The 55538-nt window shown below is 61.4% G+C and carries 57 protein-coding genes and 10 pseudogenes (2 of these 67 running past the window's edge); 30 read left to right on the top strand and 37 right to left on the bottom strand.

Annotated features, from left to right (window positions below; all coding sequences use genetic code 11):
• The 7 genes and pseudogenes from tnpC to V4R08_RS17885 form a co-directional block, all read right to left on the bottom strand.
• Positions 1–878 (bottom strand): annotated as a pseudogene (gene tnpC, locus V4R08_RS18320) (IS66 family transposase); its annotated part reaches 601 nt to the left of the window's first position; the annotation flags it as partial.
• A 68-nt stretch (positions 879–946) separates the two neighbouring features.
• Positions 947–1291, bottom strand: a complete 345-nt coding sequence (gene tnpB, locus V4R08_RS17910) for an IS66 family insertion sequence element accessory protein TnpB (protein ID WP_335580688.1) — start codon at positions 1289–1291, stop codon at positions 947–949.
• Entirely contained in the window at positions 1288–1614 is a 327-nt protein-coding gene (locus V4R08_RS17905; protein ID WP_335580687.1) for a transposase, read from the bottom strand. The genes tnpB and V4R08_RS17905 overlap by 4 nt, the downstream gene beginning before the upstream one ends.
• Positions 1615–2505: 891 nt before the next feature.
• Positions 2506–2856, bottom strand: a complete 351-nt coding sequence (locus tag V4R08_RS17900) for a PRC-barrel domain-containing protein (protein ID WP_335580727.1) — start codon at positions 2854–2856, stop codon at positions 2506–2508.
• 565 nt (positions 2857–3421) lie between these two features.
• Positions 3422–3604, bottom strand: coding sequence for a hypothetical protein (locus tag V4R08_RS17895; protein ID WP_335580730.1), 183 nt, complete (start codon positions 3602–3604; stop codon positions 3422–3424).
• Between the two features lie 60 nt (positions 3605–3664).
• Positions 3665–3997: a DUF3775 domain-containing protein gene (locus V4R08_RS17890; protein WP_442935712.1), complete on the bottom strand. Its 333-nt coding sequence runs from the start codon at positions 3995–3997 to the stop codon at positions 3665–3667.
• Between the two features lie 535 nt (positions 3998–4532).
• Positions 4533–4952, bottom strand: coding sequence for a hyaluronate lyase N-terminal domain-containing protein (locus V4R08_RS17885; RefSeq protein ID WP_335580686.1), 420 nt, complete (start codon positions 4950–4952; stop codon positions 4533–4535).
• Positions 4953–5247: 295 nt separating this feature from the next.
• On the opposite strand from V4R08_RS17885, the gene V4R08_RS17880 reads away from it, so the two are divergent.
• The 3 genes from V4R08_RS17880 to V4R08_RS17870 all read left to right on the top strand — a co-directional run bounded on the left by V4R08_RS17880 (position 5248) and on the right by V4R08_RS17870 (position 6607).
• A complete protein-coding gene (locus tag V4R08_RS17880; protein ID WP_335580685.1) occupies positions 5248–5424 on the top strand; it encodes a hypothetical protein in 177 nt (58 codons plus the stop codon).
• A gap of 161 nt (positions 5425–5585) precedes the next feature.
• On the top strand, positions 5586–5744 hold the full coding sequence (locus V4R08_RS17875; RefSeq protein WP_335580684.1) for a hypothetical protein: 159 nt from the start codon (positions 5586–5588) through the stop codon (positions 5742–5744).
• A gap of 626 nt (positions 5745–6370) precedes the next feature.
• Positions 6371–6607, top strand: coding sequence for a hypothetical protein (locus V4R08_RS17870; RefSeq protein WP_335580683.1), 237 nt, complete (start codon positions 6371–6373; stop codon positions 6605–6607).
• 52 nt (positions 6608–6659) lie between these two features.
• On the opposite strand, the pseudogene V4R08_RS17865 reads toward V4R08_RS17870, so the two are convergent.
• The 3 genes and pseudogenes from V4R08_RS17865 to V4R08_RS17855 all read right to left on the bottom strand — a co-directional run.
• Positions 6660–6832: pseudogene (locus tag V4R08_RS17865) on the bottom strand (transposase); the annotation flags it as partial.
• Positions 6833–7163: 331 nt separating this feature from the next.
• Positions 7164–7814, bottom strand: coding sequence for a hypothetical protein (locus V4R08_RS17860; RefSeq protein WP_335580682.1), 651 nt, complete (start codon positions 7812–7814; stop codon positions 7164–7166).
• 245 nt (positions 7815–8059) lie between these two features.
• Positions 8060–8224 (bottom strand): annotated as a pseudogene (locus V4R08_RS17855) (ATP-binding protein); the annotation flags it as partial.
• 28 nt (positions 8225–8252) lie between these two features.
• Here V4R08_RS17855 and V4R08_RS17850 point away from each other — a divergent pair.
• Complete coding sequence (locus V4R08_RS17850; RefSeq protein WP_335580681.1) at positions 8253–8726, top strand: DUF5372 family protein; 474 nt, start codon at positions 8253–8255, stop codon at positions 8724–8726.
• Positions 8727–8800: 74 nt separating this feature from the next.
• Positions 8801–8989, top strand: a pseudogene (locus V4R08_RS17845) (hypothetical protein); the annotation flags it as partial.
• 459 nt (positions 8990–9448) lie between these two features.
• Here V4R08_RS17845 and V4R08_RS17840 read toward each other — a convergent pair.
• The 6 genes and pseudogenes from V4R08_RS17840 to V4R08_RS17815 form a co-directional block, all read right to left on the bottom strand.
• Positions 9449–10732, bottom strand: a complete 1284-nt coding sequence (locus V4R08_RS17840) for a cation:proton antiporter (RefSeq protein WP_442935711.1) — start codon at positions 10730–10732, stop codon at positions 9449–9451.
• Positions 10729–10956: a hypothetical protein gene (locus V4R08_RS17835; RefSeq protein WP_335580680.1), complete on the bottom strand. Its 228-nt coding sequence runs from the start codon at positions 10954–10956 to the stop codon at positions 10729–10731. Before V4R08_RS17835 ends, V4R08_RS17840 begins: the two co-directional genes overlap by 4 nt.
• 815 nt (positions 10957–11771) lie before the next feature.
• Entirely contained in the window at positions 11772–12335 is a 564-nt protein-coding gene (locus tag V4R08_RS17830) for a hypothetical protein (protein ID WP_335580679.1), read from the bottom strand.
• A 608-nt stretch (positions 12336–12943) separates the two neighbouring features.
• Positions 12944–13969: an IS110 family RNA-guided transposase gene (locus V4R08_RS17825; protein WP_335577975.1), complete on the bottom strand. Its 1026-nt coding sequence runs from the start codon at positions 13967–13969 to the stop codon at positions 12944–12946.
• Between the two features lie 75 nt (positions 13970–14044).
• Entirely contained in the window at positions 14045–14911 is an 867-nt protein-coding gene (gene istB, locus V4R08_RS17820) for an IS21-like element helper ATPase IstB (RefSeq protein WP_335580678.1), read from the bottom strand.
• Positions 14911–15246: pseudogene (locus V4R08_RS17815) on the bottom strand (IS21 family transposase); the annotation flags it as partial. The pseudogene V4R08_RS17815 and the gene istB (V4R08_RS17820), both read right to left, overlap by 1 nt.
• Positions 15247–15407: 161 nt before the next feature.
• Between V4R08_RS17815 and istA (V4R08_RS17810) the strand changes: the two are divergent.
• Both istA (V4R08_RS17810) and istB (V4R08_RS17805) read left to right on the top strand, forming a co-directional pair.
• Positions 15408–16946: an IS21 family transposase gene (gene istA, locus V4R08_RS17810; protein ID WP_335578153.1), complete on the top strand. Its 1539-nt coding sequence runs from the start codon at positions 15408–15410 to the stop codon at positions 16944–16946.
• Between the two features lie 15 nt (positions 16947–16961).
• The gene (gene istB, locus V4R08_RS17805; protein ID WP_335578154.1) at positions 16962–17723 is read left to right on the top strand and encodes an IS21-like element helper ATPase IstB; all 762 of its coding nucleotides are present in this window, start codon (positions 16962–16964) and stop codon (positions 17721–17723) included.
• Between the two features lie 104 nt (positions 17724–17827).
• Here the strand turns inward: istB (V4R08_RS17805) and istA (V4R08_RS17800) are convergent.
• Positions 17828–19027, bottom strand: a pseudogene (gene istA, locus V4R08_RS17800) (IS21 family transposase); the annotation flags it as partial.
• A gap of 425 nt (positions 19028–19452) precedes the next feature.
• Between istA (V4R08_RS17800) and V4R08_RS18315 the strand changes: the two are divergent.
• The gene (locus V4R08_RS18315; protein ID WP_442935716.1) at positions 19453–19728 is read left to right on the top strand and encodes a zincin-like metallopeptidase domain-containing protein; all 276 of its coding nucleotides are present in this window, start codon (positions 19453–19455) and stop codon (positions 19726–19728) included.
• A gap of 327 nt (positions 19729–20055) precedes the next feature.
• On the opposite strand, the gene istB (V4R08_RS17795) is transcribed toward V4R08_RS18315, so the two are convergent.
• The 3 genes from istB (V4R08_RS17795) to V4R08_RS17785 all read right to left on the bottom strand — a co-directional run bounded on the left by istB (V4R08_RS17795) (position 20056) and on the right by V4R08_RS17785 (position 23198).
• Entirely contained in the window at positions 20056–20817 is a 762-nt protein-coding gene (istB, locus tag V4R08_RS17795) for an IS21-like element helper ATPase IstB (protein ID WP_335578154.1), read from the bottom strand.
• 15 nt (positions 20818–20832) lie between these two features.
• The gene (gene istA, locus V4R08_RS17790; RefSeq protein WP_335578153.1) at positions 20833–22371 is read right to left on the bottom strand and encodes an IS21 family transposase; all 1539 of its coding nucleotides are present in this window, start codon (positions 22369–22371) and stop codon (positions 20833–20835) included.
• Positions 22372–22478: 107 nt separating this feature from the next.
• Entirely contained in the window at positions 22479–23198 is a 720-nt protein-coding gene (locus V4R08_RS17785) for a class I SAM-dependent methyltransferase (protein ID WP_335580677.1), read from the bottom strand.
• 146 nt (positions 23199–23344) lie between these two features.
• Here V4R08_RS17785 and V4R08_RS17780 point away from each other — a divergent pair.
• The 8 genes and pseudogenes from V4R08_RS17780 to mug form a co-directional block, all read left to right on the top strand.
• A pseudogene (locus V4R08_RS17780) lies at positions 23345–24313 on the top strand (tyrosine-type recombinase/integrase); the annotation flags it as partial.
• A 64-nt stretch (positions 24314–24377) separates the two neighbouring features.
• Entirely contained in the window at positions 24378–24557 is a 180-nt protein-coding gene (locus tag V4R08_RS17775; RefSeq protein ID WP_335580676.1) for a tyrosine-type recombinase/integrase, read from the top strand.
• Entirely contained in the window at positions 24554–25498 is a 945-nt protein-coding gene (locus V4R08_RS17770) for a tyrosine-type recombinase/integrase (protein WP_335580675.1), read from the top strand. The genes V4R08_RS17775 and V4R08_RS17770 overlap by 4 nt, the downstream gene beginning before the upstream one ends.
• Positions 25495–26487 carry a tyrosine-type recombinase/integrase gene (locus tag V4R08_RS17765; RefSeq protein ID WP_335580674.1) on the top strand — a complete coding sequence of 331 codons (993 nt, stop codon included), beginning with the start codon at positions 25495–25497 and terminating at the stop codon, positions 26485–26487. The genes V4R08_RS17770 and V4R08_RS17765 overlap by 4 nt, the downstream gene beginning before the upstream one ends.
• Before the next feature lie 257 nt (positions 26488–26744).
• Positions 26745–26930, top strand: a complete 186-nt coding sequence (locus tag V4R08_RS17760; protein ID WP_049769479.1) for a hypothetical protein — start codon at positions 26745–26747, stop codon at positions 26928–26930.
• Between the two features lie 408 nt (positions 26931–27338).
• Positions 27339–27578, top strand: coding sequence for a glutathione binding-like protein (locus V4R08_RS17755; RefSeq protein ID WP_335580673.1), 240 nt, complete (start codon positions 27339–27341; stop codon positions 27576–27578).
• A gap of 66 nt (positions 27579–27644) precedes the next feature.
• Positions 27645–28232: a peroxiredoxin-like family protein gene (locus V4R08_RS17750; protein WP_335580672.1), complete on the top strand. Its 588-nt coding sequence runs from the start codon at positions 27645–27647 to the stop codon at positions 28230–28232.
• A gap of 99 nt (positions 28233–28331) precedes the next feature.
• On the top strand, positions 28332–29240 hold the full coding sequence (gene mug, locus V4R08_RS17745) for a G/U mismatch-specific DNA glycosylase (RefSeq protein ID WP_335580671.1): 909 nt from the start codon (positions 28332–28334) through the stop codon (positions 29238–29240).
• 125 nt (positions 29241–29365) lie between these two features.
• On the opposite strand, the gene V4R08_RS18310 is transcribed toward mug, so the two are convergent.
• The 5 genes and pseudogenes from V4R08_RS18310 to V4R08_RS18305 all read right to left on the bottom strand — a co-directional run.
• Positions 29366–29506 carry a hypothetical protein gene (locus V4R08_RS18310; RefSeq protein WP_442935710.1) on the bottom strand — a complete coding sequence of 47 codons (141 nt, stop codon included), beginning with the start codon at positions 29504–29506 and terminating at the stop codon, positions 29366–29368.
• The gene (locus V4R08_RS17740) at positions 29503–29811 is read right to left on the bottom strand and encodes a TspO/MBR family protein (RefSeq protein WP_442935709.1); all 309 of its coding nucleotides are present in this window, start codon (positions 29809–29811) and stop codon (positions 29503–29505) included. Before V4R08_RS17740 ends, V4R08_RS18310 begins: the two co-directional genes overlap by 4 nt.
• Positions 29808–31097, bottom strand: a complete 1290-nt coding sequence (locus V4R08_RS17735) for a DUF2254 domain-containing protein (RefSeq protein WP_335580670.1) — start codon at positions 31095–31097, stop codon at positions 29808–29810. Before V4R08_RS17735 ends, V4R08_RS17740 begins: the two co-directional genes overlap by 4 nt.
• Before the next feature lie 467 nt (positions 31098–31564).
• A pseudogene (locus V4R08_RS17730) lies at positions 31565–31878 on the bottom strand (N-6 DNA methylase); the annotation flags it as partial.
• Positions 31859–32041, bottom strand: a pseudogene (locus V4R08_RS18305) (hypothetical protein); the annotation flags it as partial. The pseudogenes V4R08_RS18305 and V4R08_RS17730, both read right to left, overlap by 20 nt.
• 242 nt (positions 32042–32283) lie before the next feature.
• Between V4R08_RS18305 and V4R08_RS17725 the strand changes: the two are divergent.
• Both V4R08_RS17725 and V4R08_RS17720 read left to right on the top strand, forming a co-directional pair.
• Entirely contained in the window at positions 32284–32880 is a 597-nt protein-coding gene (locus V4R08_RS17725; RefSeq protein ID WP_335580669.1) for a sigma-70 family RNA polymerase sigma factor, read from the top strand.
• Positions 32877–33530 (top strand): annotated as a pseudogene (locus tag V4R08_RS17720) (NrsF family protein). Before V4R08_RS17725 ends, V4R08_RS17720 begins: the two are co-directional and overlap by 4 nt.
• 22 nt (positions 33531–33552) lie before the next feature.
• On the opposite strand, the gene V4R08_RS17715 reads toward V4R08_RS17720, so the two are convergent.
• Positions 33553–35868, bottom strand: coding sequence for a relaxase/mobilization nuclease domain-containing protein (locus V4R08_RS17715; protein ID WP_335580668.1), 2316 nt, complete (start codon positions 35866–35868; stop codon positions 33553–33555).
• Entirely contained in the window at positions 35865–36293 is a 429-nt protein-coding gene (locus tag V4R08_RS17710) for a hypothetical protein (RefSeq protein WP_335580667.1), read from the bottom strand. Before V4R08_RS17710 ends, V4R08_RS17715 begins: the two co-directional genes overlap by 4 nt.
• 600 nt (positions 36294–36893) lie before the next feature.
• On the opposite strand from V4R08_RS17710, the gene V4R08_RS17705 reads away from it, so the two are divergent.
• The 3 genes from V4R08_RS17705 (at position 36894) to V4R08_RS17695 (ending at position 39134) form a co-directional block, all read left to right on the top strand.
• Positions 36894–37595: a ParA family protein gene (locus tag V4R08_RS17705; RefSeq protein WP_335580666.1), complete on the top strand. Its 702-nt coding sequence runs from the start codon at positions 36894–36896 to the stop codon at positions 37593–37595.
• The gene (locus tag V4R08_RS17700; protein ID WP_335580665.1) at positions 37592–38005 is read left to right on the top strand and encodes a hypothetical protein; all 414 of its coding nucleotides are present in this window, start codon (positions 37592–37594) and stop codon (positions 38003–38005) included. The genes V4R08_RS17705 and V4R08_RS17700 overlap by 4 nt, the downstream gene beginning before the upstream one ends.
• 757 nt (positions 38006–38762) lie before the next feature.
• Positions 38763–39134 carry an XRE family transcriptional regulator gene (locus tag V4R08_RS17695; protein ID WP_335580664.1) on the top strand — a complete coding sequence of 124 codons (372 nt, stop codon included), beginning with the start codon at positions 38763–38765 and terminating at the stop codon, positions 39132–39134.
• A gap of 80 nt (positions 39135–39214) precedes the next feature.
• Here V4R08_RS17695 and V4R08_RS17690 read toward each other — a convergent pair whose 3' ends face one another.
• From V4R08_RS17690 to V4R08_RS17650, 9 genes are all read right to left on the bottom strand, one after another.
• Positions 39215–39547: a single-stranded DNA-binding protein gene (locus V4R08_RS17690; RefSeq protein ID WP_335580663.1), complete on the bottom strand. Its 333-nt coding sequence runs from the start codon at positions 39545–39547 to the stop codon at positions 39215–39217.
• Between the two features lie 622 nt (positions 39548–40169).
• On the bottom strand, positions 40170–41402 hold the full coding sequence (gene repC, locus V4R08_RS17685) for a plasmid replication protein RepC (protein ID WP_335580662.1): 1233 nt from the start codon (positions 41400–41402) through the stop codon (positions 40170–40172).
• 193 nt (positions 41403–41595) lie between these two features.
• Positions 41596–42579, bottom strand: a complete 984-nt coding sequence (repB, locus tag V4R08_RS17680; protein ID WP_335580661.1) for a plasmid partitioning protein RepB — start codon at positions 42577–42579, stop codon at positions 41596–41598.
• A complete protein-coding gene (gene repA / locus V4R08_RS17675) occupies positions 42576–43799 on the bottom strand; it encodes a plasmid partitioning protein RepA (protein ID WP_335580660.1) in 1224 nt (407 codons plus the stop codon). Before repA ends, repB begins: the two co-directional genes overlap by 4 nt.
• Positions 43800–44004: 205 nt before the next feature.
• Positions 44005–45180, bottom strand: coding sequence for a site-specific integrase (locus tag V4R08_RS17670; protein WP_335580659.1), 1176 nt, complete (start codon positions 45178–45180; stop codon positions 44005–44007).
• Entirely contained in the window at positions 45180–45548 is a 369-nt protein-coding gene (locus V4R08_RS17665) for a DUF5615 family PIN-like protein (protein ID WP_335580658.1), read from the bottom strand. Before V4R08_RS17665 ends, V4R08_RS17670 begins: the two co-directional genes overlap by 1 nt.
• Complete coding sequence (locus tag V4R08_RS17660; protein ID WP_141383087.1) at positions 45548–45781, bottom strand: DUF433 domain-containing protein; 234 nt, start codon at positions 45779–45781, stop codon at positions 45548–45550. The genes V4R08_RS17665 and V4R08_RS17660 overlap by 1 nt, the downstream gene beginning before the upstream one ends.
• Positions 45782–45856: 75 nt before the next feature.
• Positions 45857–46276 carry a type II toxin-antitoxin system VapC family toxin gene (locus V4R08_RS17655; RefSeq protein ID WP_335580657.1) on the bottom strand — a complete coding sequence of 140 codons (420 nt, stop codon included), beginning with the start codon at positions 46274–46276 and terminating at the stop codon, positions 45857–45859.
• Positions 46273–46551, bottom strand: coding sequence for a type II toxin-antitoxin system Phd/YefM family antitoxin (locus V4R08_RS17650; RefSeq protein WP_335580656.1), 279 nt, complete (start codon positions 46549–46551; stop codon positions 46273–46275). The genes V4R08_RS17655 and V4R08_RS17650 overlap by 4 nt, the downstream gene beginning before the upstream one ends.
• 88 nt (positions 46552–46639) lie before the next feature.
• Here V4R08_RS17650 and V4R08_RS17645 point away from each other — a divergent pair, with 88 nt between their 5' ends.
• The 4 genes from V4R08_RS17645 (at position 46640) to V4R08_RS17630 (ending at position 50029) form a co-directional block, all read left to right on the top strand.
• Positions 46640–46873 (top strand): hypothetical protein, encoded by a 234-nt coding sequence (locus V4R08_RS17645; RefSeq protein ID WP_335580655.1) that lies wholly within the window; start codon positions 46640–46642, stop codon positions 46871–46873.
• A gap of 220 nt (positions 46874–47093) precedes the next feature.
• Positions 47094–48293, top strand: coding sequence for an RHE_PE00001 family protein (locus V4R08_RS17640; protein ID WP_335580654.1), 1200 nt, complete (start codon positions 47094–47096; stop codon positions 48291–48293).
• Between the two features lie 315 nt (positions 48294–48608).
• Complete coding sequence (locus V4R08_RS17635) at positions 48609–49370, top strand: hypothetical protein (RefSeq protein ID WP_335580653.1); 762 nt, start codon at positions 48609–48611, stop codon at positions 49368–49370.
• A 2-nt stretch (positions 49371–49372) separates the two neighbouring features.
• Positions 49373–50029 (top strand): hypothetical protein, encoded by a 657-nt coding sequence (locus tag V4R08_RS17630; RefSeq protein ID WP_335580652.1) that lies wholly within the window; start codon positions 49373–49375, stop codon positions 50027–50029.
• A gap of 181 nt (positions 50030–50210) precedes the next feature.
• On the opposite strand, the gene V4R08_RS18345 is transcribed toward V4R08_RS17630, so the two are convergent.
• Complete coding sequence (locus V4R08_RS18345) at positions 50211–50747, bottom strand: hypothetical protein (protein WP_335580729.1); 537 nt, start codon at positions 50745–50747, stop codon at positions 50211–50213.
• Here V4R08_RS18345 and V4R08_RS17620 point away from each other — a divergent pair.
• From V4R08_RS17620 to V4R08_RS17595, 5 genes are all read left to right on the top strand, one after another.
• Entirely contained in the window at positions 50673–53453 is a 2781-nt protein-coding gene (locus V4R08_RS17620; protein WP_335580724.1) for an ATP-dependent helicase, read from the top strand. The genes V4R08_RS18345 and V4R08_RS17620 overlap by 75 nt on opposite strands.
• 110 nt (positions 53454–53563) lie before the next feature.
• Positions 53564–54067, top strand: a complete 504-nt coding sequence (locus V4R08_RS17615) for a hypothetical protein (protein ID WP_335580651.1) — start codon at positions 53564–53566, stop codon at positions 54065–54067.
• Positions 54064–54552 (top strand): DUF7665 family protein, encoded by a 489-nt coding sequence (locus tag V4R08_RS17610; protein WP_335580650.1) that lies wholly within the window; start codon positions 54064–54066, stop codon positions 54550–54552. Before V4R08_RS17615 ends, V4R08_RS17610 begins: the two co-directional genes overlap by 4 nt.
• Positions 54500–55021, top strand: coding sequence for a hypothetical protein (locus tag V4R08_RS17605; RefSeq protein WP_335580649.1), 522 nt, complete (start codon positions 54500–54502; stop codon positions 55019–55021). Before V4R08_RS17610 ends, V4R08_RS17605 begins: the two co-directional genes overlap by 53 nt.
• A gap of 8 nt (positions 55022–55029) precedes the next feature.
• A protein-coding gene (locus V4R08_RS17595) for a BilD N-terminal domain-containing protein (protein ID WP_498038910.1) crosses the window boundary here: on the top strand, positions 55030–55538 show its beginning. Its footprint extends 877 nt past the window's final position; 509 of the gene's 1386 nt are visible here — the first part of the coding sequence; the start codon lies at positions 55030–55032; the stop codon falls past the right edge of the window.

Raw genomic sequence — 55538 nt, 5'->3', positions numbered from 1 at the left:
AGCACGATCGGCGGACTTGGGCCGCTGTGGCCGCGATCGTCGGAGACGATCGCCCAGAAGTAGCCTTTCTTCGTCGCGCCGCGCCCCGGATCGAGCACCGGCGCCGTGGTCTCGTCCATGAACAGGCGATCCGCCACCGCCAGGCGGCGGCGCATGTGATCGCCGATGGGCTGGAGATGGAAACAGGCGCGGCCGGACCAGTTCCCCAGCGTCGCCCGATCGAGCCGGATCCCTTGTCGCTCGTAGATCCCGGCCTGCCGGTAAAACGGCGTATGATCGCCGAACTTGGAGACGATCACTTGCGCAATGGCCGCTTCGGTCGGCAGTCTGCCAGGCACGACATGCTCCGGCGCGGGCGCCTGAACGACCGCGCCGAGCAGCGGCGGCAAGCATATTTCGGACGACGCGTGACCGGCACGCGCCATTGCGCCAGGATCACGTCGAGCCGCTCGCTGACGTCCTCGCCGATCTTCGTCATCGCGCCGCAGCCGCAGGGACACAGCGTGCTCGCAGGCTCGATGATCCGCTCCACCCGCGGCAAATGCGCAGGCAGGCAGCCCCGATTGCGATGACGGGCTCGATCTGATGCGCCGCGCGATCGGCCCTGGATAATCGCCGCCGCTTTCTCCTGCGCCGCCCCCAGGACGCCTTGCGCAATCTCGACGTCTTCAAGCGACAAATGATATCGATCAGGCCGCAGCTTCTCGGACTTCGCGCCGAACTTCTCCCGGCGGAGTTCACCGAGGATGACTTCCAACCGACGCCGCGCTTCCTCCGATCGCCGCCAGCGCCGCCTGGTGCTCGCTCAACGTCGCCTGGGTTTGCGTCAGAAGCGCTTTCAAGCGTTCGTTTTCGTCGCGCAGCGTCGCGGTGCTCATGCGCTATTTCCAGCACATCGCCGCCGTTCTCGCCATGCGCAAAGAGCTTCCGAGTCACTCTGCCGCAGCTATCCCGCGACCTGAGGACGGCGCGTCTCCTCAGGTCGGACCAACCTCCAATCGAGACCTTCAAACAATGCCGCGAACATCGCCGGCGATATCCGCATCACGCCATCCGCAATCTTGGGCCACACGAACTTGCAGCCCTCGAGACGCTTATGCACCAACACCAGGCCCGTTCGATCCCAGACCAGAATCTTGATCCGATCCGCTCGTTTCGACCGAAACACAAAGGCCGCGCCGCAGAACGGGTCGAGACCAAGCATCTCCTGCACCTTCGCAGCAAGCCCACAGCGGAAGTCGACAGGCCGCGTCGCGACGTAAATCTTCAGTTCGCCACCGGGGGCGATCATCGTGACGCTCGAACCGCGCGGATCACCTGAGACAGCTGCTTCCCGTCGATCGCCGCGTCCGTCCGCACGACGATGTCACCGATCGCAATCTCAAGCTTGACCGCCGGAACGTGACGCTCGTCTAACGGCTCTTCCACAACCAGCGGTGCGAAGCTCGTCGTCGGCGATTCGCACGACGGCAATGCGCCTCTCTGTCGAAAGCGTCGTCGCCAGTCGTAAATCTGCCAGCGCGTCGCACCATGCTTGCGCGCCACCTCCGATATCTGAGCGCCAGGCAATAAACTCTCGGCAACGATCCGAGCCCGCTCAGCTTCCGAACGCATGCGCCGACCCGTCGGTCCCTCAAGCACTTCAAGCCGGCTGACTGCTCCAATCGGCGAGCCGCCCAAATGGACGTCCTTTTTGCCGTCCAAGGCGCTTCCGGCTCAGAACATTGTCGCCGGTAAAGAGCTTCACATCGTCCAACAACTCAGAAAACGGCGGCTCTTTTCTTGCCGTGCCGAAGCCACCAGGTCAGCGCCCGCTTGATGGCGTACAGCGGGCGGTGTTTGAGGCCGTCACGCCAGCTGTTGATTTTTAGCCGCTTGTCCCTCTTGTCCTTATCGCAAATCAAATCCGGGTATATTGATGATGCGGTCCGCGCAGAATGGGACGACAGAGAACGCGTCCGGCTGTCTAAGCGGCGCGTGACATCGGCGCGTGTTTATTCAACGACAAATAAAGGCGCGTGCGGTTGTACAACACGACGACAGAACGCCTAGAGACCAAGGGCCGCGAGCTTCTTTGTCTGTGCATATCCAGGCGCCGGACATCTGGTCCCTATTCATAAGATGATCGAGAAGACTGGCGGAGAGGTTTGCCGCTGCAGCTGCGCTGGTGCGAGATCGAATCGATGGTTAGAGATTCCTGCGAGGATGTTCGATCTAGTGGCCAGCGCAACCTGGCGAGATGATGCTGCTCCCCGTGTTGATGTTGCTGCGCTCCGCGTCTTGCCGACGTTGCTGCAGGACGTGGCGCTCGTTTCGGGCGCAGGCTGGGACATGCCCTCGTACTCCTGCGGTCCTGCGGGGTAAAAGGGAGCTGGAGAACAGGACCGTGCAAAGCCACGGGACGAGCGCGGCTCGTCAGAACTAGACTCGGCGCCGCAGTCTAGTTCCTTTTCGCTGTTCATAGAATTGCGCGGCCGAGTCAATAGCCGCGCATCGGTTTTGGGCTTACAAGCCGTAGTAATCGTCGACCGCTCGAGTCCGTGCTGGGTCTGACCAGTTCCAGCTCGTATCGGTCGCGTATTTGGGCGCACCCTTCAGCTGATCCACGCTCACGCCGGTCCGGTAGCCCCCGAGAGCGGTGTCGTATTTCAGGGAGTTCCATGGCAGCGGGTAATGGTCGTCACCAATGCCGAGAATTCCGCCGAAGCCCAGCACGGCGTAGGAAACTTGGCCGCTGGTCTTCTCAATCATGACGCGCGCGATGGTGCCGATCTTCTCTTCGTTCGCGCCGTAGACAGCCGTTCCTTCGACCTTATCGCTACCGATCAGACGGCCGGTGCTTCCTTCAATGGACATAGGGTTCTCCTTGGTTAGGACGGAAGAAAGCGAGAGGCGCGGCAAATGTTCCACGGCGCCGCGCGTTTCCGATTTCATGGCCCAATCCACTACGGCCTGGGTCGGTGGCCGAAAAGCTAGCGACATCAACAGCGCAGTCATCATGATCAATCCGGTCGCGATGGCAATGAGGAAGTAACAAGACATACTCGCCAACGCCGCAACAGCAAAGGCATTCGACACCAATCGCGAGCGTCAAAGGGCGGAGCGGCTGGCTCGTGAGACTGTCGGGCCACCTCCGCTGGCTGATCGGGACAGGAAGATTGATCGTGAAGGGCGGTGATGAATGGACACCCCGGAACCGTCTTACAAGACCGTGAGCAAACAAAACTAAATGCCATGCGAGCAATTCCATGCGCGCCCGCGCAGCGGATGCGGCCGCCCCCGCAGTGGAAAAGGTCAAGGAATTGGCAGGTGAGGCCGCCGCGCGCGTTCAATCGTTCGGCGAGGATGCGGTTGACGCGGCCTCCGTACGCAGACCGTCCATAAAACGAAGTCCGGCGATACACTTCAGCCCTTGCCGAAATCAAGGACCGCAAGGTCTATGCTGTATGTCCTGAATCAACTCCTTCGGCGCTTTCTTTTCGCGTTGTGGAGTCATTTTAGCCGGGCTTTCCTTTCCCGGCACACCGCGTGGCCCTAGTTGCTCGCGCTGCATATCCTCTTCTGAAAGCTCCGCCTCGCGGCCATTGATTGGTTTGTCTGGCATGGTGACCTCCTAAACGCCGCACACAGTGGCGGGCATTCTCTCGGCTCCTTTTGGTTTTTGTTAGAGCCGGCCGATTTCGAAGTCCTCGCAGGAATAGCCGAGCATCGAAAGTCCTTCCTCGAGAAAATCGCCGAGCTGCGGAACGCCGAGAAGATAGCTGGCGGTGCGCTCATTGTGCGCGCGGGCGGCCTCCTCGCGAACCATCGCCCAGTCGGCGGCGGAATAGTCATCGCGCCCCAGCCATGTCAGCGAGACGAGATCAATCTGCTCGTCCTCGGATAAGGCGTCGATAAGCCCGGTCAACTCTTCCACGACAGGGTCGTCTTCATGCTCTTCGAGAACGACGGCTTCCATATCATCGAACGGATTCGATCCCCGATTGGGCTCCGTCATTGCGTCTTTCGCGTCGAATTGCCTGGCCTTGATAATGATGAAACACACCTTCTCAGTTGAAATCGTCAGCGCCGACGACGACTCGCCGGATACCGACCTGGGCTGCGCTGCTGCGCTGCTTCTGCCGGCATGATCGGACCTCGTGAGTATCTTTCGTTAGAAAACTCCACCGCCGAGTTATTGGTTCCAGGCCTCCCCAGTCAGCTATGTAAAAATCCCGCTCGACTTGTTGTTCTCTTTTGTTCTAATGCGCCATGGCTTCAGATCGACCAGCATCGTGGCGCATGCCGACCGAGAAACAGATGGAGAAGATGGCGGCCGAGTCTGCCAAGCAACCCCCCTCGCCTGCGCCGCAGGATGACGGCTGATGGCAGTTCATCTTGAATGATCCTAGCGCTGCCGGCTCCCCTCGCCTGCCGGTCCACGGACGATGGCGTTGCACCTGGTGAAGCCGCAGAATGTCAAAGCGCATCAGCCGCCATCCGCCGAGCTGAAGCACTATCGCGTGTTGCTGGCAACGTCGGCGCCATCGCATTTAGTCGCACGGGTGACTGCCGCCGCCTGCGCCAAGTATGTTTATCCAAGCGCCGAGATATTCCTGCCCGAACACAATGCGGCCAAGCTCGCTATATCTGGCAACGCGCGGACTTGAGCCGTCCGGTGTTCCAGACAAATTCAAATCTGTCGGGGCCAAGTTTCTAACCGCAATGTCAGTTGCGGCAACATTCGATAAATTGTTGGTAGACAGCGCATCGCCGCCCGCGGCGCCTATCGCCGCAATCGCATCGTCCACATACGCTTCTGTCGCGCGCAGATGCCCGCCGACGGTCGTACCGTCATGCAGCACAAGCCGGTTGTTGGTCGTGTCCGGGGTGACTTCACCGGCCGCGCCGGTAAACGCGGCGACTTGATCTGCGGAGCCGCGCCGGAGTTTTAATTCAGCAGACGTTGGCATTATTCCGTGCTCCCAAGGTCAACTATCTCTCCGACTGGATCGGCTACCGATCCCAAGTCCTTGATGAATCCGTCTACAGAGGGCGCCCGCTTGGCAGCTTCTGACGTTTCAATTTCGTCTTCTGGTTTATCGTCATGCAAAACGGGTGTCATTTGTCGTTCAGTCATAGATCCTCCTGTTGAAATGAATTCATCACCGGCCGGTACATCCGCGGCACGGTGATGTTGAGTGGTACTGGTGGGTTGCGTGCGCAATGGCACATGCTAAAAGCTGATCGCAAACGATGGAGAGCGACGTGGCCAAGAAGACAACAAAACCCCGCCCATGGACTACAACCGACGTGCACAAGCTCAAGGGATTGGCCAAGAAGAAAGTTGGGGTAGAGAAAATCGCGCGCGCTCTTAAACGCACGGTGGCTGCTACTACTGTCAAAGCATCAGTGCTCGGAGTGTCGCTGGATACACGGGGTTAAAGCAGGTATCGACTGCGGTTGTTTTGTTGAGAGTCATCACCATCTAGGAGATGACTCCAACCAGGATCGCAATGAAAACTCTACATAAACCTGAACAATCCGAGGAACTTCAGCCTCGGAACCCTCAGCGTGCCGACATAATCCCAACCAGCGGATTCTCCATGGTTGTCGATGGAAAGCTGAAAATCAATTTCGATGATGATCAAACCGCCCGCTTAGCCGGTGCTGAACTCCTAGCAAAATTTCCGATGCTTCGCGTCGAAGTGTATGACGCGCAAACCGGGGTCCGCACCAAAGTCGATGCGGTGACCGTAAATTAGTCGAGCAAGTCGTCCGGCTCCTCTTCCGCTGCCCAGCTAACCTTTGATGCATCGGCCGGTGTCGCGCCCATGCTGCTTAAGCAAAGCCTTAAGTCTCAAGTGTACCGAGTTTGACGCCAGGGGCGCGCTGCTCTTCCTGCCAGTTAGCAAAACCGGTAAGAAAACCATTCTGCTATCGGCCAGCTACCGCCCTGCTGGAAGAATTGTCCCGCATCGGTGTCTACGTCATCACAGGTAAGTCCGCGGGCACAAAGGACGAGCGGCCACGCTCTGATTTGAACCGGCCTTGGCGCTTGGTCCACAAACGCGCCAAGATTTAAGACGTCCGCATTCATCATTTGCGACACTCTTTCGCGAGCGTCGGCATAGGCGCGGGCCTTGGCTTCCGATTATCGGCAATCTGCTGAGCCACTCTCAGTTCAGTACGACGCAGCGATACGTCCACGTCACGGTCGACCCAGATCAAGGCGTGGCCGATATGATCGCGAGTAAAATCGCAGACGCAATGAATAGTGGGAAGTAATAGCCACCTCATCTGAACAACCGTTCAGAATTCTCTGTAAAGGCCGCCGGAACATAAGCATCTAGCGCCGCGTTTGGCTTGGGTGACTCACAAGGAGACGATTATGAAAAAGCTTTTTTACGTACTCGCTGCTACCGCAGCGTTCGCGCTAGCTGTTCCAACATTAGCCAGCGCCGAAAAAATTGTAATCAAGCGTCACGATCACGACGGGTGGCATCACCGCCATCATGACCACAGCTGGCACCGTCACGAAGGATGGCGTCACCACGAAGGTCGCCATCATCACCACGATGGTGGTGGAAAAACAGTGATTATCAAACGCGACCACCACGACTATTGATTTTAATGGCTCCGTTTCGACGGGGCCCTTTTTCTGTTCGGCGAAGCTAGTGCCGGAAGTTCAAGATGGTCGTCTCATCGGGATAGTGTCGCGTCCGAGCTCCAGACCCGCAAACGTGCGCATCGAGCAAATGTCGTAAAGCGCTTCTTGCGCGCCGGGATCAGAGAGGTTGTACCACTGCTGCAAGCAATAAATCCGTAGCATCACCGCCAATGGAAATGGTTGGGTTTCAGAAAACTCCAAGTCGGAGCGGCGCCCCTCGCCACTGTTGCTGGTCGATTAGCAGAATGCATTTCTCGAATTCGCAGAACTACGCGCGAGGACACTTTTGCCTCATGCATCGTCGGCGTTCCAGCATCTGCGGTAGGGTAAAGGGCTCGCCCCCTGAGGAACCGCCTATCGGTTTTCTCGGCGCTGCTCTGCTGGCATCCACATAGCAACGGATCTCATTGGCTTGGCAAGCTAAACGCCGGCCACCGTCTAGACGTTCGTGGCTCCGAACCTCCGCCGCTCCGCGGTAGAACGGAATGATGAGCGGCCGAATAAGGACTCTCGATTATTTGACGTCGCCGATGATGGCAGCGACGCGCCGGGAGTGCTGGTCCACGATGACGAGTTCGTCGCCGGCAATAACATACTTATCTCCCGAAAATCCATTCAATGCTTTGGGCACTCCAGGCGGTAGATCCGCTAGCGGAGTCTGTTCTGCCACTGAAGCGCCTATCATCAACTCGAAGTTCGGGCGCGCGACCGTTGGCGGATGGCCAGAGGCAAAAATCGCGCGCAGCGTCGCACGTTGCGCGTCATCTATGTTGATCGGCTCAGAGGTTTTGATAGCGCTGGCGTGACCACCGGATGCATGTTCCTCAATTCCGGGATTTTGCTTCGCGGTCTCCCCGCCTGCAGGATTTTGTTTCGCCACTTCCCGGGCAACGGGATTTTGCTTCGCGGCTTCCCCGCCTCCGGGATTTTGCTTGGCGGCGATGCTCTGGCTCTGCGCCGGAACGGCATTGCCCACATTAGTTGCTGGGGTATGGACGTCTGAGCCGGTGGAAGGTGTTGCTAAAAGCTCTTTGCTGCGCTGGAACCAAGAAAAGGCGAACCAAGCACCAATCAGCAGTATGAGGGCCACAACGGCAGCGCGATTCAGGAGCTTGCGGGAGCCTTCTTCGCTGTGCGGGAAATCTATCATTACTGTGCCTTTCACGGATTCTGGGGGACCAATTCTGAACTGTCATATTCGTTCCCAGAGTGATCGCTCGTACCCTGGAGTGAAGACGACGCGAGCTCGTTCCCGCTGACCACCCGCCGCTGTCAACGGCGGAGCAAAACCGGGCCACTGGGGCGGAGTAAAAGCAGGCCAGTGGGGTTTCGGCGCAGGCCGTTCGCGAAGCGCGCTTTCAATGGCGCCGTAGCGAGCGAGCGGCCTTTTGGATTTGGCAGAATGAGGGGTCAGGCGGGGGTCTGGTTTTGCTCCGCCGCGACAGCCATGGCGGCTGACCGGCGACGACCGGTGGATTGCTTGAGCCGATAGCTGTCGCCGTTCATGCCCAGGATGTGGACGTGATGGGTCAGCCTGTCGAGCAGCGCGCCGGTGAGCCGCTCGGAACCGAATAACAGAGGCTGCGCCATTCTCGACGGAGTGGTGTCTGATTTAACGATCGTAAACCCGCGCCACGGCCTTGCGGGTCAGCGTCTCGAGCTCGTGACGCTGCGTTCGGCACGTGGTCCGGCCGTCGTCGTTGTTCGATTACCCGACGGGCGCCATCGTTCAATCCGGCATTCGGCGACCGATCTTGCGACCGCGCCATCGGAAGAAGAAGGCGCATCGAAGTCGTTGGCCTGTATCAGCGTCCGAACGCTGCTCACATTGATGCACCATTTGCACAGCACGTTGACCTCCCGTATCGAGGAGGTGATTCGCGATGAACATCCCATCGAATCCACACCGCGTAGCGTCTCGGACCCCCACCGAACTTCCAAAGCCGGGGATCACGACACTCCCGAGACTTTGGCTCGATCTGCCGGCGGAAACGTAGCAGCAGATCGCGTGGAGCTTCGTACTGCTTCTGAGGATGCGACCAACCCGCGCGCCGATAAAGGCGGATCGGCATGTTGAGAGCATCGAATAGCTCGGACGAACGCGTTACAGCCATCCGACTCGCGCGGAAGCGTATTCAACCCGCACACATCATCGCATGGTCTTGCTGGCGCAGGGCTCACCAGGCATTGAAAGAGACTGCGGTCTCGGCGCGCAAGGGTGGCAAGCGCATTTGGCGCGGAAAATGTCCATCTCATCCGAAGCTGCTGGCTGAGCTGATCCGCAAGCGAGCACCGGAAGCCAGGAGCGTCGTGTTCGAGACCGGCCCCCTGTCGATATGGTCCTGGGATCGGCGCGGTTACCTCTTCCTCCTTTGCCGCAGCGATCGAAGACCCGGCAAACTTTCGAATGTCGCGCTCGGTGGGCGCGTAGCTGGGCCTTATCGCTCTAGTCCTGCAGCCGCAACCAAGAAGGGCAGAGCGAGCAGGAAAGCAAAGGGACGATCAAGCGTCGCCAGCCAGCCGCGAACATGGGGTCTAGAGGCTTCGTGAAACAATCATGTGCCCTCAAGTCTTCATGAATGACGTCCGGACCGCTATGAAGATGCGCGTCAATGCTACTCTCCTGGCAGGCGGGAATATGTAGGGGTGTTCATGGCCTTCGCCCAGTTTGTCATCGCGTGTTCGGCGCGTACGCCCAAGGCGAGAGGCCGGGGTTCTGGTTCGTAATGCAATTGGCGATGGTGGTGGAGTTCATCACGGCGTATCATCCAAGTGGTCATTCAGGACGAAATGCGGGGCTTATTGTTTCGCTGCATCGATCCGCCGTGTTTTCCATTTGAGCACCCGCTCGACGGTGCCGCCTTGCGCGATGACCGCAAAAAGCACCACGAGGTATGTGGCCGCCAGCGCACTAGCGCGATAGGGGCCGACGGGCAGTCCGAGTGCGAGGGCTACCGATATCCCGCCCCGCAGACCACCCCAGACCAAGGTCGTCGGTGCCAGAGGTCCCAGCGTTACGAACGGTTTCAGAAGAGTAAGGGGTACTATGACTGATGCCCCGCGCGAGGCTAACGCAAGCGGCACCGCGACGATTGCCAGCCCGAGCATGCGCATATCGAATGAAATGGCCACGACCTCCAGCCCTATGAGCAGGAACAGCACCGAGTTGAGAATATCGTCGATCAGCGACCAAAACTTCAGCAAATAATCCTTGGTGGTGTCGCTCATGGCATGGGCCACACCATGATTGCCGATCAGCAATCCAGCCACCGCCATCGCAACCGGTCCGCTCACATGAAGCCATCGCGCCGCCGTGTAGCCTCCCATGACCACGGCAAGACTGATCATGATCTCGAGATTATAGTCGTCGATCGATTGCATGGCACGGAAAGCGATCCAGCCGATCGCCAAGCCTAACATAATGCCGCCGCCGGCCTCAATCAGGAACAGTTGCGCCGCGTTTAGGATTGACAGCGGCTCGTCACCAAGCGCTGCTGCCAGGATGATGGTGAAGACAACGACGCCGATGCCGTCGTTGAACAAGCTCTCTCCCGCCACGGTCGCTTGCAGTGTCGCTGGAATATCGGCGCGGCTGAGGACCCGCATGATCGCCACGGGATCCGTTGGACTAATCAGCGCCCCGAATACAAGACACCAGGCCAGGGGAAGCGGGGCTCCCAGCAGACCGGCCATAACATAGAACCCGCCGCCGACGAGCGCAGTCGATAACAGAACACCGAATGTGCTGAGAACGATGATCGGCCAGCGTCCGCGCCGCATCTCATTCCAGTCGACATGGAGCGCGCCGGCGAACAACAAGAACGACAACATGCCGTCCATCAAAGTTGCATGAAAATCGATGTCGGCAATGAATCGCGTAACGTCGCTTCCGACCTTGGTGGAGGGCAGAAGCCAGTCGAGCGCAACGACGATCAGAGATGCGGCGGCACCCATGATCGTCAGGCCGACGGATTGCGGCAGGTGAATGAAGCGATGGTTAGCGTAACCCAGGATGGCGGCCAAGACGATAAGAATCGCCGCCGCATCGAATGGCGTGATGACCAGCCCGTGCATCATCGTCATGTCGTTTCGTGCAGTGTCGGGACCGCATCGACGTCGGTGTCGATCCAGACGACAAACCAGAGGCCCAGCATTATAGCGATCATGGCGCCGTGCGACCCGTACAGCGCCTTGAGGAGGTGTTGATGAAGGTCCTCACTCCACGATATCCGCTTCACAGCAGAACGAACCACGCCATGGAGCCGAGCATCGACGTCGCCGAGCTCCAGACCCGCGAACGTGCGCATCGAGCAAATGTCGCAAAGGACTTCTTCCGCACCAGGATCAGAGAGTTGTACAACTGCTGCAAGCAATAAATCCGTAGCATCACAGCCAATCGAAATGGTCGCCGACCGCCACAGCTGTTCTTACCCAGATCAATTCCGAGTACGGCGATAGGCGTTTTGGTCATGGGCCTCTCCTCTGTTTCCAACGCAAGATTGCATCGATGGTGAGGGGCGGGCCATCCTATAAAATTTGAACGGGGATGGGGAGGACGAGGCATGAGGTATCCTGCATCTGAGAAAGCCGAGATCATCCAGATGGTCGAGCAGGCGAAAGCTCGGTCTTTCAGGGCCGCGAGTAGTCACCGCCAGCAGAAATTTCAGCCAAAGCGAGCGAGGCTTGCAATATATCCATCCTACAAGATGAGCTGGCAACGTAGACACAGGCGCGTGGAACTACGACGACGGCGGGGTATTGGTATTCTCATCAAGCATGAGGAAATAACGATGCCAGACACGAACCGCAATTCAAATTTGAACCATGATAACAACTCAAACCGCACTACGGGAATAGGTGCTGGGACGATTTGGGCGATTCTTGGGGCGCTGGTGATCGTCGGCGCTCTGTTCGTTTGGCCGACGTGGAGAGGTTTTACCGGCAATACGGCGAACAATAGCTCGTCCACGGTCGGTCAGACCAGCAATCGTCCCATTGCGCCGGCTGCGCCCATAGCCACGGGAAGGTCTCCGACGGTGCCTGCTACAACCCGATAACTCGCCTTCAGTTTTCGGAAAGAGGCCGCCTCGATCACATCGAGCAGCAGTGGCCCGAGTCTCGATCAACCGCCAGCGAGATGGGGTTGCGACAGGGACACCTTCGTGCGGCGGATCGCGTCGTGTGGCCCGCTCATCGCGGGATGATCTGCAACCCGAAACCGTTGGCTTTGTGGCAAGGTGGAATTCGGTGTTGGATTTGTGCAGACTGATCTTTGGAAATGGTGATCGACCTTCTGGGTGTCAAATCCAAGTGCGGCCCTTTTCGCGTCCGAAAATGGATCTGACTCATATGTGGACGTATATGGACCCCGTATATGGACCCCGCCCGATTGCAACAGGTTGGACGGATCAGGATCACAGGTCACAACTGCTTCTTCGCTTTTATCATTCGGCCACGCTTGGCGACTGAGACGAGTTTCCGCCTTGGACCCAGCGGTTGGCTTGGCGGAGCTCATCAAAGTGCCACTTAGGGTGCTGCCGGTCAGAACCACGGTCGCGCCCAGTACGAGCAAGGCCACCAAGGTGAGAATATCGGTATAGATCCCGCAGATCGCCAGGATGCCGAGGACGACTGCGGCGAGACCCGCGACGCACTGCACGCCCAGCAGAACCGGACGCCATTTCACCGGATAGGATCTCGCTTGCTGAGAGCATCTGTCCGGCGTCAAGCCGCAGGGAGGCCTGTGCGTTGAGAACGGTTCCCTTACCAACGAACGCTGCCAAAAAAGTCAGCAAGATGCGTATTGGCAAGAGGATACTCACCTGAGTTCAGCATCGAAGACCTCGGGTATTGAGATGACCGGGATTCGCAGGCGCCGGCGGACGACCTCGACAAAGTCGGGGTCGCGCTTGGCAGCCAAACCGCGATCATGTGGCCGGCTGAAGATGCGGGGCCTGGACACGGATTGCGCGTAGAAGCCCGATGCTGCACGCGCATTCCTAACGCCGCCGCGCACGGGGAACTCCGGCCAACATGAGAAGCGATGATTACCAGATTGTCAATCGGCCCTTTAATTGCCTTATGTTGTCAAGCCTCCTTGCGACGCCGGCACTGGGGTCATGGTCCTTTCCGAGGTCGCTAGGCGCCTCATGATGATGTCCGGGTCGGGTGCCTCAACGTGTTCAGCGGAGTGCAGACTAACCGCCACCAGCCGATTGACCGAGGTCACCACGACGACCGTCCCAGCGGGACATCGCCGACCCGGCGGACCGGGCCAGGAACTTGCAAAATACGTCAGGCCGGCTTCGCGCCCCAATCGAACGACGTGCCGTCGACCCAGATACAGTGGAGAACCACCGCGATCTTCCGGGCGATGGCGACCTTCGCCTTTTTCATTCCGATCCGTTTTGCAAGCTTCATTCCCCAGGCTTTGAGGGAGGACCATTTTTTGGTCCGATAAAGCAAAACGGTTGCTGCTTCGAACAGGTAAGTTCGGAGTAACCGGTCGCCCCATCGCGATATCTTGCCACTAGTGTCAATCTCACCAGATTGATTGCGCCGAGGTGTAAGGCCGAGATAGGCGCCGACCGAGGAAGCCGATCGGAAGCGGGACGGTTCATCGATAGTATGGCGGAATGTTAGGGCGGTCACCACGCCGACACCAGGCACCGTCATCAAGCGGCGCGTCGTCTCGTCCGACTTCGCCAAGCGGCGGACATCGTCGTCGAACTTGCTTTGCTGCTGACAGATATGCTCATGAATCGACAGGAGCGGCGCAATCACGCTGAGGAGGTGATGATCTTCACCCAATAGCTCGCTGACCTGATTGCGGAACTGTCGGCCGATGGCGCGGGGGAATAGCAACCCGCATTCCTTGATCAGACTGCGGACCTGGTTCTCGATATCCCGGCGCATGGACACGAGCCGGGCTCGCGCGACGAGTATCGAGCGGATCCTCTGGCTTTCCTCGCTTTTAACTTTGACTTCTCGATACCAACCGACCCGCACCAATTCAGCGAGACCTCGCGCATCGTTCTGATCGCTCTTGTTCATACGCACCGACAGGGCGGCGTGTGCATGCCGCGCATCAATGCAAACGACCGGAAGCTCGACCCTCCGAAGTTCGTGCCAAAGCCAGCTCGCCATCGCACCGGTCTCAAAGCCAATGCGCTCCGCCAGTGGCGCATGTTTACGAAGCAGCCTAGTCAGATCGCCGGGATCAGACTTGGCCTTTCCCTCGAAGATTAATTGCCCAGTCTCGCTGACCACGCATACTGCGGTTTCTCTCTGCGAGACGTCCAGCCCGACGTATTGCTTCATGACAGCTCCTCCGAATCATTTGATTGCGAGAGTTCAACGATAACGGAGCTTTTGTGCCGCGAGCGCCGACCGCAATTACGTCATCGTGTTCAAATTTGACCCCATATCGGCGTCCAATTTTGACCCCTTCGAGCGACGAGTCTTGACGGTAGCGTTCGCCTCGTCGGAGCTGGCCGGGGTTGCGGAGACGGGGCGAGCGCGGGTTGCGTGATCGTCGTCGCGGCTTTTGAAGCGCCAACTGTCGTTGCCGGTCTCGACGATGTCGCAATGGTGAGTCAGGCGGTCGAGCAGCGCGGTCGTCATCTTTGCATCGCCGAACACGCTGGGCCATTCGCCGAACGCAAGGTTGGTGGTTACGACGATCGACGTGCGCTCGTATAGCCGGCTGACGAGATGGAACAGCAACTGTCCGCCGGACTGAGCGAACGGCAGGTAGCCGAGTTCGTCGAGGACGATGAAGTCCATCCGGGTCAGATGTTCGGCGATCCGACCCTGTCGTCCGTTGCGGGTCTCGATCTCCAAACGGTTGACGAGGTCGACCACGTTGTAGAAGCGGCCGCGTGCGCCAGACCGGATGCAGCTTCGGGCGATTGCAATGGCCATATGTGTTTTGCCGGTGCCGGTACCGCCGACCAGGACGGCGTTACGTTGCTGGGCGATGAAGCCGCCGCCGGCGAGATCATTGACCAGGGTCTGGTTGATGGGGGTGCCGTCGAACTGGAAGTCCTCGAGATCCTTGGCAAGCGGCAGTTTGGCGATGGTGAGCTGGTACTTGATCGAGCGGGCCTGCTTCTCGTTGATCTCGGCGTTGAGCAGGTCGCCGACAATGCGCTGCGGTTCGTGCTGGCGCTTTACGGCAGTCGCCATGATCTCGTCGAAGGCCGCCTTCATGCCGTAGAGCTTGAGCTCACCCATGAGGTCGAACAGTTGAGTACGTTCCATCAGATGGTTCTCCTGAGGTTGTCGTAACGGGCACAGTCGGCGATCGGGGCATGGCGCAAAGTCAGCGCAGCCGGGGTGAGGATGTTGGCCGGCGGCGCAGGATCACGCTGGCGGGCCAGGATGTTGAGCACGACATCAGCGGAATGAACGCCGTTGGTGATCGCTTCGGCGCAGGCCGCTTCGACTGCCGGAAGGCCATCGGTCAGAACCGCATTGAGGATATCGACCATCTGCCGGTTGCCATCGTCGGCACCGGCGAGCTTGCGCCGTATACGTTCTATCGCAGCCGGAAGCACCCAGTCCTTGAAGGGAGCGCCATTGTGCGTGTTTCGCGGGATCGTGAGCACCGATTTCAGATGATCGTGAGCAGGGATTTCGCGGGATCGTGAGCAGCGATTTCAGGCGATCGTGAGCACCCCTTTCGCGGGTGCCTGACGCTTCGGCCGACAAACTCAACCGGGTTACGGGTTCCTCATTCAACCGATGAGGAAGCCCGATGCCTACCGAGAGATTGTCGATGCGCCGGATCAGAGAAGTTTTACGTTTGAGGCACCAAGGGTTGACCGAGCGGGTCATCGCGCGGACCTTGGGGGTGAGTAATGGCGTGGTCCATGGCTACGTGCGGCGAGCGCGCCTGGCGGGGCTCGCCTGGCCACTTCCGGAAGGAATGGACGACGATGGCTTGGAACTGTTGCTATTCCCGGCACCGGCGTCAGCGTCGCAAAGCGACCGGCGCCCGATACCGGACTGGGCTTTTGTCGAGAAGGAGCTTCGCCGCCGCAGCGTGACGCGCCTGCTGCTCTGGGAAGAGTATCGCGCCGCCAATCCGGACGGCTTTGGCTACACCTGGTTTTGCACGACCTTCGAGGCCTGGAAGAACCGCGTGCGCCCGTCGATGCGCCAGACCCACATCGGCGGGGAGAAGGTGTTCGTTGATTTTGCCGGCGACACCATCGACGTCGTCGATCCGATCACCGGCGAAGCGCACGCCATGAAGCTGTTCGTCGCGGCGATGGGAGCCTCGAACTACACCTACGCCGAGGCTTGCCCAAGCGAGAGCCTGTCCGACTGGATCGGCGTGCATACCAACCTGTTCAGGTATCTCGGCGGCGTGCCGAAGTTCGTGGTCTGCGATAATCTCAAGGCCGCCGTGACCAACCCCGATCGCTACGATCCCGGGATCAACCGAACCTATGCCGAGATGGCCGGTCATTACGGCACCGCGATCCTTGCGGCGAGGCCGAGACGACCGAAGGACAAGGCCAAGGTCGAGGTCGCCGTCCAGATCGCACAGCGCTGGATTTTGGCGCGCCTGCGCAATCAACGGTTCTTTTCCCTGGCAGAGCTGAATGCTGCGATTCGTACCCTGGTTGTCGAGCTCAACGCCCGGCAGATGCGCGGATTCGGCACCAGCCGTGCCGAACTGTTTGCCGAGGTCGACCGTCCCAAGCTGGGGGAGTTGCCGGAGCAGCCCTATGTCTTTGCGCGCTGGAAGCGTTGCCGCGTCGCCCCCGATTATCACGTCGAGGTCGATGGCCATTGGTATTCCACGCCGTATCGCCTGATCCGTGAACTCGTCGATGTTCGCATCACCGACAAGACGGTCGAGATCTTCCACAAGGGCCAGAGGATTGCCAGCCACCCGCGTGCGCCGAACCGGCGCGGCCACACCACAATTGCCGACCACATGCCGAGCGCGCATCGCCGCTACGGCAAGTGGACGCCGGGAGGGCTGATCGCCGCCGGCGAGAAGATCGGCCCATCGACCGCGGCGTTTTTCCAGGCCGTCATCGCGGCCCGGCCGCATCCAGAACAAGGCTTTCGCACCTGCCTCGGCATCCTGGCGCTGACCAGGAGCTACGACGATGCCCGCATCGACGCCGCCTGCCGGCGCGGCATCCTGATCAAGGCGCATTCCGTCGCCTCGATCCGTTCGATCCTCAAGAACGGACTGGATCGCGCATTCCTCGACGAGGCAACCGACGACCACCCCCTGCGCCACGGCAACATCCGCGGTCAGGACTATTTCCACTGAACCCTGGAGATCCCTATGCTGACACATCCTACCCACGAACGGCTGATCACGCTCGGCTTGACCGGCATGGCCAAGGCCATGGAGGAACAACGACGATCACCCGATCTCAACGCGCTGTCGTTCGAGGAGCGCGTCGGCTTGCTGGTTGATCGCGAGGCCGCAGAGCGCGACACCAAACGTCTCACCACCCGCCTCAAATTCGCAGCCCTTCGGCAAAACGCATGCGTGGAAGATATCGACCTGCGCACGCCGCGCGGCATCGATCGCGCTGTGTTCGCCAAATTGATCGCCGGCGATTGGATCGCCCGTCATCAGAACCTGCTGATCACCGGGGCAACCGGGCTCGGCAAAAGTTGGATTGCCTGTGCACTTGGCCACAAGGCCTGTCGCGACAATCGATCGGTCCAATACCATCGCGTGCCCCGCCTGTTCGAGGCGCTCGCGCTGGCCCGCGGCGACGGCCGCTATGGCCGCCTGCTCAAAACCATCAGCCGCGTGCAGCTGCTGGTACTCGACGATTGGGGCCTGTCGGTGCTCAACCCGTCAGAGCGACGCGACCTTCTCGAGATCCTCGATGATCGCCACGGTCGCGCCTCCACCGTCGTCACCAGCCAGGTCCCGGTCGATCAATGGCACGCCGTCATCGGCGACCCAACATTGGGCGACGCCATCCTGGACCGCCTCGTTCACAACGCCCACCGCCTCCAACTCAGCGGAGAAAGCATGCGAAAACAGAACGCGCGAAACAGAACGCTTGACGAAGCCGCGAACCCCTGAACCAATCACCAAGTCGGCCAAAGCGGCTGCTCATGATCGCCTGAAATGTCTGCTCACGATCAAATGAAACGAGCGCTCACCATCGAGTGAAATCGCCGCTCACGATCACCGAAATGCGCACCATTGCGCAAAGCACCGGGTTTGCGAACTAGCACCGGTACGTAATGCCAGGGATCGTAGGTGGTCTCGCCACGACCGAATGAGCGGGGATGCTCGGCAACGATGCGTCCGTCCTGGCGGATCACGATCCGGTCGGCATAGGCATGAACCTCGACAGGCCGTCCGACGGCGCTGGCTGCGACCGAGTATTTGTTGTTGTCGAAGCGCACCAGGCAGGTCTTTGAGACCGATGCCGGCACCGCGTGGAATCCGTCGAACCGGCCCGCATAGGGAACGAGCTTCGGCCGCTCGGCTTCGAACACCTCCCAGACCGTCTGTTCGGGCAGTTCTGGATGCCTGTGCGCCTTGGCGTAGGTGATGCACTTGTCCAGCAGCCAGGCGTTCAACTCGTTGAGATTCTTGAACCGCAGCCGGGGTGTGAAGAAGCGTTCCCGGACAAGCCCAACCTGGTTCTCGACTTGGCCCTTCTCCCAACCCGACGCTGGCGTACAGGCAACCGGATCGACGAGATAATGGCTGCACATCTGCAGGAAGCGGCGATTGTAGAAACGACCTTTACCGACGAAGATCGTCTCCACGGCCGTCTTCATGTTGTCGTAGATGCCGCGCACGCAGGTGCCTTTGAACAGAGCGAACGCCCGGTCGTGGGCATCGAACACCATCTCCTGCGTCTCGCGCGGATAGCACCGCACGAACAGCATCCGGCTGTGGCAGAGCCGGACATGGGCGGCCTTCACGATCACCGTCACGCCATTGAGCAGGACGACCTCGTGGCTCCAGTCAAACTGATAGGCTTCTCCCGGCGCAAAGCTCAGCGGGACATAAGCCGCAGCCGTCGATTGTCCGCGCTCCTTGCTCCATCGCCTGGCGTAACGTCGCACGGCGTCGTAACCGCCATCATAGCCGCGGCCGCGGAGATCCTCGAAGATCCGGATCAACGTCAGCTGTTCGCGAGCCGACTTGCCTGCGTTCCCTGACAACAATCCGTCGAGTTCTGCCGCCCACCGTCCCAGCTTCGGCCGCGGCTGGATGACACGCTCGTACTCGAACGAGGTCTCGCCTGACCTCAGCACCTTCCGGACCGTGTTCCGCGACACCTTCAGGTCACGGGCGATCTCCTTGATCGTCTTGCCCTTGATGAAGTGCTCGCGCCGTATCCGGGCAATTGTCTCCACGATCAGCATCCCCGACCACCTGCTTCATGACAAAGCAGGCAGCGCAACAGACCAACCTGTAGGGGGTCAATTTTGGACGCCGATCCCCCGGCTTAGGGGGTCAATATTGCAGGCCGAATGACACCCAGCAGAGCGATGAGTGCGTGCCGTTCTTACCGCAACTGCTCGGATAACGCTTCGCCGTTCAAAACCAGCGTCCGCGGCCATAGTAGCCGCCACCGCCAATGAGAAGCACGATTACAATGATGATGATGAGCGTTGTAGTGTCCATGTCGGGCCCCTAGTAAGGTTATATCCAGCAGGGAACCACCAACTGCCCGCTTAGTTCCAACATTTAAAGCTAACCAGCTTAATTCAATGAACTACGACCCCTCAAGAAAGCGCGGCAGCTGCTCGCTGAACCGCGGCGTTGAGATTCTGCCTCAGTCGACCCTATCCCCGCCGTCGATGCGTTCATCAAGGCGATCTGGGCCAACATCTTCATAGGAGGCAATCGCGCCTTCTACGATACGAGCTGCGACCGCATACATCTGCCCGACCCGTCGCAGTTCAGGACCGCGGAGTACTTTTATGCCACCAACCTCCATGAAAGCGTTCATTATGCCGTAAGATGGATTATGCCGCATGGCCAAGCTTTGCAGCGAGCAAACCGGTTCTGGGCCAAGCGGCAGTTCGGCATAATCAGAGCCATCAGGAAACCACGAAGTTAGGTGGTTAGCTGCCTGTCGGCTTCAAGGCTCAAGCGGACAGGAGCAGTCCTTGCTGCGATCGAATTACCCCTTTCGGGCGGTAGTGAAGCAGAGGGCAACTTCGTTCGGAACGTTGCCGTTCACGGCGTCCGCAGTGGCGCTGCGAATGTAGTCGGTCCTTATCGCCGCACGGATATCCGGTTTGGTTTCCTTGATACCGCGCCAAGCTGCGCATTTCGGTGATCGTGAGCGGCGATTTCACTCGATGGTGAGCGCTCGTTTCATTTGATCGTGAGCAGACATTTCAGGCGATCATGAGCAGCCGCTTTGGCCGACTTGGTGATTGGTTCAGGGGTTCGCGGCTTCGTCAAGCGTTCTGTTTCGCGCGTTCTGTTTTCGCATGCTTTCTCCGCTGAGTTGGAGGCGGTGGGCGTTGTGAACGAGGCGGTCCAGGATGGCGTCGCCCAATGTTGGGTCGCCGATGACGGCGTGCCATTGATCGACCGGGACCTGGCTGGTGACGACGGTGGAGGCGCGACCGTGGCGATCATCGAGGATCTCGAGAAGGTCGCGTCGCTCTGACGGGTTGAGCACCGACAGGCCCCAATCGTCGAGTACCAGCAGCTGCACGCGGCTGATGGTTTTGAGCAGGCGGCCATAGCGGCCGTCGCCGCGGGCCAGCGCGAGCGCCTCGAACAGGCGGGGCACGCGATGGTATTGGACCGATCGATTGTCGCGACAGGCCTTGTGGCCAAGTGCACAGGCAATCCAACTTTTGCCGAGCCCGGTTGCCCCGGTGATCAGCAGGTTCTGATGACGGGCGATCCAATCGCCGGCGATCAATTTGGCGAACACAGCGCGATCGATGCCGCGCGGCGTGCGCAGGTCGATATCTTCCACGCATGCGTTTTGCCGAAGGGCTGCGAATTTGAGGCGGGTGGTGAGACGTTTGGTGTCGCGCTCTGCGGCCTCGCGATCAACCAGCAAGCCGACGCGCTCCTCGAACGACAGCGCGTTGAGATCGGGTGATCGTCGTTGTTCCTCCATGGCCTTGGCCATGCCGGTCAAGCCGAGCGTGATCAGCCGTTCGTGGGTAGGATGTGTCAGCATAGGGATCTCCAGGGTTCAGTGGAAATAGTCCTGACCGCGGATGTTGCCGTGGCGCAGGGGGTGGTCGTCGGTTGCCTCGTCGAGGAATGCGCGATCCAGTCCGTTCTTGAGGATCGAACGGATCGAGGCGACGGAATGCGCCTTGATCAGGATGCCGCGCCGGCAGGCGGCGTCGATGCGGGCATCGTCGTAGCTCCTGGTCAGCGCCAGGATGCCGAGGCAGGTGCGAAAGCCTTGTTCTGGATGCGGCCGGGCCGCGATGACGGCCTGGAAAAACGCCGCGGTCGATGGGCCGATCTTCTCGCCGGCGGCGATCAGCCCTCCCGGCGTCCACTTGCCGTAGCGGCGATGCGCGCTCGGCATGTGGTCGGCAATTGTGGTGTGGCCGCGCCGGTTCGGCGCACGCGGGTGGCTGGCAATCCTCTGGCCCTTGTGGAAGATCTCGACCGTCTTGTCGGTGATGCGAACATCGACGAGTTCACGGATCAGGCGATACGGCGTGGAATACCAATGGCCATCGACCTCGACGTGATAATCGGGGGCGACGCGGCAACGCTTCCAGCGCGCAAAGACATAGGGCTGCTCCGGCAACTCCCCCAGCTTGGGACGGTCGACCTCGGCAAACAGTTCGGCACGGCTGGTGCCGAATCCGCGCATCTGCCGGGCGTTGAGCTCGACAACCAGGGTACGAATCGCAGCATTCAGCTCTGCCAGGGAAAAGAACCGTTGATTGCGCAGGCGCGCCAAAATCCAGCGCTGTGCGATCTGGACGGCGACCTCGACCTTGGCCTTGTCCTTCGGTCGTCTCGGCCTCGCCGCAAGGATCGCGGTGCCGTAATGACCGGCCATCTCGGCATAGGTTCGGTTGATCCCGGGATCGTAGCGATCGGGGTTGGTCACGGCGGCCTTGAGATTATCGCAGACCACGAACTTCGGCACGCCGCCGAGATACCTGAACAGGTTGGTATGCACGCCGATCCAGTCGGACAGGCTCTCGCTTGGGCAAGCCTCGGCGTAGGTGTAGTTCGAGGCTCCCATCGCCGCGACGAACAGCTTCATGGCGTGCGCTTCGCCGGTGATCGGATCGACGACGTCGATGGTGTCGCCGGCAAAATCAACGAACACCTTCTCCCCGCCGATGTGGGTCTGGCGCATCGACGGGCGCACGCGGTTCTTCCAGGCCTCGAAGGTCGTGCAAAACCAGGTGTAGCCAAAGCCGTCCGGATTGGCGGCGCGATACTCTTCCCAGAGCAGCAGGCGCGTCACGCTGCGGCGGCGAAGCTCCTTCTCGACAAAAGCCCAGTCCGGTATCGGGCGCCGGTCGCTTTGCGACGCTGACGCCGGTGCCGGGAATAGCAACAGTTCCAAGCCATCGTCGTCCATTCCTTCCGGAAGTGGCCAGGCGAGCCCCGCCAGGCGCGCTCGCCGCACGTAGCCATGGACCACGCCATTACTCACCCCCAAGGTCCGCGCGATGACCCGCTCGGTCAACCCTTGGTGCCTCAAACGTAAAACTTCTCTGATCCGGCGCATCGACAATCTCTCGGTAGGCATCGGGCTTCCTCATCGGTTGAATGAGGAACCCGTAACCCGGTTGAGTTTGTCGGCCGAAGCGTCAGGCACCCGCGAAAGGGGTGCTCACGATCGCCTGAAATCGCTGCTCACGATCCCGCGAAATCCCTGCTCACGATCATCTGAAATCGGTGCTCACGATCCCGCGAAACACGCAGCCAAGCCGGATGATCTAAGCGCTCATCATACATCGCGATCACCTGACTGAGTGCGATCGGAGCGACACTGGCAACCTCCTTACGAACGCTGACTACCTCAAAACCAGCTTGCTCGACGAGAGCGCAGCATTTCCCGGGCGTGTCCGCCACCTCGCCGTAACTTAGCTCCACCCCATGACGGAGCGCCGCTTCCGATGCTCGCTGCGAGAAGCCGAAGGGCTTGCTTGGCGTATCAAACGCGATTGTGCCTCCGGGCTTGAGCAGATCATGCCAGCGCCGCAAGGCGGCAAGAATATCCGACATCAGCACCAGGGCAGACCCGCAGAACAGGCGATCGAAGCTAAAATCGTCAAAGCTTGGCTTCTCGGCATCTCCCAACTCGAACTGAACGTTGCTTAGCTGCGCCGCTTCCGCGCTGCGACGCGCTGCTGCCAGCATCCCTGCAGAGTTGTCCAAGCCGATGACCCATCCGGACGATCCCAGGAGCTTGGCGACCTGCAACGCGACCAGGCCGGTGCCGGTTGCCAAGTCCAACACTCGTTCGTCACGCACGAATGTGAAGGGAGCGAGTAAAAGTTCGACAATCCGCTTGTGCGTTTCGTCCTGGTCGTAGCTCGGTCCCCGTCGATCGAAATGCGCAGTGTCGCCCATCGACGCCTCCTATCTGCTGCGTAAGGCAGCTTGCAGACAACGCGAACCGCACGTCAAATGTCCTCGGTCGGAAGCGGCCGCAAACCTGGTTAAAAGATATGGCTTTGGCGTGAAGATTGTCGCTCCAACAATATGGAGCACAAGAAATGGAAATATTTAATCAGACGACCTGCCTCGACCCCTACTTCGTATCGTTCGAGAAAAGCCTTTCATCGAAGAACTACAAGCCGGCTACGCTCGAAAATTATCGCTACCTTCTTCGCCGTTTTGGTCGCTTGCTCGAAGCCGAGGGCATTGAACCGTCGGCGCTGACGCCAGACCTTGCCGTCGAATTTGGACGGCGGTTGCCCGCCACGCCGAAGAGCCAGATCAAAATCCCTAATCTCGCCAGGCTGTTCGTTGCGCATCTTATTGAGCTAGGAGTGGCGACACGACCCCTCCTTACGCCTGCGCAGGCCGAGCGTCACGAACTGCTGGGCAACTTTGAAACCTATCTTCTGCGGCAGCGCGGCCTCAGCCCTCGCTCGGTCTATCATGTGCTGCGGTTCGCGGATCGCTTTCTCGATCATCGCTTCGGCGACCATATGCTCGATCTGCCGGCGCTGAACGCCCGGGATGTCGTGTCATTCATGGAGTACCTCCTAGCGCGCAAGCGCCCGTTCCGCGACAAGACGCCGGCCACACATTTGCGCAGCTTCTTCCAGTATCTGTTCGCACAGGGCTTCACGAATACGAACCTGTCGCTCTGTGTACCCCGGGCGCATAAGCCCTGGGGCGCAAGGCTTCCGCGTCATCTGTCGCCCGACGAGGTGGAGACCGTTCTGGCATCGGTGCGCGCCAATCCGCGGCGTGGAGCCCGCGACTACGCAATGCTGTTGCTGATGGCCCGCCTTGGCCTACGCGCGCTCGAGGTCATGGCAATCCAACTCGACGATATAGACTGGCGCGCAGGGGAACTGCTGGTTCGCGGAAAAGGACAGCGCCATGATCGACTGCCGATCCCGACCGACGTGGGTGAAGCGATCAGTAAATATCTACGGGAGGACCGAACCTCTGCAACCACCCGCACGCTGTTCGTTACGCTGCGAGCACCAAACCGCCCGTTCAAGGATAGCCAGGTCGTCAACGACATATTGAAGGAGGCATTTGCGGCGACAGGAGTGAAGCCGCCGACACCCTATGTGGATCCTGCGCCACAGCCTGGCGACGAACATGGTTCGCGCCGGGGCCTCGCTGGAAGAGATTGGCGATCTGCTGAGGCATCGGTCGCGGGCGACGACGATGATCTACGCGAAGCTTGACACGGACGGATTGCGCTCCATCGCCCAGCCCTGGCCTGTCGCGGAGGTGGCACGATGAGCTTCCTTACCGAACTTGACCGCTATCTGACTGTCAGAAGACAGCTCGGCGCCAATCTGAGCACCGATGAGCGAATTCTACGTCGCTTCGCCACCTTCGCCGACCGCGATGACCTGGAGTACGTCAACACCAATCTGGTCATGCGCTGGCTCGAAAGCTTGCCCTCCGCCACTCCAGGAACTCGGGCAACACGCTTCAGGGTAGCCCGCCAATTTGCCGAATGGTTGCACGGGATGGACCCGAAGCACGAGGCACCGCCCCGGGGACTGGTGCCCGGTCGCGTTCAACGTGTGCATCCATATATTTATAGTGAATCCGAAATCGTTGCGATCATCGAGCATGCGCGGATACTGCCATCGGTCTACGGCATACGCGGCCTAACCTGCTCGACGCTCTTCGGCCTGATCGCCGTGACCGGCCTCCGGATCAGCGAAGCTCTCGGTCTCGACCCTGCCGATCTCGATGTTGGATCCGGAGTGCTTCATGTCCGTCAGGGCAAGCTTGGCAAGGAACGCCTGCTACCGTTGGACCTAAGCGTCGTGATGCAACTGGAAAGATATGGTCGCGAGCGGGACCGGCTGCTCGGGCGCAGGCCGGAAGCATTCTTCGTGACCTGCGAGGGGCATCGGCTTGGAGATTGCGGTGCGCGCTACAACTTCGCGCATGTTTGCCAACAGATCGGGCTGCGAGAGCCGCAGCTTTATCTTCGGCATGGCCGTGGCCCGCGGATCCACGATCTTCGTCACACCTTCGCGGTGCGGACCATGCTGGGCTGGTATCGGTCAGGCAAAGATGTTGGCCGCGAGATGATCAAGCTCACGACATGGCTCGGTCATGCGAACCCCGCCCATACATACTGGTATTTGGAAGCGGTTCCGGAACTGCTGGAGTTGGCCTCCGCTCGAATAACAGGCGCGGCCATGGAGGCAGAAATCCAATGAAGGCGACCACCTTCCCTGCGCTGATCCAGCGCTTCTTCACCGATCGGCTCTGCACGCAGATGGAGGCGAGCCGTCATACCGTCGCCGGTTATCGGGACACATTCCGGCTGCTGATCCGGTATGCGAGCGCACGGTGTGGAAAGCCGCCCACGAAGCTGACGATCGAAGATCTCGATGCCGATCTCGTTGCCGACTTCCTGACCTATGTCGAAACGGCGCGAGGCAACACAGCACGCACCCGAAATACGCGCCTTGCCGCCATCCGCTCATTCTTCCGCTACGTTGCATTGACTGACCCGAGTTGGCTTCTTCATTGCCAGCGCATTCTCTCAATGCCCAACAAGCGATACGTGAAGCGGAGCGTGACGTTCCTCGACGCTGAGGAGATAGCGGCCCTGCTTGCGGCGCCGGATCGGACGACGTGGGTGGGGCGGCGTGATCACGTCTTGCTGGTGCTTGCACTTCAGACCGGGTTGCGGGCTTCCGAACTGACCAGCCTGCGCTGCAAGGATGTGGTACTTGGCACTGGCGCTCACATCCGCTGCATCGGCAAGGGACGAAAAGAACGCAGCACGCCTCTGCGTCGCGATACGTCCAAACTGATCCAGGCCTGGATAGGCGAACGCCTTGAAAGCGACGGGCCGTTGTTCCCGTCGATCCGGGGCGAGCGGCTCAGCCGTGACGCTTTGGAACATCTGGTACGCAAGCATTGCCTAACGGCATCGCGAGCTTGCCCCAGCCTCGCAAGCAAACGCGTCACGCCGCACACGCTGCGCCATAGTACGGCGATGGAGTTGCTCCATCACGGTGTCGATCAATCCGTGATCGCACTATGGCTCGGGCATGAATCCGTGGAAACAACCCAGATCTATATCCACGCCGACATGCGGTTGAAGGAAAAGGCGCTCTCTCAGGTCGCTAGCCCCGAAACGCATCCTGGACGATATCGCCCCAGCGACGAACTGCTCGCCTTCCTCGAAGCGCTCTGATTATGCCGAACTGCCGCATGGCCCAGAACCGGTTTGCTCGCTGCAAAGCTCGGCCATGCGGCATAATCCATCTTACGGCATAATGCACGTTATGCCGATATCGGCATAACGGTCATTGGAGCGGAAGGGCTCATAGGCTTGGAGGCGCTTCAGTCTGACGCCGGAACCCGCTAATGCGCAGAATGGAACCGCAGTTCCCTCGGAACGCATCTGGGCCGCGCCGGTTATCTCGTATGTCTAGCGCAAAGGAGATGTACATGGGCAACGATAGCAGCACGAACTTCCCTCCAGCAGGACAGCCGAAGGAGGACCCAAAGAAGACCCTCGGCAAGACCATGGAAGAGCTGACCAAGGAAAAGGAAAAAGAGCTGGACGAGAAGATGAAGAATAGCGACGGCAGTATCAAGTACGCCAAGCCGGGACGGAGCGACATTCTGCCATAGAGAGTTTACGTGCGTGCCAATGCGAGGAAGAGCCGTCAGTGCCCATAACGGGGCTGGCGGTTTTCGTCCGTTTGGGGATGTGGCATGAACGGTCCCTTCTGCTCGACAGCGCGGATGCCGGCATTGGCCAAGCGTATGCGAAGCGTCATTCCTCCCGACCATGCGGACAAGATGCTGGCGGCAACCAAATGCTCGGCGCCATCCCGAGGCTCTACTTGGCCAGTGCCTTGCAGGTAATCGAGCGCTATTTCCAGCGCTTCATTGAGATCTGGATTGGGGGTAGCGCAGCGGCCACTCGTATTCGTATCTCATCGCGCTTTCTCCAGTTCTGGAAATGCGCAAGGGGATTCGTCAGGATCAACGTCGCCCGGGTCGGTGATGCCGCCGCTGCGGCTTTGGTGCGCCTTGATGAAGAGGTCCGCCCTTCAGCTCCGTTACATCGACGGCGCCCTCGAAGACCGCGAATACATTCTCGGGAAGGATTTCACGGCGGCGGACATCCAGTTAAGTTTCGTTGGGGAGTTGGCGGCCGCACGCATCGGTGTCGCCGAGTATCCCAACGTCGTGGGTTGGGTGAGGCGGTTCCAGGCTCGCCCCGCCTATAAGACTGCCCTGGTGCGCGGCGGCCCCTACAGCTTCGCAGCGTGAGCGATCCATCGATCCAGCAATCAATGGGGCGGACTTGATCCGCTGCATGTAACACCGAGGACTGACATGTCGCTTCGTGATGCGCTTGCCGGGCTCTATCTCCGGCTCGATGCCGATCAACACCGCGAACGCTACGCGGCCGTCGCGGACCTCATAGCCGACGAGGAGAAAAGACGGGTCCACCAAGTTGGCGATAAAGTTCCCACATTTGCTCTAACAGACCCCGACCTAGGCCGTGTCAATTCCTCCGAACTCTTGCTGCGTGGTCCGCTGATCGTGAACTTCTATCGCGGACTGTGGTGCTCGTATTGCCAGCAAGACCTGCTCGGTCTTGAGCAAATCATCCCAGACATCCGCAAAGCCAATGCTTCCATCGTTGTGATAACGCATGGCCTGGAGGCGACCGCCCGGCAGCGCCTCAGACAGACGACGAATTTCGGATTCCCGATCGTCGATGATGTGAACGGCGAGGTCGCCGAGCAGTTCGGCATTCGCTGGGCTCCAGAAGACGCGAGCCTGATCGAAAACGCCCTTGGGGCCGATCTCGTCACATTGCGCGGGACAGGCCCATGGATTTTGTCCATGCAGGCCCGTTACGTCGTTGGTCAAGATGGCGTCATCGTTTTTGCGAACGTCGCTGCGGACTACGACTAGCGTTCCGAGCCGGCGACGGTTTTGCCGGTATTGGCCGAACTCGTGTTTGCCGACAAATAGCGCTGGTAACGCGATAACGCAGAAAATTGTGAGGTCGGCTTGGTCACTTACGATCCAGACATTCTTGCCAGAGGCCTCGATGTCATCTTCTGTGGCGTCAATCCTGCTTTGAGCGCGGCGATTGCGGGCCATAACTTCTCGAACTCAAGCAATCGTTTCTGGCCTGCGCTGCATCTCGCCGGCTTCACCGATGTACGCCTGCAGCCACAGAACGAGCGTCGGCTGCTCGAATATCGCTGCGGCATTACCGTCGTTGTTCTCAGACCGACCAATCGCGCGCAGAACGTTTCGCCCGAGGAATTCCAGCAAGCATGGCACTCGTTCGAGGCAAAGGTGCGCCAATACGCGCCACGCGCAATCGCCTTTCTTGGAAAGCGCGCGTTCTCGATCATGACCGGCCAACCGGATCCCGCATGGGGCCGGCAGTGGGCGGAGTTTGCCGATACGACTGCGTGGCTCCTCCCCAATCCAAGCGGCCGCAACCTCAGCTTCACGCTCGGCGCCCTGGTAAGCGCCTACGCCGAACTCCGCATGGTGCTGGCACGGCTCAGTTCAGTGCGATCAACGGTGGCTGTTGCAGGAGATAAACGACGCCGCGCGGCGGGGGGAGGCGGCCGAGCCGCGCAACGCATGAGGCACCCCATCAAAAACCTCTATCACCTTGCAGAGGCCGACAATCTGGCTTCGCTCATCGAGCATGGTTTGATGAGTACCGAGGGCTTGCTTGATTTAGTGCGGATCGCCGAGCCGGAACGCAAAGAGCTCCTTCGCAGGCATAGGCCAGAGAATGTCCGCCTGTCCGAAAGCGTGATGATCCGTGATCAGCGGCCGATGCCGCCCGCTGTCCTTGCGCCCGCGCTCGATGATGGCCTTTTACCGTCCGATTGGTACACCCTGCTGAACGGGTTCGTTCGTCTTCCTATGGCCAGCCAGATCGCGAGCGCATGAACAGGCAGCGACGCGCCTATGCCAGCCGCCCACAGTTGGTGCTCACATTCGACGCCGTGGCATTGATCGACCCTTGGCGAGCAGGACGATCCGGGCCATGCGCGAGCCGATCCAAACACCCTAATTCAACGCGAAGATGGAAGCGTTGAGCGCCGAGGCGAAGGCGACCCAGGCAGCATAGGAAGGAACAGCCACGTCGCCACGCGATCCTGCCGCCATGCTGTGGCAATGAAGGCGAGGATGACGGCGAGCAGCAGCAGGATCACTGCGAGCGCGGCGCCGATCTGGTGCGCGGCGAAGAAGGTCGGCGACCACAGGAAATAAGCACGAGCTGCGCCCACCACAGCTTCATCGGCCAGCCGTCGCGATTTCGCTCAAAGACACGCCAGCCGGCGATGGCGATCAAGCTGTAGAGCAGCGTCCAAACCGGCGCAAACAGCCAGTTCGGCAGGTTGAAGGCAGGCTTTGCGAGCGCCGAATACCATTCGCCCGGCGCGGTCAGGACGCCGATGGCCAGACCACCGCCTATCACGATAATGAGAAACAGTATCAGCGGAAGGATGCGGTTCATGATGTGCGGTGTTCCCGGTGCTTCCTTTCACCCGAAATCTTCGCGGCCACCTCTCGCACGGCAAGCCTTTCCGGCTCCAGCTTCAACTCCGCACCGGCCCGCGTCAGCGCAGCTTCTGAATGCCTCGTTGCGGCGACGCTGAACGCGGCGCGGTCGGCACCCACCAGCGCGAGGAACGCCTTCTGAAGCCGGAGATGAATCTCCACCATCCCGGCACCATCCCGCGCTATCGGCGCGAATACATCATCGAACATGTCGCCGACCTCGATCGCAGGAACCCATACATGTGGGCAGTCAATCTTAGCGTCGGCTCCCGAATCGTCGAAGCGCCCCCATTGCGCCAGCAGCCGGACGGCGCGTCCGATCACGTCGATAGCCGTTCCGGGATCGTTGACGGCGGGAGACAGCGCGCGAGAAGCAATCTCGGCCAGCACGCAGAGGCCGAAGCGCGGGTCCTGATCGAAGGTACGTTCCGCTCCGATCGTGAAGGCCTTGGCGACCGCCTTGCGGATGTCGTCGTCCTCAGGCCCGACCACCATGGCGACAGGCCTTGCTGGATCGGCGAAAACGCCAGGCAGCGCCGTGACGAAGACCTGAACTCCGGACTTCTTTGCGCAATCCTCAAGCGCTGGCACATCCACATGCTGAACGTAGCCGATCGCTTCCGAGAACACCTGCAGCGCGCTTTCGGGAACGTCCCCGCCGCGAACCATCGGGCGGCGCCCGCCAAGATTAGGATACGCAAGGCGCGTCTTCATCGCCTTCCATGTCGCCTCCTCCACGCGTTCAATCGTCTCGCCGAGCCGGCCGAACCGCGCGAGGTAATCGACCCAACGCAGAATTGTGACGGCAATCAGCGCAATCAGGCCGATCGTCGCCACCAACAACACCGCGCGCCCCTGATCGCCATAAAGTCCGGTGCTCAACGCGATGATGCCGACGAGGCTGAACAGAAACGAACCGATGAAGGTGCCAAGCACGTTCTTGCTGGTGTTGTCCTCCATCAGCAGGCGCGTGGCGCGCGGCGTCACGTTGTTCGTCGCCGCGCCATAGGCTGCAACCATCGTGCTGACGGAGAACACCGTCACGGCAAGCATGCTCGACGCCAGCACGTTGAGAACTCCGTCGATCGCCTTCGCGCCGATTGTGATTGTCCAAGTGTCGGGAACATAAGGGGCGAAAAAAATGCCGGCGACGGCTGTGGCGACGCCAGCCAGACCGAACAGCGTAACCCGCAGCCAGAGCTTGCGCGAAAACAAGAGCAGCAACCATTGCCAGCGCGCCATCATTCCGCGGCCTCCGAAGCATCGTCAGCAATAGTGGGAACCGGTTTTGCGTCTGGCGATGCGGAATCGAAAGTGTCGCGGTCCTCGGCCGGCGCCAGCTCCCTCGGCGAGCAGAGCGTCCAGCAGGTGGCGGCGGCGGCGGCGGTGAGGCTCGCCTCCAGCCGGTCGCAGAGCGCGATCAGCGCATCGACCTTGGCAACAATGCGATATTGCTCAGCAAGAGGTGGGAGGGGAAAGGGCAGGACCGCGAAATCCGCGTCGTTGATCGCGGGGTGGGCTTGCCCGCGCTGGTTCTCCTCAACGCACGCCACCGCTCGTCGTCCGCGTCCTGCAGCACGAGCTTGCCGCGCACGGCGAGGTTGAGAAAGAAAGCGCCGCAGGCGCGCAATCGCGCCGGGCGCGTCGGCGATCCGTTCATAACGCTTAAGGCGATCCGCGTTCATCGGGCCATCTCTCATCGAAGAAAGGTCGGCGAGGATCACCTTCAACTGATCGCGCAAGCCCGCCGTCTCGGCCTCGGCGCGGGCGAGGTCGGCCAACAGGGTTTCCAGGTCGCCGTGATCGTAGGCCACGGCGTGCGGGTTCTTGATGTCGAGATTGTTAGCCCGCGCGCCTTTACCTCGTCGGCGGTGACACGCCATGCCTGCGGCGTCTCCTCGCGGCCCTTGCCGCCCCACTAGTCGATACAGCCTTGAAAAGTCTCCAGCCGGATCGGCTTGGTCATTGAATAGGCCTTCTGGCCTTCCGGCACGCGGTGCTCGTAGAACCAGATGTCGTCGGTTCGCCTTGCGCGTCACCGGCTGGCCGCGCACGATGATACGGCCCTTGGTGTAATAGACATCCTCCCGAACCTGGGTCATCATCTCGTCCCAGCCGGCACGCTGACGGCCGGCAGGAATGAACTTGGTGCAGATATCGCGCTCGGTTAGCCCCCGCTTGATCATTCTTCCGCGCGAATCCCTCGATCTTCAAAACCAACGCGAACTATAGACGCAAACACCCTCCGCGCGCACCCTGCTGCGCAGCGGTTCGCACCCAGAAAAAGGCCCTATGCTCCCAGTGAAATGCGGGTCGTTACCGCCCACATCGGCCCATCGCTCCGGGAAGAACCTAACCGCGCCCTCATCGGGAAAGGCAACTGTTCAGCGAGTTCCAGCTTAGCGGCACGGTTCCTGAAGATCATCTGGTGCGGAAGATCTATACTGCGCTTGTAGGTGTGGCTCGGCTGCAAGCTCAGCCTGTAACTTCCGGGCATTGGAAGCGAATAAAACAACGACCAAATGCTGAAAACCGAGGAGCGGCTCAGGTCGCTCATGATCCAGAGTCAGGCAGGAGATCAGCCTTCCTACCGTTCCGCCGGCATCTCGCCGAAAGCGCGGCCGCGGACGACCTTGTTCAGGAGACGCTGATCGCCCTGCACCGTCGCCTGATGACCTACGAGCCGGGCCGGCCATTCACCGCCTGGCTATATGCGATCGCGCGCTACAAGCTCATCGATCATCTGCGCAGCAGCAGACGCCATAGAGCGCTTCCACTCGACGAGACGCCGGAGGTTCTCTTCGCCGTCGATCGTACCGCACCGCAAGAGGACCATGACGATGTCGAGAGGATCCTCGCGAGCCTTCCCGAACGGCAACGCGCATTGGTCCGCGCGGTGAAGCTGGAAGGGCAGTCGATCGCGTATGTTTCCGCCGCCACAGGGCTCAGCCCTTCGGCCGTGAAGGTCACGATCCATCGTGCGATCAAGGCGCTCAGTCGTCGCATTGCGGGGGTAGGACGATGAGCGACCCCAAACAGTTACCCGCCCTCGTCGACAGGCTTGCCTTTGATCTGCAGCCCATCGGATGGGCGACGGTGTGGCGGCGTGTGCTTGGGACGCTTGGAATCTGCGCACTCGCCTCTCTGGCCGCAGTGCTCTGGCTTTGGGGCGTAAGGCCCGACATCGCGGCTGCGTTGCCGACGATGGCGTTCTGGGCGAAGGAATCGTTCGCCGCTGCACTCGCGCTCGCCGGCGTTACGGCTATGCTGCGGTTGGCCCGGCCGGATGGAAGAGCGCGAGGACCGGCGCGCTTGGCCTTCGGTGCGGCCATGATCATGGCGTTGCTGGCGATACTGCAACTCGGCATGAACCCGGGGGATCTCTGGCGTCATCTGGTGATGGTCAAGACGGCCGCGGTATGCCCGTAGTTGATTCTTCTGCTGGCGCTGCCGATCTTCGCCGGTGCCGTTGCTGCGATGCGCCGAATGGCCCCGACCCGGCTTAGCGAGGCCGGAGCCGCCGCGGGGCTCGCGACGGGCGGGCTCTCGGCGTTGGTCTATTCCGTCTCTTGCGACGAAAGCACGATGCCCTTTGTATTTGTTTGGTACGGCATCGCAGTGTTGGTCTCGACGGTCGTCGGCGCCGCATTAGGACGCCGAGCATTGCGCTGGTGATCTGGATAGGCTGGTCATCGGCTCAATGCTGGCGTTGGCCCTTGATCGATTGCGTCTCGCCCTTCGTCGTCTCCAGCTCTTGCACGATGCGCTCCTGCTCAGCGCGCAGCTTGGCGAGGGGGTCGGTCTGGACCAGGGCGTTGGGATTGGTCTGGCCGGGGTGCTCGGCGATCATGCGCGCCGCGTCAGCAGCCGCCGCGGCTTCGTGGGCTTCCCTCGCGGCCGACTGCTGCGACCCGGCGACGATCGCCCTCTCGGCGCGGAGCTCCCGCTGCGAGGTCGGATCCATCGCCGCGTTCGCCTCCTGTCGCCGCTCCGCATTGAGAGCGCGATCGGCGAGACGCTCCGCCGCCGCGGCTTCGCGACGTTCCTGCGTGCTGACGTCCTGCGCGCGGGCGACGAGCCTGTCCGCGTTCGCCCCGACGATCGCCTCCACCTCGCTTCGGCTGAGCTGCTGAACACCGCGCTCTTGGGCGCGCTGCAGGTCGATTCTGTTCGCGACGGTCTCCAGATATCGCGCGGAGGTCTCGCGGAACTGCTGCTTGCTCCGGCCGTCGAGCAGGTCGCTTGTCCGCGACACCGCCTCGTTCATGACGCGAAGGTCCTTCGCCATCTGCTCCGATGTGATCGCCATTGTGGCGTCCTCCTTTGCCAGGTGTTCAACACGCTTCCCGATCGCCTGCAGGATCCCGCCGACGGCCTGCGCCAGGAGCAGCCGCTCGAGCATGTCCTTCGCTTGCGGGTTCGCGGGCTGCTCGGCCGCCACGGTGCGCCACGCCACGACGCTTTCGTTCACCGCCCTGCGGTCCGGCGGCGACATCGGCAACCGGATCGGGTTGGACCGCGCGACCGCGATGCGCTGGCGCGCGTTGTCGATGAGCCGGCGGTTGGCGGGATCGGCAGCATAAGCGCGATCCCTTGCCTCGCGCGCCGGGCGCGGCCGGTCGGCGGCGTCGACGATGGCCTTGTCCTTCGGACCGTAGCTCTGCGACGACGCGCGTTCCCGCGCCGACGTGGCGACGATACGTAGCCCCTCGGCCCGGGCGTGCTGGGCGTAGGCAGCACGCCACTCGCGGAACGTCTCCGGGCCCGGGTGCAATTTCTGACCTGACTCGCTCTTGGCGGCGATGACGGCGTGCACGTGGATGTGGCCGGCCGCCTCCTTGTCGACGTGGATGCCGAACATAAACTTGTGGTCGCCGAAGCGGTCGTGCAGGAAGCTGCGCGCGGCGCGCCGCAGCGCCTCGACGTCGGTGCCCGCCTTCGCCGACAGCATCAGGTGCATCGTGTCGCGCACCGACTGAGACCGCAGCGATCGGCCCCACTCGCGCGTCGCAATCCGGGTGTCAGCGACGTTGGCGATGGTCTTGCCCTTGTCGTCGACGGCCGCGCCGTGGTCCAGGAGCTTGTTGAGGCGGTAGGTGACGCCGTTGCGGCCGTGGTTCGTCATCCCCGGCGACACGCCGATCGCCTGGATGTCGACGCCGGTCGTGGCGTGGATGCGATCCTTGATCTTCCCCTCCGACGCCATGTCGAAGCGCTTCCGGGTGAAGCCGCTCTCCTGGGCACCAACGCGTTCCTCGCGGACACGGAACCTCTCCTTCGGCGGGCCCGCCAAGGCGATCACCAGGCGCGCCTCGAGCTCGCCCGAGGACGTCGTGTCGAGCCGGTAGGCGTAGCGGTGCCCGGCGAAGCCGGCGGCGATCGCTTTCTCGTAGGTCTCGCGTCCCTCCTCGCTGTCCTTCACGCCGCGCAGCGTCAAGCGGACGGCGCCGACGTCCTGGCTCTCCGCCCGCTTCGAGAAGTTGACCGACCACGCCTTGATCTCGTCGGCGACGGCCTCGCGGTCCGTCAGCATGCGTCCGTCGTGGGTCTCGAGCGGCACGTCCTCCCGCTGGACGTACTGCCCGGTCTTCGTCGCGCGGGTGACACCCCGCGCGTAGGACAGCACCTTGACGACGGCCGGCTGGTAGCCGGCGGCGAGCTGGCGTGCCCGGCCGACCGCGCCCTGCCCTGCCCCACTGAGCCCCCCGGCGATCGGCGACTGCGCGGCGGGACGAGCCGTGACCGCTCCACCGCCGCCTCCCCCGGCGGACGACGCCGGCAGCGACCGCGAGCGCTCCTCGTCGCGGCCGCCGGTGATCGTCTGCCCGCGAATGACCTGGTCCGCCGGCGGCGCTTTGGGAAGCGGCGCGACCCGCGCCGCGCGGCGCCGCGGCTCCTCGTCAAGGCCGCCGAAGGCCCGCGGCTGCCGCCGTGACTGGGCCGCCGCGCCGACCGCGGTCCGCGCGGCCTCGACCTGCGCCACCCACCAGGCGATCTGCGCGGCCCGGTTCATCCGGCGTCCTCGATTGCGACTTCGGCCGGCAGCGAAAGCCCGGCCTGCCATCGCAGCTTCGAGCCATAGGCGACGGTCATCTCGGTCAGCTCGTCATTGATGGCGGCGACCACCTCGTGCAGCCCGCGCCACACCGGCTCGGTGTCCTCGATGCGCACCGCCTGGCCGCGATGGATGGCTCGCAGGACCTGCGAGAGGTTGCGGCCGACCATTCGGACCTGCTGGGCGAGCTCGACGACGGCGCGCGTGTTGTCGGCTGACAGAGCCGGACCGGCCTGCACCGACGCGCGGATCAGGCGCCGCACCACCTCGGCCTTCGACACGCCGAACAGCACCACGGCGGCCTGCAGCCGCGCCTCGTCGGCGTCCGACAACTCGGTCCGAAGCCTCGGCTTGCGTCGCGGTGCTGCGGCGGAGCGGGCCATCGGCGCTCCCCTTCCCTTCCCGTTTGCACAGTTCGCTGGTCGCTGTCGCTGGTCCGGAGCCGAATACGCCAGCGTTCCATCAGGACGCCGGCGTCGCGCGATAGCGCCCCGGCTGCGCCAGCAGCCGTCCCCGGTTTGGCCCACAAACCGGTATCTTGTCAACCATTATCTAATACACTGAATGTTAGATGCTCAGCGCAATGAAGGGCGCTGGCGTCCGAAACAGCTGTCCGAATGGACTCTCCAACCCTATGGCGCGCAGCACCTTCCACAAGCTCCTGATTGCGGCAATACCGCAACTCGCTAATGCCACGTTGCGTCATCTCGCGATCGCCGCACGAACGAAACACTGGAACACCGCAACTCGACAAGATCACAACACCGCAAAACGCGATTGCCCTAACACTACAACACCCGATTCCAACATCGCTACAATTAGGCATGACCGCATTTGTGACATGACGGACTGCCGAACCAACGCATTACGGCAAAGCAGCAACGCCAACCTACCGGAAATCGACAATGCGCGATTGCTGTATGTTCATTATGTTGTATGTTGGCATTTCGTACATGCGCCTAATGTCCCCGAGGGAGGACCAAGTGCCGAGCATCTTCGCCGTGGCGAACCCGAAAGGCGGAAGTGGTAAGACGACCGTCGCGATTATCCTTGCGGCTGAGTTCGCCAAACACGGCTATTCAGCCGCCATCGTCGACGCCGACCCGCAAGGGTCTTCCTACCAATGGCATGCGTCGTCAGTCGCGCGGGGCTTGAGCCCGCGAGGCGTGGACCTCGTGCGTGCGCCTGATGACAAAGCTCTCGCCCAAGCGATTGATCGGCTTGAAGGCTACGACGTCGTCGTGATCGACACCCCAGGTTATTATGGCGGTGTCTTGATCCAGTCGGCGCTCCGTGCAGACCTCGTCGTCCTCCCTTGCAAGGTGCACACCTTCGACGCTTCGCAGGTCGTGCGCACAATCCGCAATCTCGAACAGCACGCAGCCGCTTCAAAGTTGCCGATGAGCCAGCATCGCGTTCTGTTCAACGAATACGATAGCCTCGACCGCAACACGCGGCCGCTCAAGGAGGTCGTCGCCTATCTTGATGCGGAAAAGGTACCCGTCTGCGCTAATGCGCTGTATCGGCGCATCACCTATCGCACCATGACAAGCGGACATGGCACTTTGTACCAGATGAGCGACAAGGACGAATCGATCCGAAAGGCCCGTTACAATGCCGATCAGGTCGTCCGCGAATTACTCGCGGCAAGCCAAGCCGCCGGCCAGGGCGACAGCGCCGCATGACGGATCCCGCCTCTGCACAAAAGCCGGATCGCCCTCCCCTGCCCCGCGACGCGTTCCGCGCCCATCGGGTCAACTCGGCGGCGCCCGATGTCCTCGCGGCCCAGCCGGTCGTCGTGACGCCGGCGTATGAAGATCAGGTCATCGCGCCGGCGGCACGCTCCGCCCCGTTGGATAGTGCGTCCGCACGGAAGCCGCCGCGCTTTCAGAAAGCCCGCAATCGAAATCCATTCGACGCCTACGGCGAGCGATCGTCGTCTCGGCCCTATGCGTTGCGCTTCCCCGATGCGATCGACCTTGTGGTTCGCCAAATGGCCGCCGAGGAGCGAACGCAGCCGCTTCGCATCATCGACCGCATTGTCTACGACCACCTCAAACGAATCGGCCGCCTGCCGCCTCCGCGCGAAACTTGACGGCGAGGTCTCGCTAACGAGGCGTGATAGAGAATTTGCCGCACGGCGATGCACCGACACCATTGAAGTGGAGCAGACGGGATTGCCCTGACGAAACATCATCCGGGAAGGAAGACCCGAGGCGGTCTCGGTCGCGAGTCGCTTGCCCTTGCCGACGTAGCGCCATCAGCATCGGCCAGACCGAGAACTCCCAGTTGCGGCGCGGCAGGCCAGGATTATGAGATAGCCTCCTGGACTCTTGATCCCTGCGCCGCGTTGCAGGATGGCGGCGAGCACCACACTCACTTGCCCCATCGCCCATTGCGGCGCAGGCCTCTTCCCAGGCACTGGACTGATGCCGAGCATGGGCGCACGGTCGAAGCGGTCGTGACAATACCTGAGAAGTGCGAATGCCGCCGCGTTCGTAGTCGACGATACGGTGCTGAGCGAAAGCGGTCGCTGTCCGAACGGCGTGATCGGATTTTGGCCAAGCATCTCCATTAGTGTCATCTCCTTGCGAGAGCGCGAGGCAAACCAATCCCAGTCTCGACTACATCGAGCTCATAGCCGAGCGGGCAGGCATCGATCCGCTGAGATTGCTTCGCCGGCTGGGTAGCCCCACGATGGGACGGCGCCCGAACATCAGGGATACCCGCGCGGCAAGGTGAGTCGTTTCAAGCACCTGCCTGTTAAAGTTTCTAACGTCCAATATACTGGACCTCAGGCTTCATGTATGGTTCCCGTAGTTTTTCGCTATGGACCCGAAAGCCGGTCAACGATGCCGCCCGTCCGCAAGCCGCTTCCCGTCGATCACTCGATCCTGAACGAGATGTTGGCGATCCGGCTGCAACAGCTTGAGATCGAGAACGGCGGGATGGAATCCTTCCTGCCAAAGACTGGCCTTGCGCGCGGCACCTACTACACGATCCTGCGCGGCATCGGCAATCCGACGCTAAGGACGATGGAGCGGATCGCTTCGAGCCTAAATATGAGCGTGCTCGAGCTTCTCGGCTTTGAGGTTGGAGATGCGCGCCGCGCGCTCAAGAAAAGCGGCGTCAACTACGACGAGCTGGTCTCGGCGATCGGCAAGAAAAATCGGGCCGACCGCGGGCTCGCGCGGCAGACCCGATCGCGAAAGCTTCCTTCGTAGTGCGGAAACCCCAGTTCCGTCATCGAGGCTTCAGGCCTTGACCAGGAGCGATGGGGAGGCCGAAGCCTCCCCGCTGTTCGCTATGCCGCGGTGCGTTCGCTGACCTGCGCCAACCGGCCGAGCTCCAGAGCGATGAGATCGACGGTGTAAACCCGCTGGCCATCGCGTTCGAAGCTGTTCTGCCGAAGCCGACCGCGCACATGGACCAGGTCGCCCTTGCTGACGTGCTCGTTCACGTAGGACTGGATTGCCTTCGTAAAGATCGTAACCTCGTTCCAGTGCGCGTCGTCCTTCCATTGACCTTTGTCGTCCTTGAAGGGGTAGTTGGCGCAGATGCTGACGCGAACTGTCTTGCCGACCTGCTTGATGGTTCCGACCCGACCGATGAGTGTGAATTCGGCGATATTGCGCATTGTCTTTCTCCATCTTGTGGGGCTGTGCCCCGTTGCGATGGCTTTTCCGTAATGGCCGAGAAGACGAAACAGAGCCGGAAGCCGCCAGAGGCGAGCGGAGGGCAAGCGCAGCGCTGCGCCCCGACCGGAGCCACGAATTTTGGCGCTGCAGGCGCATGCGCGAGGAATGCCGGTCGGGGTCCCCGCTTGCAGGGCGTCCGGCAGGGGAAAATTCTTGGCTCCAGGGGCCGACGTGCCGTCGACGGCCATAGGTATCCAGCCATGCAACCGGGAGCGACAGCCCCAACGGGAGAAAGACCTGCCACCGCCGCCAGGGCCCGGATATTCGGTCGGCGCAACCAAAAAAAGGACGGCATGTGGATCATCGCGGCGTTTCGCACATTTGCCGATGGACGACATTTCGGAAGCGCCGACCTGCGCTGATTGGTACGATCGAACTGGCGATTCCCCGGACCTGTGCGACCGGCGGCAGAGAGACCGAACAGTGCGTAACGGCCGCGCAGTTTCAGTTTTCCGCGACTCACGGCTCGCTCGATCACGTGCTCGCAGCCAGGTGCGTCGACGGCAAAAGCTCAATAACGCCCGGCAAAGCGAGGAGATGAAGGTGAGGTCGTCCATCACGTCACGCCCGCCGCTTTTCATTGAGGTGCGAATTGATCTGCGACATCAAGATCGGGCCAAGCGAGAACTCTCCGGTCTCGGCTTTTCGCGTCAAACCGCGCAGGTAACCGCCGGCGGACCTGATCGCGGCGCCGCGCTGCAGGATGCACGCAACAACAATAGCCGCGGGCGTTTCGCCCAGCACCGTTTGCGCCTCTTCCCAGGCGCTAGGGCTGATCCCAAGCATCGATCGAACCACCGTGGCGGTGGCAAGAAAATCCCGCCAGTTCGAAATCCCGCCCTTCGCGTAGTCGACGATGTCGGGGCAAGCACTCAGCACCATTCCCAACGGATAGGTCCCTTCCGCCACCCTCGGTACTCGAGGTTTTGGCTCAGCCCTCGCCGCCCGGCCTTCATGAAGGCTAGGTTCAAGATCAATAAAGGGGTTTGTATTTGAATTCTGTATGTGGCGCTCAGAATGGGACTCATTGGCGCTAGGATTCGTGGTTTTGATGTGTGTTTCCAGAAGATTGAGCACGTCATCAGCAAGCTGTGAGAGCTCTTCGGCGATCGGCTCGAGTTCTTGCCGCGTTGCCGTGCGCGGAATCTGGTCGACGATCGAGCGGAAGGCAGCGTGAACCTCCTGCCAGTCGGCCGGCCCCTGCCCTCCCCTACGGGTAGGGATGGCTTCCTCGATACCGGTTGCGATCATCTTGGCGATATCGCGCCGGCACAGCGTGATCCGCTCACGGACGAACTTAAGCGCCCGCGCTTCTGCCTCGATGTCGGCCGCCAGACTCTCGAACTCTTCGGATCGCACAACCAGGGGGGAGATATCGAAGCCGAAGGCAAGTTCGATCTCGCCGGCGCTGCCCTTGCGAGCGTAGCGCTTGCCGTTCGGACTATCCCGCCGAACGACCAGGCCGGCATCGACGAGTACAGCGAGATGACGCCGGAGCGTCGATGCCGGCATCCCATGCGCCCGCAGCGACAACTGGTGGTTCGACGGGAAGACGATCAGATCGTTTTCACCGGTGAGCGCGGTCTCCGGATGGAACGTGAGGAGCGCGTTCAGGACTGATAGCGAACGCTCGGAGACGCCAAGACGCGGCCGCGCCATGCAGATGGCGTGGAAGATCTTCCATTTGTGCACGACCTTCTCTGGCGGTCGCGTCGTTGCCATCATCTGGCTTGCCACATGGGCAAGCGTCAACGATCGCCGCCCAAAGGGCGTCGTTGGAGAGTGTGATTGCATGTCTTTGCCTTTTCAGGGCAAAGGAAGTCGGCTCGCCAAAACGACGCTGTCTCTCACGAGACACTTGACTGCGATTCGCGGAAGTGATTCTCTGTCAGTCGCCAAACAGACGAGAGAGGGCTTCCGGACGGAAACGTTTGGGGGCCTTTTCTTTTGCCGCTATGAATCCTTCTTCGTATTGCGGGAACGCGGTTTACGCATCGGCGCGGCGTCGAAACGCGGCGTAGATCTCGGGCAACTGTTCGATCAGGTAACTGCCGAACGACGGAGCTGATTTTTCCTCGATTGTGAGCTGAAGGCGGTCCTTTCCCTGCACGATCTGTGCAAGGGGAGCCCCGGTATCTGCCTTAATGACCTGCTTGGTCGCTTTCGCCTGACGAGGCGAAAGCGACTTAAGGACTCTGGCAAACCTTGTGTCGCTCTCAAGCCCATCGAACCCTGGCGTCGCGATCGCTTGGCGCCACCTGTCGCCCGTCTTCGTTAGGAGTTCCGCCAATTGTTCCCAACGCGGGCGGCCAACCTTTGGCGCGGGTCCGATAGCGACGATGAGTGCTTCGGGAACGCTGCGCGCGACCATAATCATGGTCGATAGATTGCCTTTGTGGACCGCCAAGGCGGCTGTTAACGCTGACCGAGCAAACCCGTGATCCTCAAGCCTCGCTGCGAACAGCGCACGCTCGATGAAAGAGAGATCGCGCCTTTCGAGGTTCTCCCGGCCCTGGGCCACCACGAGTTGTTCGTCGCTCAGCTGTTTGACAATGGCCTTAATTGGTCGGCCAAGGCGCTGCAGCGCTTCTAATCGCCGATGTCCATACGCAACTTGATATCGCCCCTCCGTTTGAGAGCTCGGTCTCACGAGAATCGGGACTTGTTGTCCGTGTTCGGCAATACTGGCCTGGAAAGCCTCAAACTCCGCAGCCTTTGCGTCATCCAACCGGTCGCGAATAAAGGATGGGTCGATTAGTGCGGGATCGAGCTCGACAACATGAGTGCCGCCTGCGAGTTGCTCGCGCAGCACCCTTGCCTCGTCGGCTTCCTGCGATAGGCTTTGCAGCGAAAGCCCCATTGCTTTTAGTGATCCCGACTTGACCGGAGTTCGAGTTTGCCGGTCTTCGGAGGATGGCTGCGTGATAATCGGCGCCATCATGGCTTTGAGTGCGTCGCGTCGTTTGTTCACACCGCCCTCCCCCACGCCTCTTTCACGAGGCTCTCGATCTCAGCATGCGCGCCGTCGAGCGATTCAAGTGCGCGGTCGTAGGTGCTACGAACAAAATTCTCGCGGCCGACTTCATACAGCGTTTGTTTGGTCAGCCCTGCGTCGGAGATGGCAGTCGACTTCAAAACAGCAGTCGTGAGAACCCGCTCGCCGAACAGACTACGCATGAGCCCAACGATTTGGCCTTGGGGACCGTCGGTGGGCTCAAAACGCGTAATCACGTAACGAAAGAAATCGTAATCGGCGTCGCCGCCGGCTTGCTCAACCACATCGAGAAGACTCGCGGTCATGTGCAAGAACTGCGACATCGATGCGACGTCGAGCATCTGAGGATGGATCGTCACCAAAACACTGCGAGCGGCACACAGCGCGGAGAGCGTGAGAAAACCAAGAGATGGCGGGCAGTCGAGAATGACGACGTCATAGTTGTCTTCGACTGACGCGAGGGCACTTGCGATGCGCGAGAAAAACATGCGCTCGGAGCCGCGGTTGCGTTCGGCTAGGACCTTGGGCGTATCATGCTCGAACTCCTGGAGTTCTAGATTGCCCGGAACTATATCGAGGCCCGAGAAATAGGTTTTCCGGATGATCTCGGACAACGGTCGGCGAGCATCGTCGTAGCGGATTGCGCCATACAGCGTTTCGTTTTCTTGGAGATCAAATTCTGGCTGGAGGCCGAATAAGGCAGAGAGCGATGCTTGAGGATCGAGATCAATCGCTAGAGTGCGATAACCCCTCATGGCGAAGTGTTGCGCCACGTGGGCGGCGGTAGTGGTTTTGCCGGAGCCGCCCTTGAAGTTCGTGATGGCGATGACCTGGAGATGCTCACCCTCGCGACGGTTCGGGGCGTAGCTCTGTTTGGTCTTCGCAAGCGTGCGTCGAATCTCGTGCACTTGCTCCAAGGAAAACAGCCGGCGCCCACGGGCCGTCTTCTCTGCCTCAGGGGCGTCGCCGGCAAGTGAGAGATGGCGAATATAGGCGTCGGTAACGCCGATCAGCTTTGCTGCTTCGCCGGAGGTGAATTTGCGGAGCTCTTTCAGGGACGACGGCGGAAACGCGCGTAGCCGCAGCTCCTTGAGCTGGGCGCTAAGAAGATCGGCGTCCGACTCCACAAGCCGCGTTAGAGAACGGACTTTTTTGCCCGTTCGGTGGCTGGCATCATTTGCTGCTAGAGTCGTCATACACGCTCGGTATCCGAATTTCCCACATTGAGCGTAAATTCGGCGACTTCTCCGAGTCGGTCAAGCAAATAAGGGTTAACGGAAATTAACCATTTGGCCGAGTGGTAGTGTTCTCAGCTGAGAACTTCGACTCACCGCTGGGCAGTTCTCAGCTGAGAACTGCCCAGCGCGCGCAAGGCCCGCAGCTGGGTGGGCCCATGGTGCATCAGAGAATCAAGCGCGCCGCCCGCCCTAACGACCGCTCTGCCTCATTGTAGTAGCTCGCTGCCTGTTGCACCGATCTGTGCTGGGACTGCTGCATGGCCTCCGGCAGAGCAACGCCTTGGCGGGCCGCCTCGGTTAGATACCCCGACCTCAGCCCGTGCGCGGAAAACTCCCTTGGCTCCAGTCCCGCCATCGCACAGCGTCGCTTGACGATCAGATTGATCGACTGCGGGGTCAGCGCCCGCTCCTCGATCGCCTCCCAGCGGTCGATGGCGCGGAAGATCGGCCCCTTGCTGATGTCGGCGCGCTCAAGCCATTCGCGCAGCGCCTCGACCGGCGGCCCGACCAGGAGCACCCTCCCCGCCTCGTCCGCAACGCCGGTCTTGGTCCGGCCGAGCTGGATCGCCACGCATGGCAGGGTCGGCGATTGAGGATCCTTGGGATCGAGTGGCACCGCCGTCTCGTCGCTGATCTGCTCGACCCGGAGTCGCGCCACCTCGCTGCGCCGTCGTCCGCCCGAGGCGAACGCCAGGAGCAAAATGGCCAGATCCCGGGTATCGACGAGGCGGTCAGACCGGCATGTCGCGAGCAGCCGGTCGAGCACGTCGCGGGTGACGGCCCGCTTGCTCTTGCGCTGGCGCGGCCGGACGCTGGCCCGCACCGCGAGCCTCAGAGCCGCGCGAAGACTGGGCGCGTGGAACGGGCCCTCCTGCCCTTTCCAACGATGCAGCGTGCCCCAGTTCGCCAACCGGCGTTTGACGGTCGATGGCGCGTGCGGGCCATCGGTGCGAAGCAGCAAGGCCTTCCGCAGGTCCGCCGCGACCTCGCTTGGCATGCCATGCTGGGGATCGGTTTCGCGTGCGGCCGGATCCCAGAGGTGATGCGCCACGTATTTCAGGGCCAGGCTTTCCGGCGCCGGCCATGGCAGCGGCGCGCCGGTCGCTGCCATGGCCCAGCCCTCGAGGTAGGCCAGATCGGACGCGAGCGCCCGCAGCGTGTTCTCGCCCATGCCCTCGCGCGCGAGATGCCTCAGCGTCGCGACGTCATCGTCGGTCAGCAGTTCGGCCAACCGATCCCGCCGCTCCATCGGCAGGATCGCCGATAGCGTGTCGAGCTGCAGCGCGCGACGAGTTGCGGAGTCAAAGTGGGGGTGGCGATCGGTGAGGAGGTCGCCCATCACGAACCGAGGGGAAGAATGCGCACGCGCGCACGCTGCGGATCGATCAACACCAATGCACCCTCCGCGAGCTCGCGCTCTGTCTGTGCGATCGCGCGGAGGAGGGCGCTGCCGATCGCCGTCGGCGTCAGGAGGTCAGCGCGAATCTGAATGACGCTCGGCTTTCGGCGGCCCGTGGCCGCCAGGATTGTCGAGAAATCGAGATCATTGGTCAGAACGACATGGTCATGCGTGGCGGCCCATCGCATGAGCGCGCGATCGGGCGCGTTGGCCGCGCCGACGCTCGACCAATGCGTCGCCTCAAGCCCGGCTTCCTGCAGAAAAGGAACCCAGTTTGGCGACAGGTTCATGTCGATTAGGAACCGCATCAGGACGCGCGCTGAAGATCGACCTCCCGCTCTTCGGCGCGCCAGGCCGCATAGCGGAGGGCTTCCAGCACGTCCTCGCGCTCAAGGTAGGGATAGTCGGCGAGCAGCGCTTCGATGCTGCGGCCGCCGCCAATTTGGCCGACAATCATGCCGACGGTGACACGCTGGCCACGAATACAGGGTTTGCCGCCCATCACGGCGGGGTCTTGGCTGATGCGGGCAAAATCGGTCATTGGGTCACCTCGATTAACAGTCTAGCATATTTTTTCGCGCCGTTTCCGCGATATCGCGGGCAGGTGGGTCGCGCCTCAGTCCCATGGATTGAACAGCGGCACGCCCAGCGGCGCAAAATCGTTGGTATTGCGGGTCGCGAGCACGAGCTCGCGGTCGAGAGCCGTCGCCGCGAAAAACCCGCCCATGACCGAAAGCGCAGAACCGTTCTGGCGGGCATGCGCCATCAGATCGCCCCAGCGCTCGGCGATCGCGGGGTCGATCGGCAGGATCCGCCCGGCGAAGCGCGCCGGCAGATCCTCGGCGAGCCAGGCGGAGAGCGCCTCGCGCCGCCGGCCGTCGTCCATCAGGGCGATCCCCCGACTGAGCTCGGCGATCGACGCCACGCTGATGAAGGCCCGGTCCTCGTCGATCGCATCGAGCCAGGCGAGCACCTTTGGGTCCGGCGCCGGCCGGCGAACCTCCGAGAGCACGTTGGTGTCGAGCAGGATATTCATAGATCGAGGTCGCGCGGCTGGTCGCGGACCCGATCGAGGTCGAGATCGGCGTCGCGCAGGGGCGAGGCCAGCAGGAATGCGGCCAGGGTGCCTTTGCGGACGGTCTTGCGCGCCCATTCCTCGGCCGAGACGATGACGACGCTGGGCTTGCCGTGGCGGGTAATGATCTGAGGATCGGATTGAGCGCGCTCGATCACCTCGGAGAGGCGCGCCTTGGCACCGGCCACGGTCCACTGGCCCGACCCGTGCGCGGAAGACTTTCGGGATGCGGTCATGGCTTGTTCCCGTGACTATAATGACTAGTGTGACTATAATCGGTGTTTTCGCGAGTCTCAAGATCGACCGCGCGGGGAGGGCGCCTTTGTGTTATCTCCAGACCAAACCGAAAGAAGACGCCATGAGCAGTCCTCCAGCCAAGCCAACACGCTGCCGGCGACGGCCGACAAGGCCAGTGCGGGCGACTGGCGCCAGAAAGCCGGCCGCGATCGCCGCGTCGTCCGCACCGTCGATCTGACCGACGAAGAGATCGCAGCGATCGAGGCCAGCGAGATGGAGCCTGGCTTCGAACATCTCAATGCCGAGCTCGACGATGGCTGAGTGCAATTGCGGCGAGGGCCGGAATGCATCCGGAGGCGGGGAGGGGGTTGGCAAGTGGCGCGTCCTCTCGTCGATCTGGTCCCAGCGTGCGCACTTTTGGGGCCTCCAGAAGCCCAGAATCGCTGATTTGCGCGGTGACGTCCAACACTATCGATAAGAGGTACTTATCGATAGTTACAACTACACGCCAGAAGGCATCGCTATGACGGAAGCTATGTTCATGATAGCTTCCGTTACGGTGATTCCTCATAAGGTTATCAACGCATTGCTCCCGCTCTACCAAATCTCCGATGCGTTGCCCTGGAGCCAGATTGCCGGCCCGCTGGCGGCCGCGGAAGACGCGGTCGCGCGACTCGACGAGCGTCTCGCCAAAAGCCCGATCCGCGACGGCTTTGTTGCGCGGACTCACTTCACCGATGCCTGCGCCACTCTGTGGCTCGAGGGCGAACTCGTCCACCTCGAGGATCTGGTTCTCCACGACGCTCGCATGGACGTGCGCACGCCGACCCACGAGCTCACCCGCGCGCACGCCGTGCTGCGCGCGCGGCGCCGCATCGCCGACGCCAAGCCCGACTGGGCGCTGTCGGCCGCCGGGCTCGTGGGACTGCGGGGCCGGGGAGGGCGCGGCGACCGGGAAGAAGAAGATGGCAGCCGGAAGGGGGAAAGTGGAGCGAAGGCCGATTCGGACGATGCCGATGGTGAGGCTGAACTGGATGTATCGCTCGACCTGGCAGCACCCGACGAACGGCTGGCGGACGCTTATGCAGCGCTCGACGCCGCGATCGCCAAAACCGACCAAACCCTCGCCGGCGAGATCGCCACCCAGGCGAAGCGACCGCCCGAGCGCGACCCGCTGGTCTACGACCTCGACTGGGACGAAGACGAACGTCTCGTCGACTGGCGGGCGATCGTCGACCAGACCCGCACGCTGCCGCCGACTTTGGCGGCGGCGGTCGCGGCCGACGCGTGGGGCGCACTCGAGCCGCTGCAGCACACGCCGTGGCTCGGCCGGCTGCTTGCCGCCGCGCTGCTGCGCGAACGCGGCAAGACCCGCGCGCACCTTCCGTGCCTGCACGAGGGGCTGAAGGCCATTCCGCGCGAGCGGCGGCGGCCGCGGGATCAGACTGGCCGTCTCGCGGTCCAGCTCGAGGCGATCGCGGCCGCCGCCGAGGCCGGGCTCAAGGATCACGATCGCTGGTTAACTGCGCGCACGCTGCTCGCCCGCAAGCTCGCCGGCCGCCGCTCCACCTCCCGGCTGCCGGCGCTGATCGACTACGTGCTGACCCGGCCGATCGCCTCCGCCGGCATGATCGCGCAGGAGCTAAAGATCACGCCGCGCGCCGCCCAAGATCTCGTGGCCGATCTCGGCCTGCGGGAGGCGACGGGGCGGGGACGGTATCGAGCTTGGGGAATTCTGTGAGATTACCGACCCGGGGGCGAGGACACGTACATAACCAGCCCCGATGTCCGCTTTGCGCCCTCATTGCAGTCATTGAGCGCTCGATAGAAACTCATCATTGCCCTACGGCACTGATTTACCCTAATTTTATGCCACACCTTGCGGGTGTCGCGCGTCAGGGATTCACTCGCAGATACGCGAAAAATTTTTTGCTCGGCGTGGTTCCGGGTCTGGCTCCTGCCGGAATTAGCGGCGTAGAGGCGGGCCAGACGTGGACGCCAGAACACCACTGTTGCGCGCGCGAGGCGGTAAATGGCGAGACCCCTGAATAAAAAAATGGACGAAGGCGGGTTTTACACCCGCCGTCCCGAGATCGAGGCCAGCATCGACGAGGCCTTGGCCCAGAGTCCCGAGAGGGTTTTGCGACGCGCGGCAATCCGCAATGTCCGCGACACCAACTACATGCCGATGGAATGCCTCCTCCATCTGATGCGTGAGGCCAGGCTGAAAAAGGACAAGTCGTCGGAAAGCAAGCTCTACCTACTCTTCATGTCGCGTTGCGAAGCGCGGCTGAAGCGGGCTATCCCCGACGGCAGCCGGACGGACGCCGCCGACCTCCGCGACGAGGTAATGTTCAAATTCAATGTGATGTTCGCGCGCGTCGGCACCAACGAGGACGCCACCGCCCTCGACTATTATGAAGTCAATTTCAACCAGGCGTTCCGGTTTCTCTGGTGGAAGCAGGTTCGCAAGGACAACGCCCGCAAGAAGATCTTCGTCGATATCGGCCAGGAAAAAGACGAAGACGGCAGGCAGCTCGACATGGAAAACACGCTCGCGAAGCTTTCGGAGGCTGCGCGCAACCCTGCGCAGCAGGATAACTACGTTTATCTGGGACAGGTCGGCAAATTCCTCGCCACCTTATCCCCCGCCGACCAGGAGACCGTCAGACTGGTCTTGGTCGAAGGCTACAAAATCAAATCGGATGATCCGGACGAAGTGACCGCTGCTAAGATTCTTGGCGTGGGTCGCCGGGCCATCAACAAGCGGCTCGCCAAGGTGGCCGCCGCACTGAGAAAGTTCCAGCAGGAGAGCTGAACATGACCGCCATGAACACGAAAGACGAGTGCGATGTGCTGTATGCGCTCGCGCTCGCCATGCCTACGCCCGATCCAAAGACGTTGGACGATTTTGTTCGAAGACATCCACAGCACGCCGCAGCTTTGACCGAGTTTGCCGTTGAGCTCGCGCTGAACGGGCAATCCATTGGCGAAGAGGAAGGCGAAGAGGCGGTCGATGTAGCTGTCAGTCCAGCGGTCTCGCGCGCAATTAGCCACTTCCAAAACGTTTCATTCGAATTGGAGCAGAAAGGTCTTCCTGGCAACTTGGAGAAGAAAGGATTGGCTGAGGCACCGAAATCGTCCGGCAATCCATTTGCTTCTTTAAGCACCGAAGGCTTTCGAGCATATGCGGCTAAGCTTGGCGCCAACTCGATTTTCGTGGTGAAGCTCCGAGACGGCAGGATCGAGCCCGAAAGTATTTATTCGCGTCCTGGCTTTTGCAAGGTCGCTGCCGACGGCCTCGACATCCCCGTTGAAGCGCTGATGGCGCATGTCCGCTCCGGACCAACCGTGAGCGCGCAGCAACTGCATAAATCCGACAGCAAGCCCGTTGCTGACAAACGGGAAACTTTTGAAGAAGCGGTCCGCAGTTCGGGAATGACACCCGAACAGCAGCAGCACCTTTTGGCAATGTGAGACGCACGTGGACGCCTTCGAAACCATACGGATCACCGCCGCAGGGCTGCACGACCAATTCGTGGCAGGCGGAGCCGACGCGCTCAAACCGCTGACGCTCGTCGGCGCTGCGATCAAGCATTATGGTATCGAGCTGGCATTCCTCGAACCGGGCAACACAGCCCTTAATGGCGGTCGGGCCTTATTCGACCAGCAGAGCCGCACCATCTGCGCGGAAGACAAAGGATCGGACGCAGATCGCGCTCTGCTTGTCGGCCACGAGATCGGCCACGTGGCTGTTCACACGATGACGAGTTGTTGTGGCGCCAGCGATATCGATCCGTCGCGCTCGACCGAATCCGCGCCTGTCGGCCTGCAAAAGGTTGAGGATTACGGCGCACGCGAGCGGCGTGAGCTTGAAGCGAACGTGTTTGCCCGCGAATTCCTGTTCCCGCGGCACCTCGCGCGAAAGATGCACGCCGATCAGGTTATGTCGGCTGCGGATATCGCGGCGGCCACCGGCTTGCCGGTGCCGCTCGTGCGGCAGCAAATCCTGGACGCGTTGCTCCTGCCGAAGATCGAGCCTACCGCCAGCAAACCAAAGCCGGTTTTCACGGAGGACCCGGCGCAAGAGGACGCAGCCCGACATCGCGACAAGCCCTACTTGCTGCGCGCGGGGCCTGGGACGGGCAAAACGCGAACGCTTGTCCGGCGGATCGAAACGCTGATTGCGGACCATGTCGATCCGCCCTCCATGCTCGTACTGACCTTCTCGAACCGGACAGCCGCCGAACTGTCTGAACGCCTGTCAAAGACCATCGGGCAGGATGCGGCCCAGATGTGGGTCGGCACTTTCCACGGTTTCGGCCTCGATCTCGTCAGGCGGTTTCACGAAAAGCTCGAACTGCCGCCGGACCCCACGCTCTTCGATCGCAGCGACGCAATCTCGGTGCTGGAGCAGATCCTTCCCACCCTGCCACTCAGCCACTATCGCAATTTGTGGGACCCGGTCGTCGTGCTGCGCGAGATTCTGCAAGCCATCTCGCGCGCCAAGGACGAAGTCGTAACGCCTCCCGAATACCGGCGCCTCGCGGAGGCCATGGCGAAGAACGCAGACCCAGCCGATGAAAAAGCCACGGATCTCGCAGCAAAGTGCGTGGAGATCGCATCGGTCTACGAGCTCTACGAACACGCAAAAAGTAGCCGTGGCGCCGTCGATTTTGGCGATCTCATCATGCTGCCGGCGTTGCTCATCGAGCGGGACGAGGCAGTGCGCAATGCGGTGCGACTGCGTCACAGGCATTTGCTCGTCGACGAATATCAGGACGTCAATCGCGCCAGCGTCCGACTGGTAAAGGCCGTCGCGGGTGCTGGCGAAAACCTCTGGGCCGTCGGCGACGCTCGCCAGTCCATCTATCGATTCCGGGGGGCGTCGTCCGCCAACATGGCATCCTTCGGCGCCGACTTTCCCGGCGCGAAACTTGGTCAGTTGGGCTTAAGCTACCGGTCGACGCAGAAGGTGCTCGACGCCTTTGGCGCTTTTTCTGCCGGCATGCCGTTGCCGCCGGAGCTTGCAAACCTGCCGCTCAAGGCCGAGCGCGGCGTCGGCGAGGCGCGGCCCGAGCTGCGCACGCTTCTCGATCCAGCCGAGGAGGCCGCCGGCATCGCCGCGAGTATCCGCGAATTAGAGGAGGAGGGTATCGCCCTTCGCGACCAGGCGATCCTCTGCCGCACGAACGACAGATTGAATGAGATCGCGCAAGCGCTCGAAGATCGCGGCATTCCCGTCCTCCATCTCGGCAGCCTGTTCGAGCGCGAAGAGGTCCGCGACTTGCTCAGCGTCCTGAGTCTCGCTGCCGACCGGTTCGGTGCAGGACTGGTGCGTATCGCCAGCATGGAGCGCTATGCCATCCCGGCGCAGGATGTGAAGCGTCTGCTCGACCATCTGAAAGGCAGCAAGAAACCAGCCATCCTTCGCCTCGAAGAGCTGCCGTCGGTCGCGGATATCTCACCGGCCGGCGTGAAAGGGATCTCAAGGCTCGCTGACGATCTCAAAGGCATAAAGGCCTCTGCCTCGCCTTGGGATATGGCGACAACCTTCCTCCTCGACCGGACCGATCTTGTCCGTAGGATGGCATCCGGCACTGGCATCGGCGACCGCATGCGGGCCATCGCGGTCTGGCAGTTCCTCAATTTCCTTCGCGATCAGAGTCCGGTGGCGACGGGTTCTTTAGTGCAGACGCTCCTCGATCGCGTGCGCAACCTGGTCTTGCTGGCCGAGGAGCGGGATTTGCGGCAGGTGCCGGACGCGGCTTTGCAGATGAACGCCGTCCGGCTCATGACCGTCCACGGCAGCAAAGGCCTCGAGTTCGAAGCGGTGCATATTCCCGGCTTCGTAAAGACAGGCATTCCCGCGAGCTATCGTGGCCTGTCATGCCCGGTATCGGAGGGCATGATCGAAGGTGCGGTCGGCACCGTCTTCGAAGAGGCCGATCGCGCACATAAGCAGGAGCAGGAATGTCTGTTCTTCGTGGCGATGTCGCGCGCGCGGACCCATTTGCACCTCTACAGCTATTGGCAGCAGCCGAACGGCACTACGCGTAACCCGTCCGATTATCAGCCGCGGATCGCCGGAACTCTGAGGTCGATCGCGTCCCCGTCTACCATCTATCTGCCGCCCCGTCCTGCACGGCCTATAGAGATCATCATCGCGGATGAATGGGAGCGCACGCACCGACATGTGTCAGCTTACGAGAGTTGCCCGCTTCGCTTCTTCTATACGCATGTCCTGGGCATCGGCACGGCACGGCGCACCACGCCGTTCGAGCGCACGCACGCCTGCATCTACGAGTTCATCGACTGGCTGGCGGAAGAACGCGTCAACGCACCGCCCGATCTGAACGCCGCACAAGAAGCGTTTGACGCAATCTGGAAAGACAAAGCTCCGCACGACAGTCCCTATGTAGCCGACTATCACAAGCTGGCCAGCAGCATCGTCGCCGGCCTAATCAACGCGGGTGCTGGTCGCCGCTTCAGGGAAGCGGCGCCGCTCGCCATCAACTACCGCAATGGCAAGGTGATGGTGATCCCCGACGAAATCGCGGAGCGGCACGATGGTGTGATCGTCGTGCGCAAAGTGCGTACCGGCAAGCGGGGCAAGACTGAGTTCGGCAAGCTGGAGTATTCACTTTATCAGCGCGCGGCCACGCAGCATTTTGGCGCTCGGGCCATTGTTGAAGCCGTGCATCCGAGCGATCGCGGTGTCGAAGACGTGCCGCCGCCGAAGGCGACAAAAGCTGGCAATAACGACACGAAGGTGGAAGAGATTCTCGCAGGTATCGCAGGCGGGAGTTTCCCGCCCGATCCCGATTCCTTCCGCTGTCCGCGTTGCCCGCACTTCTTCATCTGCGCGTCGGTGCCGCAAGGTCCGCTTCACATCGCATAGATTCTTTTTCCCAACCCGGTTCCGGTTTTGCCCGTGACCCGGAATTAGCCCGGCAGAAGCGACAGGAACGGCAATCGGGCCAGCCCTCTCGCCACCGAAAGGGTTGGGATATGCAGACCATCGACATCTACTACCAGGGCGAAGGTGTTGGCGCTCTTGAGCATCTCGAATTCGACGTCGACGAGACGTTCGCTGCGTTGCAGGCGGCAATCGTCGACAAGCACAACATCGTGGGCGAGATCGTCTTGTTCATCGAAGACGAAGCTGAGCCTGTCGAAGGCAGCGCCAAGCTCCGCGACAAGGCCGGCCGTGCCGGAATTAAGGCGCATGTGCATCGCTGCCGCAAGATTGAAGTGGTCATCCACTTCAAGGAAAAGACCGTGCGCCATGAGTTCGCGCCGGGCGCTACCATTGCCCGCATCAAGCACTGGGTGACGGTGCGCAAGTTCGGCATGACCGAAGAGGAAGCCAGCCACCACCATTTGCAGATCGCGGGCACGACCGATCAGCCCGATCCCGGCACGCATATCGGCACGCTCGCCTCCTGCCCCAAGTGCTCGGTCGCGTTCGACCTCGTCACCACGCCGAAGGTCAACGGTTGGGAGGACGCGTGAGCACCGCGGCACCGGCAGGGCTCGACGAACGGGCCCTGCGCGCCGACCTCGCCCGACCGGCGTTTCGGCTCGCGCAATCGGAAGGTCGCTTCCGGTTGATCTCGATCAACTGGCCCATCGTGTTGCTCGGCGTCTCGGCCATTGATGGCCAAGAATACGTCCTGAGGTTCGATTGCAGCGGCTATCCCGCGCTCGCACCGACAGCACGCCCTTGGGACCCGGAACGCAACGCGCAGCTGCCCTTCGACCGATGGCCGCGCAGCAAAGGCGGCCGTGTCGGCGCGGTGTTTCGGCCCAACTGGAAGGGAGGCACCGCACTGTATTTGCCATGCGACCGCGTCAGCCGAGAGGGACACGACAACTGGCGCACCGAAACACCCACGATGATCTGGCGTCCCGAGCGCGGCATCACACAGTATCTGGAGATTGTGCATGAACTTCTCAATTGCGGCGATTATCAATCGGCTGCTCGCGCCGCGGCGTGAACTGTCATGCTCCTGGTTTCTGTGGAGGCGGTTGACGGCGAGACTGCGCGAGCGCGGACGGGGCGAAAGCCGTGAAAGTGGCGCCTTCTTGCTCGGTAATGCCGACGCGAATGGCATCGCGCAGATCAGCGATTTCGTCCTGTATGACGATCTTGATCCGCATAGTCTCGACACCGGCATCGTCCGCTTCGACGGCAAGTATTTCGGGCGGCTTTGGGCGATGTGCCGGGAGCGCGGTCTGACCGTTGTCGCCGATGTGCATGTCCATCCCGGCGATTCCGGGCAGAGCAACTCAGATCGCGCCTACCCCATGGTCTCGCAGGCCGGGCATATCGCACTGATCCTCCCGCGCTTCGCGCGCAGGCCGATCCAGCACGACGACATCGGCATCTATCGCTACCTCGGCGGCGGCGCCTGGCACACCGTGCCGCGTGTTCAACGTCGCCAATTCTTCAACATCGGAATTTGAGGATTGAGATGACCATTTTTACCCCTGCCGACGAGATGCATCGGCTCGCCAAGCGCGCAATGGACAATGGCACGGTCACAAGCCGGCAAGAGGCGGAGGCCCTGCTACGCGGCTACCGGATCGCCTTGTCCATAGGACCGGACGAGGCGATCGATCGTTATCATCAGGCCGCGCTGCTGACCGCCGTTGAGCTCGGCCGGCGCGTCTTTCTCGGCGGCGTAACCGTCGAGGGCGACCTTGATGTGCCGTTGCACGTTCCGGTGGCCTCCGGCCCGACACTCCGGCACGCCGTTGCCGCCGCAGGCGGCACGCCAGGGCCAGCGACGGCGGGCATCCCGCTGATTGCGATCGGCGGTCTCGCCAAGCCAAAGTCACACGGCTTCTCGATCCGGGCGGTATTCGATGGCTGGCGCGGCGGGATCGTGCCCGGTCACACTGAAGGTCCCGATCGCGGCGGGATCGGTCCGATGGCATTGGCGCCGATGCTTGCCGCAGCATTGGCAATCAACGAAGCGTT

The organism is Nitrobacter sp. NHB1, assembly GCF_036964665.1.
Taxonomy (GTDB): Bacteria; Pseudomonadota; Alphaproteobacteria; order Rhizobiales; family Xanthobacteraceae; genus Nitrobacter.
The sequence above is the reverse complement of the archived record's forward strand: the minus strand, read 5'-3'. Positions and strand labels throughout refer to the sequence as shown.

Bases quoted from the DNA above. Each gene is read 5' to 3' on its own strand.
- V4R08_RS17870 (WP_335580683.1), top strand. From the start codon at position 6,371: ATGAAAAAGCTTTTTTACGTACTCGCTGCTACCGCAGCGTTCGCGCTA.
- V4R08_RS17735 (WP_335580670.1), bottom strand. From the start codon at position 31,097: ATGGCGCGCTGGCAATGGTTGCTGCTCTTGTTTTCGCGCAAGCTCTGG.
- V4R08_RS17665 (WP_335580658.1), bottom strand. From the start codon at position 45,548: ATGCGGTTCCTAATCGACATGAACCTGTCGCCAAACTGGGTTCCTTTT.
- V4R08_RS17785 (WP_335580677.1), bottom strand. From the start codon at position 23,198: ATGGGCGACACTGCGCATTTCGATCGACGGGGACCGAGCTACGACCAG.
- V4R08_RS17700 (WP_335580665.1), top strand. From the start codon at position 37,592: ATGACGGATCCCGCCTCTGCACAAAAGCCGGATCGCCCTCCCCTGCCC.
- V4R08_RS17670 (WP_335580659.1), bottom strand. From the start codon at position 45,180: ATGGGCGACCTCCTCACCGATCGCCACCCCCACTTTGACTCCGCAACT.
- istA (WP_335578153.1), bottom strand. From the start codon at position 22,371: ATGCCTACCGAGAGATTGTCGATGCGCCGGATCAGAGAAGTTTTACGT.
- istB (WP_335578154.1), top strand. From the start codon at position 16,962: ATGCTGACACATCCTACCCACGAACGGCTGATCACGCTCGGCTTGACC.
- V4R08_RS17895 (WP_335580730.1), bottom strand. From the start codon at position 3,604: ATGCCAGACAAACCAATCAATGGCCGCGAGGCGGAGCTTTCAGAAGAG.
- V4R08_RS17630 (WP_335580652.1), top strand. From the start codon at position 49,373: ATGACCGCCATGAACACGAAAGACGAGTGCGATGTGCTGTATGCGCTC.
- V4R08_RS17885 (WP_335580686.1), bottom strand. From the start codon at position 4,952: ATGCCAACGTCTGCTGAATTAAAACTCCGGCGCGGCTCCGCAGATCAA.
- V4R08_RS17640 (WP_335580654.1), top strand. From the start codon at position 47,094: ATGATAGCTTCCGTTACGGTGATTCCTCATAAGGTTATCAACGCATTG.
- V4R08_RS17775 (WP_335580676.1), top strand. From the start codon at position 24,378: ATGTGGATCCTGCGCCACAGCCTGGCGACGAACATGGTTCGCGCCGGG.
- V4R08_RS17750 (WP_335580672.1), top strand. From the start codon at position 27,645: ATGTCGCTTCGTGATGCGCTTGCCGGGCTCTATCTCCGGCTCGATGCC.
- V4R08_RS17690 (WP_335580663.1), bottom strand. From the start codon at position 39,547: ATGCGCAATATCGCCGAATTCACACTCATCGGTCGGGTCGGAACCATC.
- V4R08_RS17890 (WP_442935712.1), bottom strand. From the start codon at position 3,997: ATGACGGAGCCCAATCGGGGATCGAATCCGTTCGATGATATGGAAGCC.
- repC (WP_335580662.1), bottom strand. From the start codon at position 41,402: ATGCAATCACACTCTCCAACGACGCCCTTTGGGCGGCGATCGTTGACG.
- V4R08_RS17840 (WP_442935711.1), bottom strand. From the start codon at position 10,732: ATGACGATGATGCACGGGCTGGTCATCACGCCATTCGATGCGGCGGCG.
- V4R08_RS17740 (WP_442935709.1), bottom strand. From the start codon at position 29,811: ATGAACCGCATCCTTCCGCTGATACTGTTTCTCATTATCGTGATAGGC.
- repA (WP_335580660.1), bottom strand. From the start codon at position 43,799: ATGACGACTCTAGCAGCAAATGATGCCAGCCACCGAACGGGCAAAAAA.
- V4R08_RS18345 (WP_335580729.1), bottom strand. From the start codon at position 50,747: ATGGTCCGCAATCAGCGTTTCGATCCGCCGGACAAGCGTTCGCGTTTT.
- V4R08_RS17710 (WP_335580667.1), bottom strand. From the start codon at position 36,293: ATGGCCCGCTCCGCCGCAGCACCGCGACGCAAGCCGAGGCTTCGGACC.
- V4R08_RS17715 (WP_335580668.1), bottom strand. From the start codon at position 35,868: ATGAACCGGGCCGCGCAGATCGCCTGGTGGGTGGCGCAGGTCGAGGCC.
- V4R08_RS17905 (WP_335580687.1), bottom strand. From the start codon at position 1,614: ATGCGTTCGGAAGCTGAGCGGGCTCGGATCGTTGCCGAGAGTTTATTG.
- istB (WP_335578154.1), bottom strand. From the start codon at position 20,817: ATGCTGACACATCCTACCCACGAACGGCTGATCACGCTCGGCTTGACC.
- V4R08_RS17825 (WP_335577975.1), bottom strand. From the start codon at position 13,969: ATGAAGCAATACGTCGGGCTGGACGTCTCGCAGAGAGAAACCGCAGTA.
- V4R08_RS17755 (WP_335580673.1), top strand. From the start codon at position 27,339: ATGAAGAGGTCCGCCCTTCAGCTCCGTTACATCGACGGCGCCCTCGAA.
- V4R08_RS17760 (WP_049769479.1), top strand. From the start codon at position 26,745: ATGGGCAACGATAGCAGCACGAACTTCCCTCCAGCAGGACAGCCGAAG.
- V4R08_RS17765 (WP_335580674.1), top strand. From the start codon at position 25,495: ATGAAGGCGACCACCTTCCCTGCGCTGATCCAGCGCTTCTTCACCGAT.
- V4R08_RS17650 (WP_335580656.1), bottom strand. From the start codon at position 46,551: ATGACCGCATCCCGAAAGTCTTCCGCGCACGGGTCGGGCCAGTGGACC.
- V4R08_RS17605 (WP_335580649.1), top strand. From the start codon at position 54,500: ATGAACTTCTCAATTGCGGCGATTATCAATCGGCTGCTCGCGCCGCGG.
- istB (WP_335580678.1), bottom strand. From the start codon at position 14,911: ATGGAACGTACTCAACTGTTCGACCTCATGGGTGAGCTCAAGCTCTAC.
- V4R08_RS17875 (WP_335580684.1), top strand. From the start codon at position 5,586: ATGGTTGTCGATGGAAAGCTGAAAATCAATTTCGATGATGATCAAACC.
- V4R08_RS17655 (WP_335580657.1), bottom strand. From the start codon at position 46,276: ATGAATATCCTGCTCGACACCAACGTGCTCTCGGAGGTTCGCCGGCCG.
- V4R08_RS17635 (WP_335580653.1), top strand. From the start codon at position 48,609: ATGGACGAAGGCGGGTTTTACACCCGCCGTCCCGAGATCGAGGCCAGC.
- istA (WP_335578153.1), top strand. From the start codon at position 15,408: ATGCCTACCGAGAGATTGTCGATGCGCCGGATCAGAGAAGTTTTACGT.
- tnpB (WP_335580688.1), bottom strand. From the start codon at position 1,291: ATGATCGCCCCCGGTGGCGAACTGAAGATTTACGTCGCGACGCGGCCT.
- V4R08_RS17695 (WP_335580664.1), top strand. From the start codon at position 38,763: ATGCCGCCCGTCCGCAAGCCGCTTCCCGTCGATCACTCGATCCTGAAC.
- V4R08_RS17615 (WP_335580651.1), top strand. From the start codon at position 53,564: ATGCAGACCATCGACATCTACTACCAGGGCGAAGGTGTTGGCGCTCTT.
- V4R08_RS17660 (WP_141383087.1), bottom strand. From the start codon at position 45,781: ATGACCGATTTTGCCCGCATCAGCCAAGACCCCGCCGTGATGGGCGGC.
- V4R08_RS17900 (WP_335580727.1), bottom strand. From the start codon at position 2,856: ATGTCCATTGAAGGAAGCACCGGCCGTCTGATCGGTAGCGATAAGGTC.
- V4R08_RS17835 (WP_335580680.1), bottom strand. From the start codon at position 10,956: ATGCGCACGTTCGCGGGTCTGGAGCTCGGCGACGTCGATGCTCGGCTC.
- V4R08_RS17770 (WP_335580675.1), top strand. From the start codon at position 24,554: ATGAGCTTCCTTACCGAACTTGACCGCTATCTGACTGTCAGAAGACAG.